52 protein-coding genes, 2 pseudogenes and 1 riboswitch (2 of these 55 running past the window's edge) are annotated in these 56,119 nt (G+C 61.9%); of the genes and pseudogenes, 24 read left to right on the top strand and 30 right to left on the bottom strand.

The window, feature by feature from the left end; translation table 11 throughout:
- Both SFY93_RS08260 and SFY93_RS08255 read left to right on the top strand, forming a co-directional pair.
- Positions 1 to 334 (top strand): annotated as a pseudogene (locus SFY93_RS08260) (LysR family transcriptional regulator); it begins 590 nt to the left of the window's first position.
- 156 nt (positions 335 to 490) lie between these two features.
- Positions 491 to 826, top strand: coding sequence for a hypothetical protein (locus SFY93_RS08255; protein ID WP_089262415.1), 336 nt, complete (start codon positions 491 to 493; stop codon positions 824 to 826).
- Positions 827 to 904: 78 nt separating this feature from the next.
- On the opposite strand, the gene SFY93_RS08250 is transcribed toward SFY93_RS08255, so the two are convergent.
- Positions 905 to 2,230 (bottom strand): methyl-accepting chemotaxis protein, encoded by a 1,326-nt coding sequence (locus SFY93_RS08250; RefSeq protein WP_320446710.1) that lies wholly within the window; start codon positions 2,228 to 2,230, stop codon positions 905 to 907.
- Positions 2,193 to 2,729: a PAS domain-containing protein gene (locus SFY93_RS08245; protein ID WP_089263626.1), complete on the bottom strand. Its 537-nt coding sequence runs from the start codon at positions 2,727 to 2,729 to the stop codon at positions 2,193 to 2,195. The genes SFY93_RS08250 and SFY93_RS08245 overlap by 38 nt, the downstream gene beginning before the upstream one ends.
- A gap of 207 nt (positions 2,730 to 2,936) precedes the next feature.
- Here SFY93_RS08245 and SFY93_RS08240 point away from each other — a divergent pair, with 207 nt between their 5' ends.
- Complete coding sequence (locus SFY93_RS08240; protein ID WP_320446709.1) at positions 2,937 to 4,226, top strand: flavin-dependent oxidoreductase; 1,290 nt, start codon at positions 2,937 to 2,939, stop codon at positions 4,224 to 4,226.
- 46 nt (positions 4,227 to 4,272) lie between these two features.
- Here the strand turns inward: SFY93_RS08240 and mutY are convergent, their stop codons facing one another.
- Entirely contained in the window at positions 4,273 to 5,385 is a 1,113-nt protein-coding gene (mutY, locus tag SFY93_RS08235; RefSeq protein WP_320446708.1) for an A/G-specific adenine glycosylase, read from the bottom strand.
- 28 nt (positions 5,386 to 5,413) lie between these two features.
- Here mutY and SFY93_RS08230 point away from each other — a divergent pair, with 28 nt between their 5' ends.
- The 4 genes from SFY93_RS08230 to SFY93_RS08215 all read left to right on the top strand — a co-directional run bounded on the left by SFY93_RS08230 (position 5,414) and on the right by SFY93_RS08215 (position 7,948).
- Positions 5,414 to 5,893, top strand: coding sequence for a DUF721 domain-containing protein (locus SFY93_RS08230; RefSeq protein ID WP_320447720.1), 480 nt, complete (start codon positions 5,414 to 5,416; stop codon positions 5,891 to 5,893).
- A 105-nt stretch (positions 5,894 to 5,998) separates the two neighbouring features.
- Complete coding sequence (locus SFY93_RS08225) at positions 5,999 to 6,655, top strand: DsbA family protein (RefSeq protein WP_089262423.1); 657 nt, start codon at positions 5,999 to 6,001, stop codon at positions 6,653 to 6,655.
- A 61-nt stretch (positions 6,656 to 6,716) separates the two neighbouring features.
- Complete coding sequence (locus SFY93_RS08220; protein WP_068733204.1) at positions 6,717 to 7,061, top strand: DMT family transporter; 345 nt, start codon at positions 6,717 to 6,719, stop codon at positions 7,059 to 7,061.
- 623 nt (positions 7,062 to 7,684) lie between these two features.
- Entirely contained in the window at positions 7,685 to 7,948 is a 264-nt protein-coding gene (locus tag SFY93_RS08215) for a hypothetical protein (protein WP_231078103.1), read from the top strand.
- 374 nt (positions 7,949 to 8,322) lie between these two features.
- Here SFY93_RS08215 and SFY93_RS08210 read toward each other — a convergent pair whose 3' ends face one another.
- The gene (locus SFY93_RS08210) at positions 8,323 to 9,117 is read right to left on the bottom strand and encodes a hypothetical protein (RefSeq protein WP_320446707.1); all 795 of its coding nucleotides are present in this window, start codon (positions 9,115 to 9,117) and stop codon (positions 8,323 to 8,325) included.
- Positions 9,118 to 9,323: 206 nt separating this feature from the next.
- Between SFY93_RS08210 and SFY93_RS08205 the strand changes: the two genes are divergently transcribed.
- From SFY93_RS08205 to SFY93_RS08190, 4 genes are all read left to right on the top strand, one after another.
- Complete coding sequence (locus tag SFY93_RS08205; RefSeq protein ID WP_320446706.1) at positions 9,324 to 10,946, top strand: DUF6119 family protein; 1,623 nt, start codon at positions 9,324 to 9,326, stop codon at positions 10,944 to 10,946.
- 341 nt (positions 10,947 to 11,287) lie between these two features.
- Entirely contained in the window at positions 11,288 to 14,752 is a 3,465-nt protein-coding gene (gene smc, locus SFY93_RS08200; RefSeq protein WP_320446705.1) for a chromosome segregation protein SMC, read from the top strand.
- A 173-nt stretch (positions 14,753 to 14,925) separates the two neighbouring features.
- Positions 14,926 to 15,894: a small ribosomal subunit Rsm22 family protein gene (locus SFY93_RS08195; RefSeq protein ID WP_320446704.1), complete on the top strand. Its 969-nt coding sequence runs from the start codon at positions 14,926 to 14,928 to the stop codon at positions 15,892 to 15,894.
- Positions 15,895 to 16,102: 208 nt separating this feature from the next.
- Positions 16,103 to 16,483 carry a COG4315 family predicted lipoprotein gene (locus SFY93_RS08190; protein ID WP_320446703.1) on the top strand — a complete coding sequence of 127 codons (381 nt, stop codon included), beginning with the start codon at positions 16,103 to 16,105 and terminating at the stop codon, positions 16,481 to 16,483.
- 215 nt (positions 16,484 to 16,698) lie between these two features.
- Here the strand turns inward: SFY93_RS08190 and SFY93_RS08185 are convergent, their stop codons facing one another.
- Positions 16,699 to 19,572 carry an autotransporter family protein gene (locus SFY93_RS08185; RefSeq protein ID WP_320446702.1) on the bottom strand — a complete coding sequence of 958 codons (2,874 nt, stop codon included), beginning with the start codon at positions 19,570 to 19,572 and terminating at the stop codon, positions 16,699 to 16,701.
- A 327-nt stretch (positions 19,573 to 19,899) separates the two neighbouring features.
- On the opposite strand from SFY93_RS08185, the gene SFY93_RS08180 reads away from it, so the two are divergent.
- Both SFY93_RS08180 and SFY93_RS08175 read left to right on the top strand, forming a co-directional pair.
- A complete protein-coding gene (locus SFY93_RS08180; RefSeq protein WP_089262441.1) occupies positions 19,900 to 20,460 on the top strand; it encodes a LemA family protein in 561 nt (186 codons plus the stop codon).
- 26 nt (positions 20,461 to 20,486) lie between these two features.
- Positions 20,487 to 21,647, top strand: coding sequence for a M48 family metallopeptidase (locus SFY93_RS08175; protein ID WP_320446701.1), 1,161 nt, complete (start codon positions 20,487 to 20,489; stop codon positions 21,645 to 21,647).
- 8 nt (positions 21,648 to 21,655) lie between these two features.
- Here the strand turns inward: SFY93_RS08175 and SFY93_RS08170 are convergent, their stop codons facing one another.
- From SFY93_RS08170 to SFY93_RS08135, 8 genes are all read right to left on the bottom strand, one after another.
- On the bottom strand, positions 21,656 to 22,288 hold the full coding sequence (locus tag SFY93_RS08170) for a hypothetical protein (protein ID WP_089262445.1): 633 nt from the start codon (positions 22,286 to 22,288) through the stop codon (positions 21,656 to 21,658).
- 111 nt (positions 22,289 to 22,399) lie between these two features.
- A complete protein-coding gene (locus SFY93_RS08165) occupies positions 22,400 to 23,386 on the bottom strand; it encodes an acrylyl-CoA reductase (NADPH) (RefSeq protein ID WP_320446700.1) in 987 nt (328 codons plus the stop codon).
- Positions 23,387 to 23,525: 139 nt separating this feature from the next.
- On the bottom strand, positions 23,526 to 24,020 hold the full coding sequence (locus SFY93_RS08160; RefSeq protein WP_349255063.1) for a 6,7-dimethyl-8-ribityllumazine synthase: 495 nt from the start codon (positions 24,018 to 24,020) through the stop codon (positions 23,526 to 23,528).
- Positions 24,021 to 24,115: 95 nt separating this feature from the next.
- Positions 24,116 to 24,268, bottom strand: a riboswitch (FMN riboswitch).
- 73 nt (positions 24,269 to 24,341) lie between these two features.
- Entirely contained in the window at positions 24,342 to 25,595 is a 1,254-nt protein-coding gene (locus tag SFY93_RS08155) for an MFS transporter (RefSeq protein WP_320446698.1), read from the bottom strand.
- A gap of 266 nt (positions 25,596 to 25,861) precedes the next feature.
- The gene (locus tag SFY93_RS08150; protein ID WP_320446697.1) at positions 25,862 to 27,298 is read right to left on the bottom strand and encodes a cell wall hydrolase; all 1,437 of its coding nucleotides are present in this window, start codon (positions 27,296 to 27,298) and stop codon (positions 25,862 to 25,864) included.
- A 161-nt stretch (positions 27,299 to 27,459) separates the two neighbouring features.
- Positions 27,460 to 27,633 (bottom strand): hypothetical protein, encoded by a 174-nt coding sequence (locus tag SFY93_RS08145; RefSeq protein WP_165826769.1) that lies wholly within the window; start codon positions 27,631 to 27,633, stop codon positions 27,460 to 27,462.
- Between the two features lie 27 nt (positions 27,634 to 27,660).
- Positions 27,661 to 30,633: a pyruvate, phosphate dikinase gene (ppdK, locus tag SFY93_RS08140; RefSeq protein ID WP_320446696.1), complete on the bottom strand. Its 2,973-nt coding sequence runs from the start codon at positions 30,631 to 30,633 to the stop codon at positions 27,661 to 27,663.
- 118 nt (positions 30,634 to 30,751) lie between these two features.
- Positions 30,752 to 30,910, bottom strand: coding sequence for a DUF3096 domain-containing protein (locus SFY93_RS08135; RefSeq protein WP_089262456.1), 159 nt, complete (start codon positions 30,908 to 30,910; stop codon positions 30,752 to 30,754).
- A 249-nt stretch (positions 30,911 to 31,159) separates the two neighbouring features.
- Between SFY93_RS08135 and SFY93_RS08130 the strand changes: the two genes are divergently transcribed.
- The gene (locus tag SFY93_RS08130) at positions 31,160 to 31,525 is read left to right on the top strand and encodes a DUF1236 domain-containing protein (protein ID WP_231078116.1); all 366 of its coding nucleotides are present in this window, start codon (positions 31,160 to 31,162) and stop codon (positions 31,523 to 31,525) included.
- A gap of 265 nt (positions 31,526 to 31,790) precedes the next feature.
- On the opposite strand, the gene SFY93_RS08125 is transcribed toward SFY93_RS08130, so the two are convergent.
- The 7 genes from SFY93_RS08125 to SFY93_RS08095 all read right to left on the bottom strand — a co-directional run bounded on the left by SFY93_RS08125 (position 31,791) and on the right by SFY93_RS08095 (position 39,240).
- Positions 31,791 to 32,888, bottom strand: coding sequence for a hypothetical protein (locus SFY93_RS08125; protein ID WP_320446695.1), 1,098 nt, complete (start codon positions 32,886 to 32,888; stop codon positions 31,791 to 31,793).
- A 341-nt stretch (positions 32,889 to 33,229) separates the two neighbouring features.
- A complete protein-coding gene (glyS, locus tag SFY93_RS08120; protein ID WP_320446694.1) occupies positions 33,230 to 35,473 on the bottom strand; it encodes a glycine--tRNA ligase subunit beta in 2,244 nt (747 codons plus the stop codon).
- Positions 35,473 to 36,405 (bottom strand): glycine--tRNA ligase subunit alpha, encoded by a 933-nt coding sequence (locus SFY93_RS08115; protein ID WP_320446693.1) that lies wholly within the window; start codon positions 36,403 to 36,405, stop codon positions 35,473 to 35,475. Before SFY93_RS08115 ends, glyS begins: the two co-directional genes overlap by 1 nt.
- Positions 36,406 to 36,812: 407 nt before the next feature.
- On the bottom strand, positions 36,813 to 37,004 hold the full coding sequence (locus SFY93_RS08110; RefSeq protein ID WP_320447719.1) for a hypothetical protein: 192 nt from the start codon (positions 37,002 to 37,004) through the stop codon (positions 36,813 to 36,815).
- Positions 37,005 to 37,112: 108 nt separating this feature from the next.
- Positions 37,113 to 37,997: a S49 family peptidase gene (locus tag SFY93_RS08105; protein ID WP_320446692.1), complete on the bottom strand. Its 885-nt coding sequence runs from the start codon at positions 37,995 to 37,997 to the stop codon at positions 37,113 to 37,115.
- A gap of 234 nt (positions 37,998 to 38,231) precedes the next feature.
- Positions 38,232 to 39,008, bottom strand: coding sequence for a tRNA1(Val) (adenine(37)-N6)-methyltransferase (locus SFY93_RS08100; protein ID WP_320446691.1), 777 nt, complete (start codon positions 39,006 to 39,008; stop codon positions 38,232 to 38,234).
- Positions 39,009 to 39,012: 4 nt separating this feature from the next.
- Positions 39,013 to 39,240, bottom strand: coding sequence for a putative signal transducing protein (locus tag SFY93_RS08095; RefSeq protein WP_068733164.1), 228 nt, complete (start codon positions 39,238 to 39,240; stop codon positions 39,013 to 39,015).
- 236 nt (positions 39,241 to 39,476) lie between these two features.
- Between SFY93_RS08095 and SFY93_RS08090 the strand changes: the two genes are divergently transcribed.
- Positions 39,477 to 40,487, top strand: a complete 1,011-nt coding sequence (locus tag SFY93_RS08090; RefSeq protein ID WP_089262468.1) for a polyprenyl synthetase family protein — start codon at positions 39,477 to 39,479, stop codon at positions 40,485 to 40,487.
- 9 nt (positions 40,488 to 40,496) lie between these two features.
- Here SFY93_RS08090 and SFY93_RS08085 read toward each other — a convergent pair whose 3' ends face one another.
- Both SFY93_RS08085 and SFY93_RS08080 read right to left on the bottom strand, forming a co-directional pair.
- Positions 40,497 to 41,498, bottom strand: a complete 1,002-nt coding sequence (locus SFY93_RS08085; RefSeq protein ID WP_320446690.1) for an NADP-dependent oxidoreductase — start codon at positions 41,496 to 41,498, stop codon at positions 40,497 to 40,499.
- A gap of 20 nt (positions 41,499 to 41,518) precedes the next feature.
- Positions 41,519 to 42,394 (bottom strand): alpha/beta fold hydrolase, encoded by an 876-nt coding sequence (locus tag SFY93_RS08080; RefSeq protein ID WP_320446689.1) that lies wholly within the window; start codon positions 42,392 to 42,394, stop codon positions 41,519 to 41,521.
- A gap of 156 nt (positions 42,395 to 42,550) precedes the next feature.
- Between SFY93_RS08080 and SFY93_RS08075 the strand changes: the two genes are divergently transcribed.
- Positions 42,551 to 42,982, top strand: coding sequence for a winged helix-turn-helix transcriptional regulator (locus tag SFY93_RS08075; RefSeq protein WP_320446688.1), 432 nt, complete (start codon positions 42,551 to 42,553; stop codon positions 42,980 to 42,982).
- Positions 42,979 to 43,093 (top strand): annotated as a pseudogene (locus SFY93_RS08070) (polyprenyl synthetase family protein); the annotation flags it as partial. The gene SFY93_RS08075 and the pseudogene SFY93_RS08070, both read left to right, overlap by 4 nt.
- 19 nt (positions 43,094 to 43,112) lie before the next feature.
- Here the strand turns inward: SFY93_RS08070 and SFY93_RS08065 are convergent.
- Positions 43,113 to 44,003, bottom strand: a complete 891-nt coding sequence (locus SFY93_RS08065) for an AraC family transcriptional regulator (RefSeq protein WP_320446687.1) — start codon at positions 44,001 to 44,003, stop codon at positions 43,113 to 43,115.
- Positions 44,004 to 44,136: 133 nt separating this feature from the next.
- On the opposite strand from SFY93_RS08065, the gene SFY93_RS08060 reads away from it, so the two are divergent.
- Positions 44,137 to 44,892, top strand: a complete 756-nt coding sequence (locus SFY93_RS08060) for an SDR family oxidoreductase (RefSeq protein WP_320446686.1) — start codon at positions 44,137 to 44,139, stop codon at positions 44,890 to 44,892.
- 69 nt (positions 44,893 to 44,961) lie between these two features.
- Here the strand turns inward: SFY93_RS08060 and SFY93_RS08055 are convergent, their stop codons facing one another.
- The gene (locus SFY93_RS08055) at positions 44,962 to 45,807 is read right to left on the bottom strand and encodes an alpha/beta hydrolase (RefSeq protein ID WP_320446685.1); all 846 of its coding nucleotides are present in this window, start codon (positions 45,805 to 45,807) and stop codon (positions 44,962 to 44,964) included.
- 132 nt (positions 45,808 to 45,939) lie between these two features.
- Here SFY93_RS08055 and SFY93_RS08050 point away from each other — a divergent pair, with 132 nt between their 5' ends.
- From SFY93_RS08050 to SFY93_RS08040, 3 genes are all read left to right on the top strand, one after another.
- Positions 45,940 to 47,364 carry an amidase gene (locus SFY93_RS08050; RefSeq protein ID WP_320446684.1) on the top strand — a complete coding sequence of 475 codons (1,425 nt, stop codon included), beginning with the start codon at positions 45,940 to 45,942 and terminating at the stop codon, positions 47,362 to 47,364.
- A 357-nt stretch (positions 47,365 to 47,721) separates the two neighbouring features.
- A complete protein-coding gene (locus SFY93_RS08045) occupies positions 47,722 to 48,957 on the top strand; it encodes an MFS transporter (protein ID WP_320447718.1) in 1,236 nt (411 codons plus the stop codon).
- 30 nt (positions 48,958 to 48,987) lie between these two features.
- Entirely contained in the window at positions 48,988 to 49,650 is a 663-nt protein-coding gene (locus SFY93_RS08040; protein WP_320446683.1) for a sulfite oxidase-like oxidoreductase, read from the top strand.
- Positions 49,651 to 49,671: 21 nt separating this feature from the next.
- Here the strand turns inward: SFY93_RS08040 and SFY93_RS08035 are convergent, their stop codons facing one another.
- Together SFY93_RS08035 and SFY93_RS08030 are read right to left on the bottom strand one after the other, a co-directional pair.
- Positions 49,672 to 50,238 carry a DUF2478 domain-containing protein gene (locus SFY93_RS08035; RefSeq protein WP_320446682.1) on the bottom strand — a complete coding sequence of 189 codons (567 nt, stop codon included), beginning with the start codon at positions 50,236 to 50,238 and terminating at the stop codon, positions 49,672 to 49,674.
- A gap of 149 nt (positions 50,239 to 50,387) precedes the next feature.
- Positions 50,388 to 50,762, bottom strand: coding sequence for a winged helix-turn-helix domain-containing protein (locus SFY93_RS08030; RefSeq protein WP_320446681.1), 375 nt, complete (start codon positions 50,760 to 50,762; stop codon positions 50,388 to 50,390).
- Positions 50,763 to 50,821: 59 nt separating this feature from the next.
- Here SFY93_RS08030 and SFY93_RS08025 point away from each other — a divergent pair, with 59 nt between their 5' ends.
- Positions 50,822 to 51,040: a hypothetical protein gene (locus SFY93_RS08025; protein ID WP_320446680.1), complete on the top strand. Its 219-nt coding sequence runs from the start codon at positions 50,822 to 50,824 to the stop codon at positions 51,038 to 51,040.
- 13 nt (positions 51,041 to 51,053) lie between these two features.
- On the opposite strand, the gene wrbA is transcribed toward SFY93_RS08025, so the two are convergent.
- Positions 51,054 to 51,653, bottom strand: coding sequence for an NAD(P)H:quinone oxidoreductase (gene wrbA, locus SFY93_RS08020; protein ID WP_068733146.1), 600 nt, complete (start codon positions 51,651 to 51,653; stop codon positions 51,054 to 51,056).
- A gap of 55 nt (positions 51,654 to 51,708) precedes the next feature.
- Positions 51,709 to 52,407 carry a pirin family protein gene (locus tag SFY93_RS08015; protein ID WP_231078128.1) on the bottom strand — a complete coding sequence of 233 codons (699 nt, stop codon included), beginning with the start codon at positions 52,405 to 52,407 and terminating at the stop codon, positions 51,709 to 51,711.
- Positions 52,408 to 52,514: 107 nt separating this feature from the next.
- Between SFY93_RS08015 and SFY93_RS08010 the strand changes: the two genes are divergently transcribed.
- Positions 52,515 to 53,435 (top strand): LysR family transcriptional regulator, encoded by a 921-nt coding sequence (locus tag SFY93_RS08010; RefSeq protein WP_320446679.1) that lies wholly within the window; start codon positions 52,515 to 52,517, stop codon positions 53,433 to 53,435.
- Between the two features lie 2 nt (positions 53,436 to 53,437).
- Here SFY93_RS08010 and SFY93_RS08005 read toward each other — a convergent pair whose 3' ends face one another.
- Positions 53,438 to 54,529, bottom strand: coding sequence for a glycosyltransferase family 4 protein (locus SFY93_RS08005; RefSeq protein ID WP_320446678.1), 1,092 nt, complete (start codon positions 54,527 to 54,529; stop codon positions 53,438 to 53,440).
- Positions 54,530 to 54,925: 396 nt separating this feature from the next.
- Between SFY93_RS08005 and SFY93_RS08000 the strand changes: the two genes are divergently transcribed.
- On the top strand, positions 54,926 to 55,894 hold the full coding sequence (locus tag SFY93_RS08000; RefSeq protein ID WP_320446677.1) for an ABC transporter substrate-binding protein: 969 nt from the start codon (positions 54,926 to 54,928) through the stop codon (positions 55,892 to 55,894).
- Here SFY93_RS08000 and SFY93_RS07995 read toward each other — a convergent pair.
- Positions 55,866 to 56,119 carry the 3' portion of an MFS transporter gene (locus SFY93_RS07995; protein ID WP_320446676.1) on the bottom strand. Its footprint extends 1,003 nt past the window's final position, so 254 of the gene's 1,257 nt are visible here — the last part of the coding sequence; its start codon lies off the right edge, out of view; it ends in the stop codon at positions 55,866 to 55,868. The two genes, SFY93_RS08000 and SFY93_RS07995, sit on opposite strands and share 29 nt — an antisense overlap.

Raw genomic sequence — 56,119 nt, 5'->3', positions numbered from 1 at the left:
GGTGCTCCGCGGCCAGAGCTAAGATCTGATCGACGACTGGCTGCGCAGCAAGAAACTGGAGCGGCAGATTGCCCTCGTCGTCCCGAGCTATATCGAGGCGCTGCATGTTGCGGCGCGCACCGATCTCGTGGCCTTTGTGCCGCGACGCCTGATCGCCGCATTGGCTCAGCCGCTATCGCTCACAATCATTGCCCCACCGCTCGATCCCGGCATCGACGAACAATTCATGTTCACGCCGACACGCGCGCAATTCGATTCCGGATCGATCTGGCTCCGCAAGATCATGCTGGAGACCGGCCGCGAACTCGACCCGCCAAAGCGCCGCACGGCCTGACGCAGCGCGCCTCGGTCAATTTTGCCGGCAAAGCTTGCCGGCAGGCAACGCCTGATAGCAACTACAAATACCTAACCGCTTATGATTTCTGAATATTTCTGATGGCCTGATTTTTGCGTAGTGGGTCGCGAACATCTCACAGCAAGAGAAATTCAGATGTCGAACTCCATTATCTCCAGCATGCAGTCCTTCAAGCTTCCGACCAGACTGCAGCCATCCGACAAGGCCGAGAGCGGCCTCGGCAATGCAACAGCGATAGCAAAATCGCCGGAAGAGAAATTCCTCGACTACGCGAAAAAGACGCCAGCAGAAAAAATGCGCGATGCGCTGCTGTCGAGCATCGGCGTAACGGAAGAAGAATTGAACAACATGTCGCCGGAGCAACGCCGGGAGGTCGAGCAGAAGATTGCCGACAAGATCAAGGAGGCCGTGAACAAGAAGACGGAGAATGGCGGCAGCGCCAGCGGCTTCTTCACGGATATCAGCGCCTAACAGGCGCGCCTTTCACCACAAACGAAATTGGCGCCGCAACGGCGCCAATTCCAGATTATTCGAAATGAGCCGACGCGATCAGCGCGCGGCAGCCTGGCGTACCAGATTTTGCCGGGCCTCGCCGAGATAGCCGCGGATTTCCTTGGTCAGCAATCCCGACTGCGACGACAGATCGCCCGATGCCACCATGGTCGATGTGGCGAGTTGTTCGGTGTCCTTGGCGGTGGTTGCCAGCGACTGGATGTTGGTTGAAATCTCGCGCACCACGGCGAAGGCCTCGTCGATGTTGCGCGCGATATCGGCCGTTGCCGCCGACTGCGCTTCCGAGGCACTCGCGACCTTGCCGGTGATCTCGTTCACTTCCGCAATCACGGTGCCGATCTCGGTGATCGACGAGGAGACCTTGTCGGTGGCCGACTGAACCTGACCGATTTCCTTCTCGATCTCGGCGGTAAAGTTGGCGGTCTGTGTCGCCAGTGCCTTCACTTCATGCGCCACCACTGCGAAACCACGACCGGCATCGCCTGCGCGGGCCGCTTCGATCGTTGCGTTCAGCGCCAGCAGATTGGTCTGGCTGGCGATCACATTGATTGAGGTCACGACTTCACTGATGCGTACGGCGACAGCGCGAAGCACATCGACATTGCTGGCTGCATCGGCGACACGTTCGACCGCTCGGCCGGCAATCGCCGCCGAGCGATTGACGTCGGCGCCCACTTCGCTGGCGCTGGACGACAGTCGCGCCGTGGCCGAAGCCACCGATTGCATGTTGGCGGACGCCTGTTCGGATGCCGCCGCTACCGAGGTGACACGGGTCAATGTCGAGGATGCGCCAGTCCGCAGATTGCCTGCGGTGCTGCTCATCTCGACCGCGCCGCTGTCGAGTGCGGATACGATGCCGCCCACGGTGGACTCGAGCTGGCTGGTCTGGCGCTCGAAATTCCGGATGCGGTCGGCGATGTTGTCGGTCGCCGCGTTCATCGCTTTCGCGCCGTGCAGCAGGCCACCATGCAATCCGCCTGGCAGGATGCGCCGGTAATATTTATTGTCGTTAAGCGCCGCCATCGCCGCGGTGGATTCACGCACGAAGGCGTCGCAGCCGTCGATCATGTCATTGACGCTGTGCAGCAACTCGCCGGTCACGCCGCGTACCGGGATTCCAAGGATACGGGCCTCGAAATCACCCTGCGCGATGCGCTGGCAGGCGACGCGTGCCTTCTCGATCAGGCGCGCCGTCTTGCCCATCAGGACAAGCGCGACAACGGCCGCTGCGATCGCGATGACCTGACAGACCATGGCCGCGAGCGGAAGACCGAAGAACTGAAGCACCAGAGCAAGCGCAGAGCCGGCAATGACGACGAGCGTGCTAAGCTGCGCTCTTGAGAGAAAACATAAGTTCGTCATAGCTGACTTTCTGGGATGCAACGAAATCGGTAAGGGCCTTGTAGCCGGCGGCGAGGGATTCCTTGCCGTTCACGTGCCGCTTCTCGATTGCCAGCACGTCGGCATATACAGGCGCGATCGTCTTCTTGATGAGATCCGGCGGCGGCACGCGGCGATTGGAATGATAGCCGGCGATCTTGCCATCGAGGCCATAGGACGGCGTGACATGGGCGAAGACCCAGTAGTGATCGCCATTGCTCGCCATGTTTTTCACAAAGGCGAAAATCTCGCGGCGTTCCTCGACTGTGTCCCAGAGCAGCTTGAAGACGCTGCGCGGCATATCGGGATGACGGATCAGGCTGTGCGGCTGGCCCAGCAACTCGGCTTCGGTATAGCCGGCCATCTTGCAGAACAGACGATTCACATAGGTCATGCGACCCTTGAGATCCGTCTTGGATACGATGAGCTCCGATGCCGGAAAGAAAGTCTCGCGGCCGCTCGGCTTAATCTGGTTGGACATCATTGACCTGTCGGTGACCGATTCACCCAAAAACTAGTGCCACCGGTATTAGGGAACGCGGCTGAATTTTGCGTTAAGGTTCTGTCCACCATGAATTCGCTGCCGGCGGACGATCCGGACGCGTTTTTCCGTCGCGATCGTCCCAGTTGCCGCCATCGCCTCTCCCGTGCCATGACCTCGATCAAATCGAGGGGGAGGCAACAAAAAATGACCGTTCTCATTGCAGGCGGCGGAATTGGCGGACTGACGCTTGCGCTCAGCCTGCATCAGATCGGCGTGCCATGCCGCGTGTTCGAAAGCGTGCCGGCGCTCAGGCCGCTCGGCGTCGGCATCAATGTGCTGCCGCATGCGGTGCGCGAGCTGATCGAGCTCGGCCTGCACGACCAGCTCGACGCGTCCGGCGTGCGCACCCGCGAACTCGCCTTCTTCTCCAAGTACGGCAAGCCGATCTGGAGCGAACCGCGCGGCATCGAGGCCGGCTACAAATGGCCGCAATTCTCGATCCATCGTGGCAGGCTGCAGCAGATCCTGCTCGACACCGCCATCGAACGCCTTGGCGCCGAGAACATCCTCACCAGCCATCACCTGAGCGGCTGGACGGAAACGCCGGACGGCGTCCGCGCCGACTTCATCGACAAGGCCACCGGCAAATCCGCCGGCAGCTATGACGGCACGCTGTTGATCGCCGCCGACGGCATCCATTCGGCGATCCGGCAGAAGCTCTATCCGCAGGAAGGCGCGCCGCTATGGAATGGCCGCATCCTGTGGCGCGGCATCACCAAGAGCGATGCGTTTTTGACCGGCCGCACCATGATCATGGCCGGCCACGAGATCCTGAAATTCGTCTGCTACCCGATCTCGCAGGAGCCGGATGCCGACGGCAAATACGACATCAACTGGGTGGCCGAACGGCACATGCCGCCGACCTATGAGTGGCGCCGTGAGGATTACAACCGTGCGGCCAGACTCGACGAATTCCTGCCCTGGTTCAAGGACTGGCGCTTCGATTGGCTCGACGTGCCCGGCCTGATCAGCAACTGCCCGCACGCCTATGAATATCCGCTGGTCGACCGCGATCCGGTCGATCGCTGGACCTTCGGCCGCATCACGCTGATGGGCGACGCTGCGCATCCGATGTATCCGATCGGCTCCAACGGCGCATCGCAGGCCATTCTCGACGCGCGCGTGCTGACGCGTGAGATTCTTGCGCTTGGCGACGTGCCGGCTGCGCTCGAAGCCTATGAGGCCGAGCGACGCCCCGCGACCACCGACCTTGTGATGTTGAATCGCCGCAACGGACCGGAACAGGTCATGCAGATCGTCGAGGAGCGCGCGCCTGAGGGCTTCAACGTCGTCACCGACGTGCTGTCGCAACAGGAACTCGAAGACATCGCCGCCAACTACAAGCGCGTCGCCGGTTTTCAGGTTGAAGGGCTCAACGCGAAGCCGCCGATCGTGACGCTGCCGCAATCGTCGCAACTTTCCAGCGCGGGCTGATACAGCTCGCGCTGCTGTCGCGCATTCAAGCGTCTGGATTCAAACTTCAATCCAGTCCATGCGCGATGACCTTGCGCATGACATTCGGCAGAGCTTCGTCATCCAATGTTGCGATCGGGACCCAGCGCATGCCCTCGGGGGGGCGGGTGCGGGGCGGCACATGCGCCGTATAGACGGCGAGCTCCAGCGGGAAGTGTGTGAAGATATGGGTGACCGCGCCGGTTTTGCGATGCCACGCCGTGAGATTTTTTAAGGTCGGCGCCTGCTTGAACGCGTCCTTGTCGTCGTGACCGGCGAGCCATTCCGATGACGGCACTTCGGTCATATTTCCCAGCAAGCCCTTTTCCGGGCGCGTGCGCACCAGCAGTTCGTTGCCGCGCGTGACCACGAAGGCTGCGCCACGCCGCAAGATGCCGGCCTTCTTCGGCAGTTTGCGCGGAAACGTCTCTTGGTCGCCGCGAGTCCTGGCGGCGCAATCGTCATTGATCGGACACAGCGCGCAGGCCGGCTTCTTGGGCGTGCAGATGGTGGAGCCGAGATCCATCAGCGCCTGGGCGCTGTCGCCGGCCCGCGAGGGACCAAGCAGCGTCGCCGCCAGCCCCACGATGACAGGCTTGGATTTCGGCAGCGGTTCTTCCACCGCATAGAGCCGCGACGTCACGCGCTCGATATTGCCATCCACCGGCATGCATTGCCGGCCGAAGGCGATCGCGGCGATGGCCGATGCCGTATAGGGCCCGATGCCCGGCAGCGCGCGCAGGCCGTCCTCGGTATCCGGAAAGACGCCGCCATGGTCGCACAGCACGGCGACGGCGCAGGCGTGGAGATTGCGCGCGCGGGAGTAATAGCCGAGCCCGGCCCACATCCGCAGCACGTCGTCCTGCGAGGCACTGCCGAGATCGCTCACCGTGGGCCAGCGCGCCAGGAACTTGGCGAAATACGGCCCGACCGCCTGCACCGTGGTCTGCTGCAGCATGATTTCCGACAGCCAGACCCGATAGGGATCGATACCCTCGCCCGGCAATGGCCGCCACGGCAACCTGCGGCGATGCTTGTCATACCAGGCGAGCAGTTGGGCCGGGCGCTTGGCAGCGGCGCTTTCCCCGCTATCCCGTGCGGAAGGTTTCTTTCGTCGGGTGGCGGCGGCTGATAGACTCATGCCGACCATGTATCCAAAACGCCCGACCATGAACAAGCCCGGCTATATCTCGGCGAAACCGCTCTCCGTCCTGCTCGGCGGGGTGTTTGCCGATGCCTATGCCAAACAGGGCTTTGCCTCGCGCGAGCTGGTGACACGCTGGGCCGAGATCGCCGGCCAGCAGGTGGCGAATTTCTCCGAGCCGTTGAAGATCCAGTGGCCGCGCCCCGTCGAAGGCCAGCCGCAGGAGCCGGCGACTTTGATCCTGCGCGTCGAGGGGCCAATGGCGCTGGAGATCCAGCATTCGTCGGACGCGATCCTGCAGCGGGTGAATCGCTTTTTCGGCTGGAACGCGGTCGGCAAGATCGCGCTGCGCCAGGCGCCGCTGTCGCGGCCGCAGCCTCGCCGCACCGTGAAGCCGCCGGATGCGAAGGCCATCGCCCAGGTCGCGGAAACGCTGCCCGAGGTCGAGGACGACGCCTTGCGCGAGGCGCTGGCGCGGCTCGGCGCGGCGATCAAGCGAAGTTGAGGCTTTCCAGCCCACCCGGAACCGGCGCGTGCTTGCCACATTTGTGGTTTCAAGTTAGCGAAGCGAACCTTTTCCCGGCGTCCGCCGCCGCTTTGGAGCATTCCTTTGATCATCACGCGCCGTGACTTCACCGCCGCCCTTGCCCTGACCGGCGCCGCAGCAGCCATCGGCCTGTCGCCGCTGCAGCTGATCTCCGAGGCTTTCGCGCAGAACGCCGTCGACGTCGCCAAGCCGGTGTCGCTGCCCGACATGGCGCTCGGCCCGAAGGATGCCGCCGTCACCGTCACCGAATATGCCTCGATGACCTGCCCGCATTGCGCGGCCTTCACCGAGCAGGTGTTCCCGAAGATCAAGGAAGCCTTCATCGACACCAACAAGATCCGCTTCGTGTTTCGCGAATTCCCGCTCGACATCAAGGCCGCCGCCGGCTCGATGCTGGCGCGCTGCATCGCCAAGGAAGACTCGGGCAAGTATTTCGCCGTCATCGATATGCTGTTCAAGCAGCAGAACGACTGGGTGATGAAGGACACCGCCGCGACCCTGACCCGCATCGGCAAGCAGGCCGGCCTCAGCCAGCAGGCCGTGGAAGAATGCCTGAAGGACCAGGCGCTGCTCGACAAGATCGCCGCTGACCAGAAATATGCCAATGAAGTGCTGAAGGTGAACTCGACCCCGACCTTCTTCATCAATGGCGAAATGCTGAAGGGCGAGCAGTCGTTCGAGGAATTCTCCAAGAAGATCACCCCGCTGCTGAAGAGCTGAGGTTTTCTTGTCCCTCCTCGCCTTTGCGCGGGGAGGGATTCCTGAACGCCCGAGCCCTTTCATGACCCCGACCTTCCTCAACTACGCCGCCCTCGGCTGCGCCATCGTGCTGGAGACCATCGGCACGGCGCTGCTGGCGCAGTCGCAGCAGTTCACGAAGCTCTGGCCGACGTTCGGCATGGCCGTCTGCTACATCCTGTCGCTCTATTTCCTGTCGCACGCGCTGAAGGTGATGCCGGTCGGCATCGCCTATGCGATCTGGAGCGGGCTCGGCATCGTGCTGATTTCTGCGGTGAGCTATTTCGCGTTCCGGCAGGCGCTCGATCTCGCCGCCATCATCGGCATCGGCTTCATCCTGACCGGCGTGGTTATCGTCAACGCGTTCTCGGCCAGCGCATCGCATTAGCGCGCTGCGCGCCATCCTGTTCTCTGATTCTTCTTCTTCGCTTCAAACAGCCAAGCTCTCGCAGTCTCGCGGCGCCCATGGCGTCCGAGGTGTGAGCAGTCCCCCTCCTGAAACATGAGGGGCGGCGGCGCGCCATCAGGCGCAAAGGGTGGTGTGTGTCGCGATCCGCTCCACCGGAACGCCGGCAAGCTGCAACCGCGCAACGCCTCGAGGGCGCGCCACCGCGACGTCTTTTTAGCTGAGGGACCGTTCTTCCGGGTAAAGGGCAGAGCTCCGCACTCCGCTTATCCCGACGATTTCTCGCCGTTCACCAATACCACGTCCAGCCAGCATGAGTGGCAGAGCCCCGTAGTGGGCCCGGACGGTGACCCCAAGCCTCCCGAGTGTGCGGGGTACGTCACCCCACACCCGCAGGCGCCGCATCCTGTCCCACCTCAAGACGCCTCATGAAGCGCCCCTCGCGAACCGGATAAGATTTGATTATAATCTTATAGGAAAACTGTCAAGTGCCCGCCGGGCATTTTTTCGATGCCGGATGCAACTGAAGCCGCGCTCATGCGTTCACGTAGTTCACCCAAAAGAATAGTTCAGTCCCCCTCGTCCAACCCGATGAGACTTGCCCCATGCCGACACGCGCCAGCCACCTGCCGCATTATGTCGAGCGCACCGCGCTTCAGAAATTGCGCGATACGCCGGGCCTGCTTGCGCCGCATTTGATGCCTGCCGGGCCGAAGACCCTGTCCAAGATGGTCGCCAAGACCTGGATCGCGCTCCAGGCCGGCTCGCTGGTGCGCTATTGCATCACGCCCGAAGGCGAAGCCGCGCTGAAGGCCAAAATCCCGATGCCGCGCAACGCACAGACTCCGCCCGCTGACACCCTGCGATAGCAGCCCTGCGCTAGCAGACCGGCGACAGCCGCGCCACGCACCTGCCGGATCTTAACGGATGACGCGCCTGCGGATTAACCCTGATTCCAGGCGTAAACGCGCGTTAAGGAACGCTTAAGCGCCATCTCCGCATTCTCGTCCCATTAGCGTGAGGGGCGTATCATGTTTGAAAATTTCATCTGCGAGATCATCGGCCTGGCATTTCTCGGCCTCTGCATCGCCGTACTCGGCGCACCGCAGCAGCGTCGTCCGAATGGATATGCGCGGGACGTGTAAGAATCTGGATATATACGCCAAAGGCGTCTCTGATTTCGCCCGCTCGCGCCTCGCCCATGAGATAAATATGAGCAGCGCCCCCCATCAGCGTGCCATGACTATTCATCAGGCCGCTCGATGAAAGGAAAACTGCTCTCCGACCGATCTCGTTTGTGTAGCTTCGGCAGCTGCTGCTCAATACTGATCCGATTTCGGTAAACGAAGCGAGGCGCCCTGAGCACTGGCTCAAGTACTGGAATGGGAGCTCCAAGCCGTCCGTCGAATTCCAGCTGCTCCTCCTTCTTCGCGATTTTGGGGATCCCAGGCGATGGCTGCGGCCACCTCGAAGGTGGCGGTAGACCCTGAGTGGTAAGACGTCTTTCGACGGCACTCAATTCGTCCACGGAGAGATCTTCAGCTATCAGGGCTAGCTGCCTCTGCAATTCAGACAACTCTTTCTTGAGGTCCTTGTGGCTCAGTTCCTCTAACGAGCTCTCAACATGCGCCAGCCTTCGAACGAGCCGATTGAGTTTCCCCGGCGTCTTTAATCGCCGCTCAAATCTATAGACTTGATCCTTCGTGGCTCCAGCTTTCTTCTGGAACGGCTCGCAAACGTCCACCGCGAATTCTCTAGCATCGTTACACAATTCAACGACGCTCTCTTTGAAGCCCTTATAATCCGCGATTTTGCTGTACGATTCCAAAGCTAAGTGGCCTGCAAGAAGTCCAATCACGGTGACGCGAACTACAAGCGAGCCTTCCTCTAGCTCAACATCAATAGTCACTCCGCCATCGTAGATTCGTTTAGCTGCATCCGCAGACAACGCTTCAGCGACCTTCACTAGAGCGCTTAGTTTTTTACGCGACGCCTTGTACGGCTTTAAATGCAGATAGGCTTGAGCAAGTTGGGCCACACCATCACCATTTCGCAATGAAATCGGCTATTTGAATCCAATCTCGGCCAGACAATAAGATTGTAATCTCACACTCGCGCTGTGGAGGGCTATCCTGCGCGTGTTGCTATACAAGTGCATTCAATAGATAAGGGTAGTATTTGCAACCCATAATTGCCGACCAATTCCAGCATTTAGTCAAATCAATTGCACTGTGGAGCTCTGCGATGACGAAGAGCCGCTCGTTTTCAATTTTCCTATTGAAAGAGAACTTCAACGCAGGAAACGCACTGAAGGACGACAACGTTCTGCGCTCGGATTTTGACGCCGCTGCTCTGCCTGCTGGGGCAGAGCTATTTGTGCTGGACGCCCCCTCGAAACCGCCTTGGTGGAAGGGATACTTCGGCATTGACGGCAATTTAAACCAATCAAGCAAGGGAGCTCTGGTTATCTTCCCCGTTCAGGATCGCCATTTCGCCCTATCTTTTGGGCATGTTTTTCATAACTTGAAGGATACAAGCTATGAATACGACTTTGGCCTACGCGTCACGCTGAACAGCCTTGATCCTGATCGGCTGAAGAGCACCGACGTTCTCGAGCCAGGTGCTTCGCGCCGCAGAAGAACACAGCTTCCGATCGAATCGGACCTAACATTTTTTGATTTTGACCGTGATAGCACTGTTCTGAAGAGTCTCACGGGAAAGGTTAAGGACGAATACAAGGAGTTATTTCGACACGCTACTGGTGCAAGCAACCTCAGAGTTAGCTCGGACTTCCAGTCCAACAAGCTAATCGAACTCTGCGAAAGGTTGCTACAGATTTACAGTAGCGAGGAGTACAAAGAGACATTCCCAGACATTCAGAACATCGTCCCAATTCGAGACCCGATCCTTATTGAGCAGCTCGACGCCAAGTTGATTGCCGCAATTCAAGCTAAAGACGAAGGCTTGAACCTAACCGTTCCCGATCTGATTAATTACAGCGACAATGCTTATGCCAGTTTTTCTGGCTGCGGAGAGAGCGACAATTTTGAAGACGTCTTCATGGAGCGATATTTTGAATATCTGGAGAAGCATGACTTCGATCTAGCAACGATCCAAATTTCAAATCTACGCAAGCATCAACTACTTCTCACGGATGAGCACGGCTCAATCAAGGACCATTACACCATCTACAAAAGCTTGGTGTTTGACTTAAACCACGGCGGCGAGAATGAGACCTTTCACTTGTCCGAGGGGCATTGGTACAAAATCGAGACTGATTACGTCCTCAAATTGAGGACATCGCTTGATCCATTATGCATCGACCTCCCCCTGCCTCCATACAATCATGATGGGGAAGACACATACAACGCTCACATTCCCGGAGTTATGCCATCCTTAATCTGCTTGGATAAAAAGAACATCAGTCCAATGGGACAAACTCAAATCGAGCCATGCGATCTCTATGGCCCAGATGGTGACAAAGGTGTTTTTTACCACGTAAAGGTGTCCACGTTTTCGTCCCAGCTGAGTCATCAGTTCAATCAGGGCGCGAACGCAGTCGAGATTCTCAAACTCGAAGATGCAGCGATTGAAAAATTGAGAGAGCTTGTCACCGAACTCGCCCCGCACCACATCCGCGATCAGATGCTTAGTCCGCTAGTGAGCAAAAAATTTCAGGTTATTTTTGCAGTCATCACACACAAGGATAAGGCCGCAAAATCCGACAACCTCCCACTATTTTCGCGAATAAGCCTGATGAGGGTAATGAAAGCCCTTCGAGTAATGAGCGTAGACGCAGCGTTTGGCTTCGTCCCAGATGCATCTCCCAAAAAGGTGGGTAGGAGAAAGACGAAAAAAGCAGCCTAAGACACAAGGCGACACGTCCTCTCAGTTGGCCCAATGCCAGTAGATAGCCGTCCCCCGAAACCGCATTGGCGGTGCGGTAGACTGTCTACTTTAACTTGCCCACCACCCCATCCCCTTAAAACAAGCCCTTTTTCACGCCCTCCCCCACCTATCCCCCGCAAAACCCTTGGGAAAAGCGGGGTTCCGCGGTTGCGCGGCTGCCTTCGTCTCGCCATTGTCCGGGCCAATGAGAGCCGCGACCAGCGAGTCTCCACCCGCGCGGCAGCTGCATTTATGCTATTGTTCGTGCTGGGGGATTCGCGATTCTCGGGGCTGTTCGGCTAACCTAGAGTACCGTATCCATGAAACTCACGCGCCTGCGCCTGCACGGATTCAAGTCGTTCGTCGAACCGACCGACTTCATGATCGAGCCCGGTCTGACCGGCGTTGTCGGCCCCAATGGCTGCGGCAAGTCCAATCTGGTGGAAGCGCTGCGCTGGGCGATGGGCGAAACCTCGCACAAGTCGCTGCGCGCCGCCGATATGGACGCGGTGATCTTCGCCGGCTCCGGCAACCGCGCCTCGCGCAACCATGCCGAAGTGGTGATGACGATCGACAATACCGATCGCACCGCGCCGGCCATGGTCAATGACGCCGAAATTCTTGAAATCTCCCGCCGCATCGAGCGCGAGGCCGGCTCGCAATACCGCATCAACGGCCGCGACGTGCGCGCCCGCGACGTGCAGATCCTGTTTGCCGACGCCGCCACCGGCGCGCGTTCGCCCGCCCTCGTCCACCAGGGCAAGATCGGCGAAATCATCCAGGCGAAGCCCGAGCAGCGCCGTCGCGTGCTGGAAGACGCCGCCGGCGTTGCCGGCCTGCATGCGCGCCGCCACGAAGCCGAGCTGCGCCTGAAGGCCGCCGAAACCAACCTGACCCGCGTCGAGGACGTGATCGGTCAGCTCTCCGGCCAGATGGAAGGCCTGAAGAAGCAGGCCCGCCAGGCGATCCGCTACCGCGAAGTCGCCGGCAAGGTGCGCAAGGCCGAGGCCATGCTGTTCCATCTGCGCTGGCTGCAGGCGCACCAGGACAATGCCGAAGCCGCAACCCTGCACGACCAGTATGTGCGCGATCTCGCCGAACGTACCCGTGAACAGGGCGAAGCCGCGCGCATCCAGGCGATCCGCGCGTCTGAACTCCCTGCCCTGCGCGAGGCGGAAGCCGCTGCTGCCGCCGGTCTGCAGCGCCTGACCAATGCCCGCGACATGCTCGACCGCGAGGAAGAGCGCGCCAAGGAGCGCGCCGCCGAGCTCGACCGTCGCCTGACCCAGTTCGAGAGCGATGTCGCGCGCGAGATGAAGCAGTCGGAAGACGCCGAATTCGCGCTGCTCCGTCTCGACGAAGAAGACGCGATGCTCAAGGAAGAGATCATGCAGCGCGTCGAGCTGCGTGGCGGCGTCGATGACCGCGTCTCCGAGGCCGAAGCCGTGCTGGCCGCCGCCGAGCGCACCTTCACCGAACTCACCACCGCCCATGCGGACATGACCGCCAAGCGTAACCAGCTGCAGTCCAACGTGCGCAGCCAGGCCGATCGCCTCGCGCGTCTCGGCCAGGAAATCGCCAGCGTCGAGGCCGAGATCGAGGCACTGACGGCGCAGACGTCAGGCTTCGGCGATCTCGACGAGCTTGCAGCCCTGATGGAGACCTCGCAGGAAATCCTGCTGCAGGCGGAAGGCGCCGTGGCCGACAACGAGGCCGCGCATATCGCGGCCCGGCAGACGCTGGAAGCCTCGCGCGCGCCGCTGAACGACGCCGACCGCAAGGTGCAGCGGCTCGAAACCGAAGCCCGCACGATCTCAAAGATCCTCAACGGCGAAACCAAGAACCTGTGGCCGCCGATCATCGATGGCGTCAGCGTCACCAAGGGCTATGAAAAGGCGCTCGGCGCCGTGCTCGGCGACGATCTCGACGCGCCGGTCGATCCCTCGGCGCCGATGCGCTGGACCAATGCCGGCGATCACGCCAACGATCCGGCGCTGCCTGCGGGCGTGGAATCGCTGGCCTCGCATGTGAATGCGCCGGCCGAACTCGCACGCCGCCTGAAGCAGATCGGCGTCGTCTCCAAGGATCAGGGCGCCGCGCTGGTCTCGCAGTTGCAGACCGGCCAGCGGCTGGTGTCGCTGGAAGGCGACGTCTGGCGCTGGGACGGTTTCGTTGCCGGTGCGCATGCGCCGACCGGCGCGGCCCGTCGTCTCGCCGAGCGCGCACGCCTGACCGATATCGAAGCCGATCTGGAAAACGCCAAGATCGACGCCATTGCCAAGCGTGAAGCGCTGGAAAGCGCCGAACAGGCACTGAAGTCCGCCGCTTCGGCCGAAGGCGCATCGCGCGACGCGCTGCGCAATGCCCGCCGCGACGTCGACCAGGCCCGCGAGCGCCATGCCAATGCCGAGCGCGAGATCAACCGCCATGCGGCCCGCCGCGCGACGCTGACCGAAGCGCAGTCGCGCCTCTCCAACGATCGCATGGAAGCGGAAGCGGCGCATGAGAGCGCGCATGCCGCGCTGGAATATCTGCCGGAGAGCTCCGACGCCGAGGCGCAGCTTGCGACCGTCCGCGGCGAGATCGAAGGCCACCGCCGCGGCGCCGCTCAGGTGCGCGCCGAAGCGCAGGCGCTGGCCCGCGAGGCCGAACTGGCCGACCGCCGCCTGCAGGCGATCATCGCCGAGCGCACCGACTGGGCGAACCGCAAGACCTCCGCGGCCTCGCAGATCGAGACGGTTGCCGCGCGCGTCGCCGAAGTGACCCGCGAACGCGCCGAACTCGAAGACGCCCCGGCGCTCTATCTGCAGAAGCGCCGCGCGCTGATCTCGGAAGTCGAGAGCGCCGAACAGGCGCGTCAGCTCGCCGCCAACGCCCTCGCCTCGGCCGAAAACGCCATGCGCGAGACCGACCGCGATGCCCGCGGCTCGCTGGAAGCGCTCTCGGCCGCGCGCGAAGCTTGCGCCCGCACCGAGGAGCGCATGGAAAGCGGCAAGCGCCGCCTGGAGGACATCGAGCGCGAAATCCGCGACATGCTGGAAGTCGAGCCGGAAGGCGTCGCTGCGCTCGCTGAAGTCCGCCAGGACGATACGCTGCCGCCGCTGGCCGATATCGAAGCCGATCTGGAAAAGCTGCGCCGCGATCGCGAGCGTCTCGGCGCCGTGAATCTGCGCGCCGAGGAAGAGCTCAACGAAGTCGAAGGCACGCATAACGGCCTCGCCACCGAGCGCGACGACCTCGTCGAAGCCATCAAGAAGCTCCGCACCGGCATCCAGAGCCTGAACAAGGAAGCCCGCGAACGACTGATGACCTCGTTCGACATCGTCAACGGCCACTTCAAGCGGATGTTCGTCGAACTGTTCGGCGGCGGCGAAGCCGAGCTGAAGCTGATCGAGAGCGACGATCCGCTCGAAGCCGGTCTCGAAATCGTCGCCAAGCCGCCCGGCAAGAAGCCGCAGACCCTGTCGCTGCTGTCAGGTGGTGAGCAGGCCCTGACCGCGCTGGCGCTGATCTTCGCGGTGTTCTTGACCAACCCGTCGCCGATCTGCGTGCTGGACGAAGTCGACGCGCCGCTCGACGACCACAACGTGGAGCGCTTCTGCAGCCTGCTGCATGAAATGTGCGCCTCGACCGAAACGCGCTTCATCACCATCACGCACAACCCGATCACCATGGCGCGCATGCACCGCCTGTACGGCGTCACCATGGCAGAGCGCGGCGTGTCGCAGCTGGTCTCGGTGGATCTCGAAAATGCGGTGAAGATCCTCGATCAGGAAGTGGCGTAAGTTTCTTCTCTTCCCCTCTCCCCTTGCGGGAGAGGGTGGATCAATCGAGCGAAGCGAGATTGAGACGGGAGAGGGGTTGCAGCGACCTGAGAGCCTGTCCCCTCTCCCGCCTTCGCTTCGCGAAGGCACCCTCTCCCGCAAGGGGAGAGGGGAAGAAAGCAAGCGCGTCCAGCATGACCGCACCCGATCTCCCCGCCGAACTTACCGCGGCCCTCAACGCCCGCCTGCACGGCTTCTCGCGCAATGACGCGGCTGCGCGCTCCGATGCAATCTCGCAGACCTATCGCTCTGGCGGCGGCTCGACGACCATCCGTAGCGAGAGCGACGCACTGGCCTATGCGCTCGCCCGCATGCCGGCGACCTATGCGGCGGTCGTCGCCAGCCTCAATGCGCTGCAGGAGACACGACCGGACTTCGCACCGACCACGCTACTCGATTGCGGCGCCGGGCCGGGAACGGCGACATGGGCCTGCGCCGAAGCCTTCGCGTCGCTCAATGCGTTCACGCTGCTCGATGCCAATCCCGCTCTGCGCACGCTTGCGCTTGGTCTGGCGCAGGACAGCCACCGCATCCCCGCGATGAACTACACGCTCGGCGACGCTGCCGCGACAATCGCCAATGCCCCATCCGCCGATCTCGTCATCGCGAGCTATGTCATCAACGAGCTCAACGATCTCGCGCGGACAAAACTCGTCGCGGCGATGTGGGCGAAGACCAATGATACATTGCTGATCGTCGAGCCCGGCACACCGTCGGGCTATCAACGCATTCTCGATGCGCGTGCGCAGCTCATCAAGAACGGCGCGCATGTGATCGCGCCCTGCCCGCATGACGATGCATGTCCGCTGGTGAAGCCGGACTGGTGCCACTTCAGCCAGCGGCTGCAGCGCTCCCGTGTGCATAAACAACTCAAATCCGCAGAACTTCCCTATGAGGACGAGAAATTTATTTATGTCGCGCTGTCGCGTGCGCCTGTCGCGCAGCGGCCGTCGCGCGTGCTGACGCAACCGGTAACGACAAAGATCGCAATCACGGCAAAACTCTGCACAAATGCAGGCGTTATCGCCGCAAACGCACCGCGCCGCGACAAGGCGAAGTATGCAAAGTTCCGCAAGCTCGACTGGGGCGATGCGGTTACCTGACCCATCAGTCGTCATTGCGAGCGCAGCGAAGCAATCCAGTCCTGCCTCGCTTGTGCTTACTCGATTGCTTCGTCGCTGCGCTAAGGGGAAAGCTGAAAGCTTTCCCTGACCTCGCCATGACGTGGAGGGATTCGGGAATAATTCGAACCTGCGAGCGTTTGTTCTCCTGACGCGACTGCGTCGCCCAATCATCAGGAGTAACGCTGCAATGACCAAATCATTCGCCGCCCTCGCGGCTCTGACTCTCATGCTCGCCTCAAGCGCCGCCTCGGCGCAGATGCTGAAGACCGCCGACACCGCCAAGGGCAAGACCTTCGTCGATGCCAAGGGCATGACGCTCTATACTTTCGACAAGGATGCCGGTGGCAAGTCGATGTGCAACGGTCCCTGCGCCGAAAACTGGCCGCCGCTGTTCGCGGTGGACGATGCCAAGCCGAGCGCCGACATGACCATCGCCGTGCGCGACGACGGTAAGAAGATGTGGGCCTATAAAGGCAAGCCGCTCTACACTTTCAAGAAGGACACCGCCGCCGGCGACACCAATGGCGACGGCTTCCTGAACGGCGCCTGGCATATGGCAAAGCCGTAAGCTTCTTCCCCTCTCCCCCAGCGGAGCGAAGCTCCGCGCAGTGGGAGAGGGTGCCTGAGCGCAGCGAAGGCGGGAGAGGGCTTTTGCAAAGTAAGCAAGAGCCCCCTCTCCCGTCTCGAACCGCTTCGCGGTTCGATCCACCCTCTCCCGCCAACGCAGCTTCGCTGCGTCGTGGGAGAGGGGGAAGGAAGCATCGCTCTTGATTGAGCGCGTTCTCAGAACGAATGCCGGATGCGGCCCATCACCTGATGCGCGACGGCATCGTTGCTGCCGACGATCGCATCATAGTTCACTGACAGTACCGTGAGCGGTGCCAGTCTGCCGGACAGGCCGGCGCCGATCACACCGCGATCGCGCAGCGCGCTGCCGGTCGCGGTGATGAACGAACCCGGCAGCGTGGTATCGGCGAAGCTCGCATTGATGCCGCGCACGCCATCGCTGAATTCATGCAGCCAGGCCAGCCGCAATTCCGGCGTCAGCACGCCGCCATTCAGCGCGTAATCATAGGCGAAGCGTGCGCCGACGCTGGAGCGCAGCGATTCCGAACTGTCCGAGCCGACCACGAGAGCCGCCGCACCGCCGCGTTCGGCGAAGCCATCGGTCATCACCCGCGTATATTGCAGGCCGATCTCCGGTGTGACGACCCAGCCGCTGACGCGCAGGTCGGTGCCGACCGTGCCGCGGATCGCATAGTGATCGCCGCTGAAGGCCGCGGTGTTCGTCGTGCCGACCGCCACGCGCGTGGTGTCGTAATCGCTGAAGCCATAGAGGCCCATGGCGGTCGCGAACCAGCCGGGCGCCTGATACGTGCCATAGCCGCCGATGGTGCCGGTCGAGATCTTGGTGTGGCTGCCGACGTTATCGATATCGCCGCGGGTCAGCGCATAGCCGCCGAACACGCCAGCGACGAGGCTGTCGGTGATGCGCCGGTCGTAGCCGGCGAGCACGTTGACCGTGTTCGACTTGAAGCCTGGCGCGTCAGTTCGTGCGCCTTCGCGCGCGAAGCTGGCGCCCGACGTGATGAACAGGCCCTGTTCGGCAGCGACGGCGACCGGACGCAGACCCGGCAGAGCCTTGGTCACCGGCGCATAGGCCATCGCATCGGCCGCATTGCCGCCCCAGCCGGCATCGGCCAGCGCAGAACTCGCGCTGCCAGGGAATCCCGTCACGGCGGCCAGCGCACGATCCGCACTGAAATTCTTGTCGAACATGCCGCCGTCGAACATCGCCAGCGCATTGCCGACACCAGACATGTCGGTGCCGAGGCCGCCGAGGCGGTTCTGCGTCAGGTGTTGGCCGACCAGCGAGGTCGTCTGGAACGCGTCATTCATGGTCATGCGGCCGAGGCCCTGATAGGCCGCGGGCGTGAGCTGCGCCAGCGCCGCGCCGACATCTGCCGAGCTGGCAACGCTGTCGAGCAGATTGACCACCGCACTGCTGGTGGCGTTGGCCGGCAGATTGTCGAACAGCGAGGCGACGCCCAACGAGCCCGCGCTGGCAAAGGATGCGAACGAAGACGACGCTCCGGTGATCACCTCGAACGACGTATAGAGTGTACCGCCGATATTTACGGTCTGACCGGCCTGCAGCGCAGCGCGCTTGGCGTCGGTGAGGCCCGCCTTGTTGTAGTTCAGCGTATCCGTACCAACGCCGCCATCGACGAGACCGACGATGCGCGAGCCCTTCATGACGTTGACGGTGTCGTTGCCGCCTTCCATGTTCACGGCGCGGCCATTGTTGCCGATGATCGTGCCGTAATTGGTCAGCACGTCATTGCCTTCGCCCATCTGGATCGCCGAACCGTCGCCGCGTATGAAGCGGGCGGAGCCCGCTGCATATGTCACACCGTTCAGCGTGCCATTGGCAGGATCGAGTGTGCCGGTGTCGGTCAGGACCGTGGCATTCGGATTGGGAATAGCGCCATTGCCGATAATCGTGCCGTAGTTCGTGATGGTGTCGTTGTCCGCAGCAGTCCCGAGCTTGTTTTCCATTCGGATCGCATAGCCCCGTTGCCCCACAATCGTTCCGTAGTTGGTCAGGGTGGTGGCTGCGAGACCGCTCCGATCGAGGTTGCCGTCGTTGTTTACGACGATGCCGGCATCCGCGCCAGAGATCGTACCGTAGTTCAGGATCGTTCCACCGCCGATGGACAGGCCTTCGCTCGCGTTGGCAAGACCGTCTTTATATCCGGCGGCGCCGGTGCCTTCGATGATGCCGTAATTGGTTACGCTGGCAATGTTATCGACATCAACGCCATCGCCGTCACCAACGCCGCTGCCATCATAAGCACCGGTGATGCGGCCATAGTTCACAACGGTGCCCGCGCCGTCGGATCCCACACCGGATCCGTTGCGGCCGATGATTGTCGCTCCGACCTCATTGGTAACCTTCACATCGACATCGGTGGTGATGCCGTGGCGTAGGCCGGAGATGATGCCACCGGTCTTGTTGATAACGGTGCCGGAACGACCCTGCCAGTCGATGCCGTCATTGCTGGCACCGACTACTCCTTCCGAATAGATCAAACCGTAGTTCGTCACTATTGCGCCCTGCCCGGGGCGGATCGCGTCATTGGCGGTGCTCTTGATGACGCCGGTAGCGAAGTTGACGATGTTAACCGTCGCCGTCGTCGAGGAGATGGCATCGAAATCCAGCGCCTGCCCGCCGGTAGAGAGGATCGTGCCGTAATTGTAGACGTTGATGGTGCCGCTTCCGATATTGCTGTTGATACGGAAGGCATCATTGCCAATGCCGGTGATCGTGGCACCCGCGCGATTCCAGACCGTGATGTTTGCCGGAGCCGAGAGGCCGGTGGCGTCGATGCCCCGTGTGGAGCCGAGAATCGTGCCCGAATTGTCGATAGTGACGCCAGGCGCAGGTGACGAGCCGGTCCATGTGATTCCGGTCGCAGCCGAGATCGTTCCGCCAGCAGCGATCGTGCCTGTCTCGTTGCCGGTCACGGCCTTCGTGCCTGCCGTCTCACCATTGTTGATGGTGAAAGAGGCCGCCTCCGCTGCCATCGGCGCGAACAGCGCCGCCACAACAACGCCCATCGCAAGCCGGCTCGCGCCGTTACGCCATTCCAACATCAGAAATCCCCAGCCCCAAAAGTTAGGGTTTCATTAGGTTTCGCGGATGACGGCTGGATGACGAATAGCGCACAGGCGCTAACCCGCAGGCGATCTGCTCACGTCTCCTGTCGACTGATGCAACATCGCAACGGTGCAAACCGACAACATCTCCTTTCAAAGTTGTAGCAGAGGGGCACAAATGACAGGGCGCGATGAAGGAGCGTCTTTGAACGTATTCCACGCTCAACGCGACCAATCCCTGCCGCGACATGCCTGCGGCCCCTGCTCTGTGGCCGCATGATCGGCTAGGCTTTGGGTTTGATGGTTTCTTTTGGGGGTTCTTACATGTCGACCGGCTGGATCGTTCTTGGCGTCATCGTTGTCCTCGTCTTCCTGGCATTTGCTGCCTACAACCGGCTGGTCGCGCTGAGCCAGCGGGTCAACCAGTCCTTTGCCGATATCGACGTGCAGCTCAAGCAGCGCCACGACCTGATCCCGAACCTGATCGAGACCGTGAAGGGCTATGCGGCGCATGAGCGCGGCACCCTCGACGACGTCATCAAGGCGCGCAATTCGGCGATGAATGCACAGGGCCCGGCGCAGGTCGGCGCCGCCGAGAACCAGCTCTCCGGCGCGCTCGGCCGGCTGATTGCACTCAGCGAGGCCTATCCGGACCTCAAGGCCAATACGAATTTCCAGCAATTGCAGAGCGAGCTCTCGGACATCGAGAACAAGATCGCCGCCTCGCGCCGGTTCTTCAACAATGCCGTCTCCGAATACAACACCGGCATCCAGCAGATGCCTGCGGCCCTGTTCGCCGGCACCTTCGGCTTTCACCCGAAGGAATTCTTCGATCTCGGCGAGACCCGCAAGGAGGTCGAAGCCGTGCCGCAGGTCAAGTTCTGATCGCGGCCTGAACCGAGCAGCGCATCATGGCCGCCTATGGTCTCTATACGCATATCGCCTCGAACAAGACGCGTTCGATGCTGCTGCTCGCAGGGCTGTTCCTGCTGATCTACGTGATGGTGTTCGCCGGCGCCCTGATCGGCGAGGTGGCGGTCAACAGCAACGGCTCGGTCGCCTATTACATCAATGCTGCAACACGCGACCTGATCAAGGCGTTGCCCTTCGCCACCATCGGAGCGGTGCTGTGGATCGTCATCGCCTATTTCGGTCATCAAAAGATGATCGACAGCATCACCGGCAGCGAAAGCGTGACGCGGCAGGAGCAGCCGCGACTCTATAATCTCCTTGAAAACCTCTGCATCTCGCGCGGCATTCCGATGCCGAAGCTGAAGGTGATGGACTCTGATGCGCTGAACGCCTTCGCCACCGGCCTCAACCCGCGGCAATATTCCGTCACGGTCACGACGGGCCTCCTGCGCGCGCTCAACGATGACGAGATGGAAGCAGTGCTCGGCCACGAGCTGACGCATATCCGCAACGGCGACGTGCAGCTGATGGTGGTCGCCGTCATCATCGCCGGCGTGGTCGGCTTTGCGGCTGAACTGTTCTTCCGGATATTCATCAATTCCGGCTTCAATTTCGGCAGCAGCCGTTCGTCGCGAACGTCTTCCTCGTCTGACAGTAACAGCAAGGGCTCCGGCGGCGGTGCGGTGTTCGTGATCATCATCGCCGTGGCACTGATCGCGCTGGCCTGGGCACTGTCGCTGGTGGTGCGCTTCGCGCTGTCGCGCTCGCGCGAATTACTGGCCGATGCGGGGTCGGTGGAGTTGACCAAGAATCCCGACGCCATGATCTCGGCGCTGCGCAAGATCGAGAATCGCGGCGAACTGCCCGGCGCGACTTCGGCCGTCATGGAGATGTGCATCGACAATCCCCGCGAGGGTTTTGCCGATCTGTTCGCGACACATCCATCGGTGGATTCGCGGGTCGCCGCCCTGGTGAAATTCGCGGGTGGGCACGATCCCGGACGGATGGCACTGCCATCCGATACGGATGCGCCCGGAGAAGCCGACGACACGCCGCCGCTGCCGAGGTCCGGACCGTGGAGCGGCGACACACTGCCCGCCAGCGGCGCACAGGACCCGCTACGGGGCCCGCTTAAAGGTCCCTGGGGCCGTCATGCCTAAGACTTGTCTCAGTTGGTGGATTTGCGCAGTTCGAGCGCTTCGGTCTTTTCCGGCTCCGGCGTCTTTGCAATTTCCTTCGCCGGCTCGGACTTGATCGATCCGACGGCGTCGATCTTGCTGCTCTCGACGCGCGGGGTCGAGACGCGGGTCACCGTGTTGTCGGCGCCAGCGGAGGCGTCGGCCGAACGGGTGGTAGACGGCGCGCGCAGCGAGCGCGGCGCCGACAGCGAGCGCGCCATCAGCATCTGGCCGCGGCCGCCCTGGTGACGGAAATCGCAATAGGCGAAGCCCATGCCGGAGACCGAGCCGCGGAAGCTGCGCTCGTCATTCTTGTTGAGATTGAAGCACGGCTCGAACGGGATGCCCTTAATCGAGGCGCAAATGGCCTCGCCGCGGACCTGCAGCGTATTGCCCGGCAGGCGCATATTGCGCGCCGGGCCGGAGCCCGAGAACTGCACAGCGCCCGCCGCACCGCCATCGTCGAACACGCGGCCTGCGCCGCGGGTACCGTCGAAACAGGTAAAGGCAAAGACCTTGCCGGCAACAAACTTGCGGGCCTCTTCGGCCGTCATCGACCCAGCCAGCGCGGGGGTCGCCACCGTGGCGGCAAGCACCGCTCCCAACACATAACGCGCAACCATAGGATACTCCGAACAACCGAGCGCGGATGACCGCCTGATGTCTTTACCCGCTGCTTACCATACCAACCGTGGCAACAATGGAGCAGGTTGGTTGGTAAAGTCTGAACGTCGTTAGCCGATCTTTACCACGATTCGCCCGCGCACCTGCCCGGCCAGCACCTTGGCGCCGGCCTCGATCACCTGATCCAGCGGAATTTCCTGAGTAATTTCAGCAAGTTTTGTGTGATCCAGATCTGTCGCCAGCCGCGCCCAGGCCTGCTGTCGCAGCTCGATCGGGCACATGACAGAATCGATGCCGAGAAGACACACGCCGCGTAAAATGAAGGGTGCAACCGAAGATGGCAGGTCCATGCCGGCTGCGAGACCGCAGGCGGCGATCGCGCCGCGATATTTCGTCATCGACAGGAGATTCGCCAGGGTGGTCGAACCGACGCTGTCGATGCCGCCCGCCCAGCGCTCCTTGGCCAGCGGCTTGGCGGGGCCTGAGAGTTCGTTGCGGTCGATGATCTCGCTGGCGCCGAGGCCCTTGAGATAGCCCTCTTCCGAGGTCCGGCCGGTCGAGGCGATGACCTGATAGCCGAGCTTCGACAGCACCGCGATCGCCACCGAACCGACGCCGCCGGCGGCACCCGTCACGACGATCGGGCCATCGGCCGGCTTCAGCCCGTGATTCTCCAGCGCCAGCACGCTGAGCATTGCGGTGTAGCCGGCGGTGCCGACCGCCATGGCGTCGCGGGTGGTCATGCCGTCCGGCAGCCGCACCAGCCAGTCGCCTTTGACGCGGGTCTTTTCGGCATAGGCGCCGAGATGGGTTTCGCCCATGCCCCAGCCATTGCCGATCACCTTGTCGCCGGGCTTCCAGTTCGGATTCGATGAGGATTCCACCGTGCCGGCGAAGTCGATCCCGGCGATCATCGGAAAGCGGCGCACCACTGGCGCCTTGCCGGTGACGGCGAGGCCGTCCTTGTAGTTCACCGTGGACCATTCGACCCGCACGGTGACGTCGCCGTCCATCAATTCGGCTTCGTCGAACTGCGTCAGCGCAACCGTGGTGCCTTTGTCAGCCTTGTCGATGCGGACAGCCTTGAACGTTCCCAACACGCGTCTCCCGAATTTTGCTTGTGATTTCTGCTGCCGAATTATGCCGTGCCGTTGCGGGAAACGCCACCCGCACCCGCCGGGCAGGAGCTCTGCAGCCCTGCCCGGCCATGGCGGCATAACGCGGCAATTGCGGCGATCAGGCGGCCAGTTGCCGCGTCGCCGCGATATTGGCGATGGTGGCCGCACAGGCCGTTGCCGCCTCGGCGCCCTTCACGACGAAATGCTCGCGGAAAAAACGGAGATGCTCGGCATGTTCATGGAAATGCTGCGGCGTCAGCACGGCCGAGATCACCGGCACATCGCTGTCGAGCTGCACCCGCATCAGACCGCTGATGACGGCCTCGGATACGAACTCATGGCGATAGATGCCACCGTCCACGATGAGCCCGGTGGCGACGATCGCGACATAGCGCCCGGTGCGCGCCAGCAATTTGGCCTGCAACGGAATTTCGAAGGCGCCGGGGACTTCGAAGATATCGATCTGGCTGTCGGGCACGCCATGCCGTGCAAGTTCGGCGACAAAACCGACACGGCATTGATCGACGATATCCTTGTGCCAGCACGACTGGATGAAGGCGATCCGCCCGGTCGATGGTGCAAGATTTACGGAAGTGGAAGTTTTGAAGTTCATCACAGGCTGATTCATGGATGCTCTCGCGGTTTGAGACCAGAATCAGGACGTACGGTCACACGCCGAGCATCCACCGAAGCGGAGTCCCTGCGCATACCCGTTCTCTTTCATCCGGACTATGACCGTCGGCTCCGGCATCGCACCGGATCTGCTGACCCTGACGGTGTAACCCGTCAGGCGCTCGCGGGCTTCCGGGCTTGCGCCCGATTACCGCCGGTGGGGATTTTCACCCCGCCCTGAGAACGAAGGCCGCCCCGGTTGGAACGGCCGATGTCAATTTTCATCGCAGGAGGCCAGCGAGTCAACGCCGGGAAATGCAGATCACGCCGGCTGTGCGATCGGACGCTTCACCGGCTCTTCCACGATCGGCAGGTTGATCAGTGCCGACAGCACACCGAACAGCACCGACAGCCACCACACCGGCGTGTAGGAGCCGAACTTGTCGAACACGACACCGCCCAGCCAGGCGCCAAGGAAGCCACCGACCTGATGGCTGAAGAAGGCAAAGCCATACAGCGTGGCCAACCAGCGCGTGCCGAACATCAGCGACACCAGGCTTGATGTCGGCGGTACGGTGGAGAGCCAGGCAAGCCCGCTGATGGCGCCGAAGACGAGCGCCGAGGTGGTCGTCAGCGGCAGCATGATAAAGGCCACCGTCGCCAGCGCGCGGGTGAAGTAGATGAAGGAGAGGATGTAGCGCTTCGGCAGCTTGCCCTGCACATAACCGACCGTCAGCGAGCCGATGATGTTGAACAGGCCGATGATGGCAATCACCCAGCCGCCCACAGCCGCGGGCAAGCCGCGATCAACCAGATAGGCCGGCAGATGCATGGTTATGAAAGCGAGCTGGAAGCCGCACGTGAAGAAGCCGAGCACCAGCAGCACATAGGAGCGATGGCCAAAGGCTTCCGTGAGCGCACTCTTGAACGACTGCTTCTGCGCCACCAGCGCGTCGGCGGACGCAGCACTCGCGGTTGGAGTCGCCAACGCGAGCGACAACGGGATCACCAGCAACATCAGCACCGCAAACACGGTGAGCGTCGCCTGCCAGCCGGTGTTGTCGATCATCGCCACTGTGAAAGGCGCGAAAATGAACTGGCCGAACGAGCCTGCGGCGGTGCCGGCGCCGAGCGCGATGCCGCGCCATTCCGGCGGCACCAGTTTGCCGAAGGCAGACAGCACCAGATTGAACGAGCAACCCGACAGGCCAAAACCGATCAGCAGTCCAGCGCTGATATTCAGCTCGAGCGGTGTCGAGGAATAGCGCATCATCAGCAAGCCAGCCGCATAGAGGAAGGCGCCGACGCAGATCACGCGTACGCTGCCGAACTTGTCGGCGACGGCGCCGGCGAAAGGCTGGCCGATGCCCCAGAGCAGGTTTTGCACGGCGAAGGCGAGCGCGAAAACGTCACGGCCCCAGCCGAACTCCTGGCTGAAGGGCTGCATGAAGAAGCCGACGCTCGAGCGCGGCCCGAAGGTGAGCATGCCGATCAGCGATCCGCAGATGATGATCACCAGCGGCGTACGCCAGCCAAAACCAGATGCCGGGCGCGTCGCGCCGTCAATTGCCGCCATGTCGTTTCCCCGGATCAAATTCGGATTGAAAATTCAGCCGGCCCAAGAGCACAAGCCCGGTCCGGATTGGACGGGAGATTAATGCATTCGCATGGAAATCCCAATGGCGATGACGGGGATTTCGGGGGATGCATTGCTGGGATGCAGGGCCACGCGGACGTCATCACAGCCCAGGGTCGGGCTAACATTCTGCGGAATCCGGAATGGAAAGAGCGATGCCGGGCATGGCATCGCTCTTGGCAGGCTCGGAGGTAAAGTCGTGGCTGTTACGGCTTGATTTCGGAGAGCTTGGCGGAGATTTCCGCCGTCTGCGCCGCCGTGCCCCAGCTCGGCGCCTCGCTGCCGTCGCCCCAGTTACGTGGACGGTAGAAGGAGTGCACGCCGGTCTTGTACATCTTCTTCATCTCGCGGACCCAGGACGGATGCACCCAATAGGCATGGTAATGCGTGGACTTCGCGACTTCCGGCAGCCAGATCCGGCCGTCCAGCGTCGCCTTCGCGATCTTGCGGGCGCGCTCCCACATATCCGGCTCTTTCACGACATCTGGAATGCCGTCGCAGGCGAAGGTGAACTGGCAGGCCAGGCGGCGATGCTTGTTCTGATAGACGACGCCGCAGACGGTTGTCGGATAGAAGCCGGAGAACACGCGGTTCATCACCACCTGCGCCACTGCCATTTGGCCACGTACCGCCTCGCCGCGGGCCTCGAAGTAGATGGCTTCCGTCAGACACTTTTCCTGCTTGCCGCGGGTCAGCTCGGTGAGACCCATACGTTCGGCCGGCGTCTTCGCACGCTGATTGGCGCTGTTGACCTCGCCTTTGCCGGCAACGCTTTCGCCGCCGTCGGTCGGGTTGATCGCCGCATTCGGCACCACCGCCGTAGCCTTCATGTCCGGGTCGAGGCTTGAGCCCGGCATGGCAATACCCGGCACGGCTGTGCCTGGCATTACGATGGTCGGCTCTTCGCCGGGCTGCCAGCGTTCCATTGTCTCGACCGATGCGCCAAGCGACGAGCTACCGAAAAGGCTCGTCTTCACCGAGAAGCCGTCCTTGGCCGGCGCCGGCTCGACGGGGATCACCGCTGCATCGGTCTTGGCGTCCTCGGTGGGCTGCACGGACTGCGATGCGTCGTATTGAGCGAGCGGCGGGGCACGCAGCGCTTCATCGAGTTCGGGATCGAGGGGCGCATGCTGCGCGGATGGCAGTGCGTCGACGGTCTTCGCGCCCATCACCGATCTGTTGTCGTCGAATGAATCCTGCTTCCCAGGCTCATCGGGCGCCACGGTCTCCGGGGCGCGGACGGCCAGGCGATCGCCCTTCAGCGAGCGATCCACCTTGGGGAAATCGGCGGCCTCATAGCGGCGCGGCTGTTGCGCCAGCGGATTGCGGGTCAGTGCACCGGTGATGTCAGTCAGCGCTCCGCTGGCGGCGATGCCGGAATTGTCGAGGCTGGCGAGTTGCAAGGTGGGATTGCGCGAGGCCGTGCCCATCGGGCGACCGAACGAGAATGTTGCAACCTGGATGGAGGAGACGGCGGGCGCGAACACGCGCTTCTGCCAGCGTTCGGTCACGCCCGGCTGGCGAGCCAGCAGCGAGGCGATGTCCTGATAGCCAGATTCTGTCGGGGCCAATGCGAAAACGCAGAGACCGAAGCCGAAGAACGCGCCACGCGCGCCCTTCGGCCGGTTACGCAGTACTAACATCGATACGCTCACGCAACGCTTACACCAGCATCGCCCTGCACGGCACTAATCTGCACATCCGTACATTTCGATCTATTTCGTTAGTACGGAATCAAAGTTGCCGCGGAGTTAATCGGCGATGCAACGACGCCACACGCAAGCTGCACGAGCGCAGTGCGAAATCATTCGAAAGCCTTGGTAAACCGCGGCTCCACAAAAGTAGTAAACATCGCGTTGACAAAGATGATGAAGAGAAATTCGCGGATGCGTGAAAATGTTTGCGAGTTCCATTCCGACGCACGAACAAACACGGCATGAGGCACGCAATAAAAATGGCCGGGGAACTCCCCGGCCATTTTTCAGATCATGAAATCGAAAAGCACTTACGCCTGGCTGGAAATTTCCTTGCCGAGCGCAGCCTGTGCGGCAGCGAGACGCGCGATCGGCACGCGATAGGGCGAGCACGACACGTAGTCGAGGCCGATCTCATGGCAGAAGGCTACCGATGCCGGATCACCGCCGTGCTCACCGCAGATACCAACCTTGATATCAGGGCGAGTCTTGCGGCCACGCGCGACGCCAATCTTCACGAGTTCGCCGACGCCGCTGCGGTCGACCGTGATGAACGGATCGACGGGCAGAATGCCCTTGGCGATATAAGTACCGAGGAAGCTCGCGGCGTCGTCACGGCTGATGCCGAAGGTCGTCTGCGTGAGATCGTTGGTACCGAACGAGAAGAACTCGGCGGTCTCGGCAATCTCGCCAGCCAGCAGACAGGCACGCGGCAGTTCGATCATGGTACCGACCGAATAGTTCAGCTTGCCGCCGGTCTCCTTCATCACCGACACCGCAGTGGCATCGATGCGCGCCTTGATGAGATCGAACTCCATCTTGGTGACGATCAGCGGCACCATGACTTCGAGGCCGACCTGTTCGCCAGTGCGCTTGCCTGCTTCGATCGCGGCTTCGAACAGCGCGCGCGCCTGCATCTCGGCGATTTCCGGATAGGCGATCGCAATGCGTACGCCGCGGAAGCCGAGCATCGGATTAAACTCGGCGAGATCACGCGCACGGTCCGCAAGCTTGCGCGGATCGGTGCCCATGACACGCGCCACTTCCTCGACTTCGCCCTGGGTGTGCGGCAGGAATTCATGCAGCGGCGGATCGAGCAGACGGATCGTGACGGGCAGGCCCTTCATGATCTCGAACAGTTCGACGAAGTCGGCGCGCTGCATCGGCAGCAGCTTGGCGAGCGCGGCACGGCGGGCCTGCTCGTCTTCGGCGAGGATCATCTCGCGCACGGTGCGGATGCGGGTCTCTTCGAAGAACATGTGCTCGGTGCGGCACAGGCCGATGCCTTCCGCGCCATACTTGATGGCGGTGCGGGCATCTTCCGGCGTGTCGCCATTAACGCGGACCTTGAGCTTGCGGACCTTGTCGGCCCAGCCCATCAGCGTTGCGAATTCGCCCGACAATTCCGGCTCGATCATCGGCATGCGGCCGGACAGCACATGGCCAACCGAACCGTCGATGGTGATGACGTCGCCGGCCTTGAACACGCGGCCACCGATGCTCATGGTGCCGCGGCCGTAATCGACGCGGACGGTGCCGCAGCCGGAGACGCAGGGCTTGCCCATGCCGCGCGCGACCACCGCAGCATGCGAGGTCATGCCGCCGCGGGTGGTGAGAATGCCTTCGGCGGCGTGCATGCCGTGAATGTCTTCCGGCGAGGTTTCGACGCGAACAAGAATAACCTTCTTGCCGTCGGCCTGCAGCTTGGCGGCTTCGTCCGACGAGAACACGATCTCGCCCGATGCGGCGCCCGGCGATGCCGGAAGGCCGGTGGCGATGACGTCGCGATTGGCTGATGGATCGATGGTCGGATGCAGGAGCTGATCCAGCGACGCCGGATCGATGCGCGATACCGCATCCTTCTGCGAGATCACGCCTTCATTGGCGAGTTCGACCGCGATGCGGATCGACGCCTTGGCAGTACGCTTGCCGTTGCGGGTCTGCAGCATCCAGAGCCGGCCCTGCTCGACCGTGAACTCCATGTCCTGCATGTCGCGGTAGTGCTTCTCGAGCTGGGTGTAGATGCGCGTCAATTCCTTGAACGCCTCCGGCATCGCCGCTTCCATCGACGCCTTGTCCGAACCGCTCTCGATCCGTGCGTCTTCGGTGATGTCCTGCGGCGTGCGGATGCCCGCCACCACGTCCTCGCCCTGCGCGTTGATCAGGAATTCGCCATACAGCTTGCTCTCGCCGGTCGACGGGTTGCGCGTGAACGCAACGCCGGTGGCCGAGGTCTCGCCCATATTGCCGAACACCATGGCCTGCACGCTGACGGCGGTGCCCCACGACTCCGGGATATCGTGCAGGCGGCGATAGGTCACCGCGCGGGTATTCATCCAGGATGAGAACACGGCGCCGACGGCGCCCCAGAGCTGCTCGTGCGGATCCTGCGGGAAGTCCTTCCCCGTTTCGCGTGCGACGGCTTCCTTGTACTGGCCGACAAGCTTGACCCAGTCGTCACCATCGAGATCGGTGTCGAGCGTGTAGCCCTTGTTGTCCTTGTATGTATCGAGAATGTCTTCGAAGTGATGATGCTCGAAGCCGAGCACCACGTCGGAATACATGGTGATGAAGCGGCGATAGCTGTCATAGGCGAAACGCTTGTCGCCCGACAGTTCGGCCAGCGCTTCCACCGTGGTGTCGTTGAGGCCGAGATTGAGGACCGTGTCCATCATGCCCGGCATCGAGGCGCGGGCGCCGGAGCGCACCGAAACCAGCAGCGGGTTTTTCTCGTCGCCGAAGCCCTTGCCGGTGATCTTGCCGACAGCCTCAAGCGCCTTCTCCACCTGCGACTGCAATTCCTTCGGATAGGATTTGCCGTTCGCGTAGAAATAGGTGCAGACCGAGGTCGGAATCGTGAAGCCGGGAGGCACCGGCAGGCCCAGATTGGCCATTTCGGCGAGGTTCGCGCCCTTGCCGCCGAGCAGGTCGCGCAGGCCGGCCTTGCCCTCGGCCTTGCCGCCGCCGAACGAATAAACCCACTTGCCGGCCTTGATGACGTCGGTCACCGGCTTGCTGGTGGCCTTCTTGACGGGCTTGGTCGCCGAAGTCTTGGCTGTAGAAGATTTGGCCACAACCGCCTTCTTGGATGCGGGAGCCTTTGCAACAGGCTTCGGAGCAACCTTTGCTTTCACAGCCGTTTTGGCCTTCGCCGCGGATTTTGCTGCAGGTTTTGCAGCTGACTTCTTAAGCGCCTTGCGGGCCACCGAAGCTACTTTGGGCGCAGCCTTGGACAGCTTTGACTTCGCAGGGGCTTTCTTGGACTTCGAGGCGGTTTTGGCCATGGTTCTCAATCAATCCGCGAGAGGAAACGACAGGGAAATGTGCCGCGTTACACCACGTTTCAGGGACGTGGCGCAAGCAGCCCGGAGGTACCGCTGTAGGTAACGGCCGTGTCGAAATTTAGCCGATTTTCAACATCCTGAAGACGCCGAGTCCGGCCAGTCCGACGAAGATCAGATAGATCGCCACCACCAGATTGAGAAACCGCGGCATGATCAAAATCAGAACGCCAGCGATAAGCGCGACAATCGGCTGGATGTGAGCTGCCGTGATGACCATGAGAAGTGTCTCCGTGAGGGAATCGATTCGGGTGCGATGCGCCGCGGGGATTTAGCAGCATAAAGACGTCCTGCCCATCAATGGGTTCCCGCATACCTGCATGCAGTGCATCAAAAACCAGCAATTGCGCGTGGAAAATTCCGGAACGATCGCTGGCGGCATGCATTGGCCGACGGTGAATAAATCAAACCAGGCTGGATGGCACAGACCGGCGCGGCAAGCCGGACATCGTTCACGAAGGAGACGATCATGCGAAACAAACTTATTGCAGCAGCGGCCCTTGTCGGCGCGCTCGGCGCACCGCTGGCCGTGCAGGCTCAGGGCGTCACCGTCGGTGTATCCGGGGGCGATCGCGTCATCGTCGACAACAACGATCCCGATGGCATCACCGTGCAGGAGCGTCCGGCATTCCGTGAATATGTGGTGCGCGAACGCGTGCCGACCTTCACCGTGCCCGATCGCATCGTCGTCGGCACCACGCTGCCTGAAGCCGGCGTGACCTATTACGACGTGCCGCAGACGGTCGCGACGACGCCGTATCGCTACACGGTGGTGAATGGTCAGACAGTGCTGGTGGAGCCGCGCTCGCGCCGCATCGTGCAGGTCGTCGACTAGCACGTCACGTTGAAAGAAGATTCGTTCGGGCGCCGCGAATGGCGACCGGGCGAAGAAGCCCCGCCCCGGTCATCCCCCACCGGGCGGGGCTTTTTTGTTTGCGCATGACGCCACAAGCTCCGCCTCATGGTGAGGAGCGCGACTTCGCGCGTCTCGAACCATGAATGGGTGAGCGCCGGCGTTTGCAGCCATCCTTCGAGACGCGGCGAAGATGCCCCTCCTCAGGACGAGGACGGAGTATTGCAGCACCTTCCTGTATCGACGCTCATCCGCTCTTCAGCAGCGACAGAATGTGGTTGGTCGACTTGTAGCTCGCCACTGCATTGTCGCGGAAACTCGGCGTCCAGTTGGAGGCGGTCCGCTCCTCATCGCTCATCGCCGAATAGGTGTTGAGAATGCCGAGGCTGAACTGGCTGGGATCGCCGCTCTTCTGGCTTGCCTGCAACGCCTCGAGAATGCTGGTGCGATTACGTGAATCGAGCACCTGCTTGGCCGCAAAGCTCTCTTCCTTCGAGAACAGACCATCCTGATTGAGCGAGATCGCCGAGAGCGAACGATTGTCGACGGCGGAGAAATCCGCGAGCTGGCCGGTCTTGCGGCGGCTGTCATAAACGAGTTCGCCCTTGCCCGCCTCTTTCGCCGCCTTGGCCTGCGCATCCAGCGCCGCACGCACGCTCTTCGCAACGGTGGCGATGTCCTGCACGGGCGTCGTTGTATCGGGCTGCGCGAGATAGGCTGCGACCGGATCGTTGGCGATGCCTGATGGCGCCTTGGTCGGTGTCTGTTCGGTCGCCTGAATGCCCTTCAGCACGGCCTCGCGCTGCGCGGACCAGGCCGCCGAGGCTTTCTCTTCGCTGCCAGCGGCATCGAGATAATCCAGCGCCGCCTTGTAGATGCCGCTGAAATCGCCGGTCAGCTTGGCCGTACCCGCGGCAGGCGCCAGCGCCGCATTGAAGCGATTGCCCAGTTCGGCCTGGGCGACCTTCTGCTCGTCGGCGGTGAAGGTGCCGCCATTGTTGGTGGCCATGGCGTAGAGCGAACGGCGATCCAGCGTCGAGAGATCGATGGTCAGCTTGCCGTTGGCATCCAGCGGCCCCGTCGCTTTTGCGGCCACATATTGGGCCGCCAGCTTCGCCCTGAGATCCGTGACGACGGTCGCGATATCCTTGTCGGAGCCGGAGCTCGCAAGCTTCGCCCGCGCCGCCTCCGACAGCGTCAGATTGGTCGCCGCATCGGAGGACGACGATGCGCTCTCATTGCTGTTGAGCGCATTGGCCAGCGACGGCTGGGCCGTGGCCGCGGCCCGCGCATAGGCGGAGCCGTAATTGGCATAGGGATTGAGGCCGGTATTGACCGAGGTCATGGGCGATCCTTGGGCAGTCCTGCCCGCGCTGGGAAGCGACGGTTAAGAAACCGTTACGGAACCGGACCATTTCAAGGGATGGTTAATGGAAGGTAAATGTTTCGGGAGATTGCTGGAAAATTCGGAGGCAGGGCGGCCTGCCCCCCAAGTTTTGTCATTCCGGGGCGCGGGCGCATCTTCGCGCACGCGAACCCGGAATCTTGAAGTGTTGAGCACCTCTATCGTTGCGGGTGCAGAGCAGTGATGAACACATCGGGATCCCGGGTTCGGACCTCCGCGGCTTCGCCGCTGCGGCCCGCCCCGGGATGACGCGTGGGGCGCCCGCCGGCGCCCCCTAGTCGTCAATCCTGGATCTTCGAGAAATCCGCCACCGCACGCGTCGCCGCGCGGATCTCGTTCAACAGCTTCAGACGATTTTCGCGGACCGCCGCGTCGTCGTCATTGACCTTCACCTTGTCGAAGAACGCATCCACCGCCGGCCGCAGCTTGGCCATGGCGGTCATCGCGCCGGCGAAGTCTTCCTTGGCAACAGCCGCGCTCGCTTCCGGACCGACCTCGGCAATCGCCCTGGCCAGTGCCTTTTCTTCGTCGAGCTTGAACAGTGCGGCATCAGGTGCGCCGTCGAACTTGCGCTTGTCCTTTTTTTCCTCGATGGCGAGAATGTTGTTGGCGCGCTTTGTGCCGGCCAAGAGGTTCTTGCCGTCATCGCTGTCGAGAAACTTGCCGAGCGCCTCGACGCGGCGGACAACCATCAACAGATCGTCCTGACCGCCGAGCGCGAACACCGCATCGACGAGATCGTGACGGGCGCCCTGATCGCGGAGCTGACCTTTCAGGCGGTCGGCGAAGAAGGCGAGAAGGTCGGCAGCCATACCCTCGATAAAACGTTTCTGATACGCTTGGCCTTCGCTAGTTATTTCCTCGCTTGAAATTGGCGTTTTTTGCTTTCGCGAATAAGTATCAATAATGCCGTGATTATTTGCCACCTCAAGCGTCAGGACAAACTCATCGCCGACCAACGTGGCGCCTGAAGTGAATACCAGCCCGCGATAAACAAGCCGCTGTAAGAATTCTGAAAGTGGAAAGCGAGCACCGTTATCCAAAAGAATGCGGATAACCCCCAACGCTGCACGCCTCAGTGCAAAGGGATCTTTGGAGCCAGTTGGCTTCTCCTTGATAACCCAAAAACCAACCAGCGTATCGAGCTTGTCCGCCAGCGCCACGGCGATCGAAATGGGAGCTGTCGGAACCCGATCCGCTGGCCCCTGCGGTTTGTAGTGATCCTCACTCGCGGCAGCGACAGCGGCATCCTCACCCTGCGCCAGCGCGTAATACTTGCCCATCAGGCCCTGCAACTCTGGAAACTCGCCGACCACTTCGGTGAGCAGATCCGTCTTCGCGAGCTGCGCCGCACGCTTGGTCTTCGTGGCATCGGCGCCGACCAGCGGCGCGATCTCGCCAGCCAGCTTTTCGATACGGGCGATACGCGCGGCCTGGGTGCCGAGCTTCTCGTGAAACACGATCTGCTCGAATTTCGGCAGCCGATCTTCGAGCTTCGTCTTCAGATCCGTCTCGTAAAAGAACTTCGCGTCCGACAGGCGCGCACGGATGACGCGCTCGTTGCCGGCGATGATCGCCGTGCCGCCGTCGCTCGCTTCGATATTGGCTGTTATGACGAACTTGTTGGTCAGCTTCTGCGTCTTGGGATCGCGGACCACGAAGCACTTCTGATTGGCGCGAATGGTAGCGCGGATCACCTCGTCCGGGATTGACAGGAAGTCCTTGTCGAACGAGCCCATCAGCACCACCGGCCATTCGACCAGGCCCGACACTTCGTCGAGCAGCGCGGGGTCTTCGACCAGCTCAAAGCCCTGCGCGAATGTGAGCTGCCGCGCATCGGCCAGAATGATCTCCTTGCGACGCTCGGGATCGAGCACGACCTTCGCGGCCTGCAGCTTCGCCACATAGTCGTCGAAGCGACGCACCTGGATCGCATCAGGCGCAAGGAAGCGATGGCCGTAAGTGGTCTGGCCAACACTGACGCCGCTGAGGTCGAACTGCACCACTTCCGGCTCTTCGGTCTCGATGCCGAAGGTCGCGACGATGGAATGCAACGGGCGCACCCAGGTCAGTGCGCTGGATTTCGCGGAAGCCGCGCCCCAGCGCATCTGCTTCGGCCACGGGAAGGTGCGGATGATAATGGGCAGAATCTCGGCCAGTACATCGACCGTCGGCTTGCCGGGCTTCTCCGTGAGCGCGATGTAGAAATCGCCCTTGGGATCGCGCTGAATTTTTGCTTCGTCGAGCGACGCAAGACCGGTGGCTTTTAGAAAGCCCTGGATCGCGGCTTCGGCGCCGCCGACGCGCGGTCCCTTGCGCTCCTGCTTGAGGTCCGACTGGCGTGCGGGAATGCCGTGCACCGTCAGCGTCAGGCGACGCGGCGTCGCAAAAGCCTTCGCGCCTTCATAGACGAGACCTTCGGCGACCAGCCTATCGGTCACAATGCGGCGCAGATCTTCCGCCGCCTTGGCCTGCATGCGGGCGGGGATTTCTTCGGAGAACAGTTCGAGGAGAAGATCAGGCATCAGGCAGCACTTCCGGCTTCGGTATGCACCCACGCTTCGCCGCAGGCCTTGGCGAGTTCGCGGACGCGCATGATGTAGCTCTGGCGCTCGGTGACCGAGATCACGCCGCGCGCATCGAGCAGATTGAAGACATGGCTGGCCTTGATGCACTGGTCATAGGCCGGCAGCGCCATCAGATGTTCTTCGCGCTTGCCGCCCTTCCAGCCGGCGTCGAGATATTTCCTGCAGGCGGCCTCGGCCATCTTGAACTGTTCGAACAGCATCGCGGTATCGGCATGTTCGAAGTTGTGCCGCGAATATTCCTGCTCGGCCTGCAGGAAGACGTCGCCATAGGTCACCTTGTCGGCGCCCTCACGACCGTTGAAGTTGAGATCGTAGACGCGGTCGACGCCCTGCACATACATGGCGAGACGTTCGAGACCGTAAGTGAGTTCGCCGGCGACCGGTGCGCATTCGACGCCTGCGACCTGCTGGAAGTAAGTGAACTGGCTGACTTCCATGCCGTCGCACCAGCATTCCCAGCCGAGGCCCCAGGCGCCCAAAGTCGGGCTTTCCCAGTCGTCCTCGACGAAGCGCACGTCATGCAGTGCCGTGTCGATGCCAATCGCTTTCAGCGACTGCAGATAGAGGTCCTGCAGGTTCGCCGGCGACGGCTTCATGATCACCTGGAACTGGTAATAATGCTGCAGCCGGTTCGGGTTCTCGCCGTAACGGCCATCCTTCGGCCGGCGCGACGGCTGCACATAGGCGGCCTTCCACGGCTTCGGCCCCAGCGCGCGCAAGGTGGTCGCGGGATGGAAGGTGCCGGCGCCCATTTCCATGTCGTAAGGCTGCAGGATCACGCAGCCCTGCTCGGCCCAAAACCGCTGCAGAGCGAGAATGAAGCCCTGGAACGAACGTTCCGGGCGCATGTGCGGAGGCAGGGAGTCCATGGTGGTTTCTGGGCCGTTTTTCCGGGGATTCGCCAAGGGGATCAAGGCGGATCAAAGCGCGCGGACCGTATCGGCGCGGCCTTGCGGAATCAAGGCAATGCGGCCCGATTTGGCGGTAACCGGCGGGTAACCGCACCGGCACATCACCTGATCACGAGGGCTAGTCGTTAAGTCCCGCGCACTATCCTGATGGCATCGGTGGGAACGAACCCGGTCATCGGGACTTGACCCAGCGAAAGGCTCGAACGATCCAAGTCGCGCGGGCCGAAGACCTCCAAGTCTTAAGTTGTCCAAACGTCCAGGGCCAAGGGACCTCCAAGCCTGAAAGCCCAACTTTGTCGCCGGTCTCGAGGACGTGCCCCGTCCTCAGGCCGGCGCAAATATTTTGGGGGCCCGGTTTGTGGCGGCTAACCCGGCCGATACGCGCCAGTGACGGGATCACGGCGCAGGGTCGGGACGTCCGTGGTCCCGCTGCGTTCAGCCACCCGCGCCTGGCGGGCTTCTTCCAACTCATGATTGATCCGCCTGGCGGTTCTGTAGGCCCAGCGGACAACGGCTGCGCTCCCAAGCGCGCCTGCAAGTGCGACCAGCGGCGGCATCTGTCGATTCCTGTCGTTCATCTCAAGCCCCCTGCGGATAGTCTCGCGCAAGTGCCGGATTCCTGCAATTAGCTTTTAAGCCACCAAATGCCGCGCAATACCGTCCTGCTAAAAGCCGTATTTGGACCACAGCGCGCGCGTCTCCAGCGCCGAGATCAGTTGATCCGGCAGTCCCGACAGGCCGTCGAGCGATAGCTGCGAGCCCGCGCCGGATTTGCGACCGAGCAGACCTGACAACATGCCGGATGGCTGCGCGATCACTGGCATCTGCACCTTGTCGCCATAGCGCGCGCGCAGCACCGAGCGCAGATCGCCGATGGCATCGCTGAGGCCGAGCGCGATGGATTTTTCACCGGCCCAGTATTCTCCGGAGAACAGCACATCCTCGGCGCCCTTCAGCCGGGCACCGCGGCTCTCCTTCACGAGGTTGATGAAGATCGCGTGGATCTCGCGCTGAAGCGATTTCAGCCGCGCAACATCATCGGGATCTTCCGGCAGGAACGGATCGAGCATCGCCTTGTGCTCACCCGCCGTATAGAGACGCCGCTCGACGCCTATCTTCTTGATCAGGTCCTGAAACCCGAAGGTGCCGCCAACCACGCCGATCGAGCCGACGATCGAGGATGGATCGACGAAAATTTCATCGCCCGCGCAGGCGAGCATGTAACCACCGGACGCCGCGACATCCTCGACAAACACAAACACCGGCAGCTTCTTCTCCGCAGCGAGCTGGCGAATGCGCAGATAGATCTGCCGCGACTGCACCGGCGAGCCGCCCGGCGAATTGATCACCAGCGCAACGGCCTTGGCATTCCTGGTCGCAAATGCCTTGTCCAGCAGTCTTGCCACGCCCGCGAGCGACAATCCCGGCCGCAGCGGTGTCACCGCGCCGATCGTGCCCGACAGACGCACCACCGGAACCACTGCGGAGGCGCGACGGAAACGCGCAGGCAGCAGCCTCGTGATCACCGCCTTTAGATTGGATTCGCTCATTCAAACTTCCTCGACATTAACCAACTTTTATCACGCTGCTGTCATTGAACCGGGAGACGCTTTCAGCGTTTGAAAACCTTAACAGGCCTTTACACCGCAGCGGGAGAAGACATGAAAATCTATCTGCTGATGCTGATCATGGGCACGCTTCTGACGGCGATTCATTTCACGTCTGCGCCGCAGAAACGCTCCGAAACAGCTCCTCAATAAACAACACGCTGACTGCGGCATCGCCTAGAGCGATGCCCGAAGCGATGACCATGGCAGAACCGCCTGCCCGGCCAGCACGCGCTGGATATGGAGATCAGGCGCGCCATCCGCATCCCGCAGCGAGATGCCGGGCTCAATTGCCGCAGGCGCGCGGCCACCCTTCACAGCACGCACCAACACCCTGATCGCTGGCGCCTCCGCATCGCCATGCACCGGCATGATCGCGACACTCCCGAAGCCGCGGTCCAGCGCAGTCAACACATCGGCCAGTCCGTCCGCCCGCCAGATCAGCGTCAGCACGCCGCCGGATTTGAGCAGCCGGCGCGCCGCGTGAATCCATGTCTGCAACGTGTCCTCCGTCGCGACATGGGCGATCTCGCGCAATTTGTTCGGCGAGGCGCGATGGCGCGCGGGATCGTTGAAGGGCGGATTCATCAGCACCGCGTCGGCGCTGTCTTGCGGCAGGCCTGCGGCAGCGAACAGCTCCGCGCTTGCGGCGATGTCGAGCGTGACGACATCAGCCGCGATACAGTTCGCCGCAGCGTTTTCTCTCGCTAGTTCAACAAGTTGTGGATCGATCTCGACCAGTGTCAGGGACACGCTGGAGACGCGTCTGGCCAGCGCCAGACCTGCCGTCCCTACGCCCGATCCGAAATCGACGACCTTGTGACCGGCCTGCGCTGACGTTGCGGCCGCCAGCAGGATCGCGTCATGGCCGGCGCGATGACCGGATTTCGGCTGCCGCAGCCGCAATTGGCCACCCAGGAAGCCGTCCTCCGTGGTCACGATCGCGTCAGCCATCACATCAATCCTGCGGCCGCAACTCGTGGGCCAGTCCGGCATCCGTCAGCACGCGGCGCGCCTGCAGATCATCGTCTTCATGCACCAGGATCCGGCGCGGAATGATGCCCAGCGATCCCTCGATCACGCTCATATTCTGGTCCAGCACCAGATGGTGGATATTCGCGCCGTCGAGCAGCGCGCCCACCGCCGAGACCAGCACCACATCGTTCGTCCGCATGATTTCGCGCAATTGGAGGTCGCTCCCTGCCAGTAACCGGGTGTGTATCTATGGGGAAGTCAAGGTTCCGATGCCCTTGCCGCGCCGCTGCGCAGTTTCTATTGTGCGGCCCGATATCGGTCGACGGCAATTCAGCAGATGGGGACACCTGTTTTCAACGTGAATTCGCCCTATTTGAATATAAGCGCTGCCAGTGCCTGCCTTTTTCATGGCCCGACGAAGCGCCCTTGTAATTCGGAGAGCCCAGCGTGGCGGTGATTGTTCCCTTCGAGAGTCACGCGACAGCGTCGATCGACCAGTTGGTCAGCCTTGTCGCTCCTGACATGGAGCGCGTCAATGCGACGATCCTGTCTCGGACCGGCTCGGAAGTCACCATGATCCCCGAGGTCGCCAACCATCTGATCTCGTCGGGCGGCAAGCGGCTGCGCCCGATGCTGACGCTCGCGATGGCCAATCTCACCGGCTACACCGGCGACGGCCATATCAAGCTCGCGGCCTCCGTCGAATTCATGCACACCGCGACGCTGTTGCATGACGACGTGGTCGACCAGAGCGAACTGCGCCGTGGCAAGCTGTCCGCGCGCATGCTGTGGGGTAACGAAGCGTCGGTGCTGGTCGGCGACTTCCTGCTCGGCCAGGCCTTCCGCATGATGGTCGAAGTCGGCTCGCTGCGTGCACTCGATATTCTTTCCTCGGCTGCTGCGACGATCGCCGAAGGCGAAGTGATGCAGCTCGCCGCCGCCAAGAACACCGCGACCACCGAAGACGAATATCTCGCGGTCATCCGCGGCAAGACGGCTGAACTGTTTGCCGCCGCCTGCGAAGTTGGCCCGGTAATCGCGAACCGCCCGAAGGCCGAACAGACCGCGTGCCGTTCGGTCGGCATGAATCTCGGCATCGCCTTCCAGCTCATCGACGACGTGCTCGATTACGGCGGCAAGGCTGCCAAGCTCGGCAAGAATGTCGGCGACGATTTCCGTGAGGGCAAGATCACCCTGCCCGTGGTGCTCGCCTTCCGCCGCGGCAACGACGCCGAGCGCGAATTCTGGATCAAGGCGCTGGAGCGCGGCGAGATCGGCGAAGGCGACCTCGATCACGCCATCGGCCTGATGACCAAGCACCGCGCACTGGAAGACACGATCAACCGCGCCCAGCATTACGGCGCCATGGCCGTTGATGCGCTGGCGCTATTTCCGTCATCGCCGATGAAGACTGCACTGGAGCAGGTCGTGGCGTTCTGTCTGGCACGGACGCACTAAGGCCAGACATCACTGCACCGCGATGGCCACCTTGCCCTTCGCGCGGCCGGTCTCGACATAGGCCAGCGCATCCCCGGTGTTCTCGAACGGGAACACCTTATCGACGACCGGCCGGATCACGCCGGCTTCGATCAGGGACGTGATCTCGCTCAACTGCTGCCCCTGCGCGCGCATAAACAGGAATGAATAGCGTACACCGAGGCCCTTAGCCTTTTTTCGGACCCCTCGGCTTAGCAGGCGCATGACCAGTTTCAGGAACAGGTTCAGACCGGCTTCCTTGGCGAAAGCCGGATCGGGCGGACCGGAAATGGAAATGAGCTGGCCGCCCGGCTTGAGCACACCCAGAGATTTATCGAGCGTCTTTGGATCCTGACTATTCAGCACAAGATCGTAGCCCGACAGGACCTTCTCGAAGTCCTGCGTCTTGTAGTCGATGACCACATCCGCCCCGAGACTTTTGACCAGTTCGACATTCCTTGCACTGGTTGTCGTCGCAACTGTAGCGCCGAGATGCTTGGCGAGCTGGATTGCAAAAGTCCCGACACCACCGGAGCCGGCCTGAATGAAGACCTTCTGACCGGGCTTTACCTTGCCCACTTCGACCAGCGCTTGCCACGCCGTCAGCCCCACCAGCGGGATGGATGCCGCTTCCGTCATGCTGAGATTTTTCGGCTTCAGCGCCACGTCAGCTTCATTGATGGCGGTGAATTCGGCGAATGTACCGACCCGATGATCGCGCGGCCGCGCATAGACTTCGTCGCCCACCTTGAACCGGCTGGCCCTGGATCCTGTCCTGACAACCGTTCCGGCGACGTCGTGACCCAGGATGAAAGGCGGACGATAGGGAAGAATAAGCTTGAACTCTCCATCCCGGAGCTTGGAATCCAGCAGGTTCACAGCTGTGGCGTGAACCCGGACCAGAACATCAGTGTCCTGCACTTCCGGTTCGGGCACGTTGGCCAGGCGCAGAGCGCCCTTCTTTTTGTACTTATCAACGACGAATGCCTTCATGGGCTTTCTCCAATCTCAAGTTAGCAGCGGCGCCAATCGCTCAGGAAGGAAAGAGCCTTCGGCACGAAATCAGCGTGGTACTGGAATATCCCGCCATGCCCGGCGTCTTCGTAGATCACCAGTTGCGCTCCGGGGATGCGTTCGGCCAAGTCGGTGCTGTTCACAGTCGGGACCATGATATCGTTGTCGCCATTCGCGATCAGGACGGGGATCTTGATACGGCCGAGATCCTGAGGCGCCTGTCGGCCCCAGGCTTTGATTGCCTTGAGTTGCCGCAGGAAGGCGCCAGGAGTCGGGCCCTTGTCCCTGTCCGCCTTGCGTTCCTTCAACCGCTTCAGAAAGGCCTTCGCGGCCTGGCGACCATTGGCCGTAGATGTGAAAAACAGATACAATTTCGGGTCGCGTAGCGTCAGCAGACCCTTGATCATGAGCGGCCAGGACACCGCTCCGACCTTATCGATACCTTTGCCGCCTGCAGGACCGGTGCCAGTCAGGATGAGCTTTCGCACAAGACCGGGAGCCTTGAGCGCAACATCCTGCGCTACAAATCCGCCGAGGGAAAAGCCGAGCAGATCGACCTTCTCGAAACCCAGCGCCCGGATCAGGGCAATCGCGCCGCGCGCCATTTCGTCGATAGTCACAGGAGCTGTTCCGCCCGACGCACCGATGCCGCGATAGTTGGTCGCGATCACGCGGTGTTTGCTGGCGAGGCCGTCAACGATCCGCGGGTCGAAATTGTCCAGCACCGCTCCCCAATGATTGAGGAGAACGAGCGGCACGCCGCCCCGGGGGCCTAGATCTCGATAGGCAAAGGCAGTTCCTCCGACGTTGATGGAGAGATTGGGCGCCTCAACGTAGCGCACACCAGATCCGACGTTGCCAGGAGCACTCGTCATTGTTTGCTCCATTGCCGCAGCACCTGTGCTGTCACCAACCCGACACGGCTGCGCTCTCCTGTACTCATCGCTTCTGCCTTCATTTTATCGTGGAACATCCTTGGAGACGGTGTTACTATCGAATTAATAGTAAGTCACTACTAAAAAGATATCGACATGAAGAATCTTTCGGACAAGCCATGCCTGATTGCCCGAAGCCTTGCGGTAGTGGGGGACGCATGGAGCATGCTGATCATGCGCGACGCCCATGCGGGGCTGACCCGCTTCGATGATTTCCGCAAAGGCCTCGGTATCGCACCAACGATGCTGACGGGGCGTCTTTCAGCCCTGACCGACGAAGGGCTGCTGGAGAAACGTCGCTATTCCGAGCGTCCGCCACGGGACGAATATGTGCTGACGGAAGCCGGCCGCGACTTTCTCCCGGTGCTATTTGCGATCGGCGCGTGGGGACGCAAGCATCGCGGCGGGGGCGACGTCACCCGGTTCTTCGACGCAGAGGCCGGAACGGAGATCGATCCCGTTACCATCGACCGCGAGACCGGCGCTCCGGTCGGAACACGTCCCATTCGCGTCGCCGCAATCGAATGAGCGGCGCGGCATTCCGGCGCCATGGCCGTCAATGCGCTCGCGCTGTTTCCGTCGCCGATGAAGACCCCGCTGGAGCAGGTCGTCGCTTTCTGTTTGGCGCGTACGCACTAGAAAATCGTGACGCTCCCGATCATGCGACGGCGCGTGCTTTCTCCCGCGCCGATTCGATATCGCGTACCGGCGGCGCGCCGAACATGCGGCCATATTCCCGGGTGAATTGCGGCACGCTCTCATAACCGACGGCGAAGGCCGCGCTGCTCGCGGTCGCGCCTTCCCACAACATCAGCCGCCGCGCCTCGATCAGGCGCAACTGCTTCTGGAACTGCAGCGGCGTGAGCGACGTCACGCTGCGAAAATGCTGGTGGAATGACGACGGGCTCATGCCCGCAACATCTGCGAGACGCTCGATCAGCACCGGCCGCGCGAACTCGGTGCGCAACACCGCAACCGCGCGCGCGACACGCTGTGCGTGGCTGTCCGGCCAGCCAAGCCGTCGGATCGCCGGCCCGTGGCGACCAGCCAGAAGCCAATAATGCATCTCGCGCACCAGCTGTGCACGCAGCACCGGCAATGACGCCGGACGATCGAGCAAGCGCATCAGCCGCAACGCCGCGTCCGCAACTTCGGCATCGGTGGGCTCGACCCGGACACGCGCGAGATCGGCGCTTGGCTCCGCTTTCATCTCGACAACCAGTTCGGCGATCACGGCCAGATCAAGTTCGAACACCAGCGAGAGATAGGGCGCGGAAATGCTCGCCCGTGTGATCTGACTGACGATCGGAACATCGGCCGTGATGATCAGCGAATCCCCGGCAGCGAAGACAAAACTCTCCGTGCCCATGGTGACATGCTTGGTGCCCTGCACGACGAGGCAGATCAGCGGCTGGAAGATCGCATGGACGATATCGCTGGGCGTGGTTGCGCGCACGGCAGCAAGGCCGAGGATCGGCGTGGTCGCGATGCCGGCACTATCAGCATGGGCCTCTGTGTAACGGCGAACGGCATTGAGAAGCGTGGTCATGACGCCCAGCCTACATCATCACAAATGCGCCAGCACATGATTTTGGAGGATTAGGCAAGGAACGTCGAGCTTCGGGCAACCAAGCCCGACCTCCCGGAGCGATATCGGAATGGTCACACCACAGGAGCTGACCATGACCAAGATTACCCTCGTTACCGGTGCCAGCCGCGGTCTCGGCCGCAATACCGCTCTCAACATCGCCCGTCACGGCGGCGATGTCCTCCTCACCTATCAAAGCCGCAGCGAAGACGCACAGGCTGTCGTCTCCGAAATCCAACGCATGGGCCGCAAGGCGGTGGCGCTGCAACTCGACACCGGCAAGATTGCCGGCTTCGCCGTTTTTGCCGAGCGTCTGCGGACAGCTCTGCGCGATACATGGTCGCGCGAGACGTTCGACCATCTCGTGAACAATGCCGGACACGGCGATTATGCACTGATCTCCGACACTACCGAGGCGCAGTTCGATGGGCTGGTGAACGTCCATTTCAAAGGCGTGTTCTTTCTGACGCAGACACTGCTGCCACTGATCGCAGACGGCGGCCGCATCGTGAACCTGTCGTCCGGGCTGACCCGCATGTGCCTCCCCGGCTATGCTGCTTATGCCGCGATGAAGGGCGCCATTGAGGTCATGACGATGTATATAGCGAAGGAACTGGGCAGCCGCCGGATCACTGTGAACACGGTCGCGCCCGGCGCGATCGAGACCGATTTCGGCGGCGGTGCCGTGCGTGACAATCCGGACATCAACAAGACGATCGCCGGCATGACCGCCCTTGGCCGCGTCGGCCTGCCCGACGATATCGGGCCGATGATCGCGAGCCTGCTGTCGGAGGATAATCGCTGGGTGAACGCACAGCGGATCGAGGTGTCGGGCGGACAGGGGCTGTAGACAACACAATCCCGGCGCAGACGAGCGGCGCCGGGAGACGTCTCGCATATTCAAGTTGTTGGTCTGATTTTAGATCCGCGCGACCAATTCCTTGATCAGCGTCGTGATCCGCCCCGTCGGCGATTCCAGTTCTTTCATGATCGAGAAGTGATCCGCGCCCGGGATCTCCTCATAGCTCACCGGCAGACCATACTTTGCCCGATGCACGGCAAGGTCTGCCGTCTGCTGGCGCAGGATCGGCAACTCGCCGCCGCCGACCACCAGCGCCAGCGGCTTGTTCGGGCCACCATCCTGCAGCAACGGCGACTGGCGCTTCGACATCGCCTCGTCGAGCTTGAGCTTCTCGTTGAGATAGGACGCGCGGATCGGTTCGAGATCGTAGATGCCTGAAATGGCGACCCCGCCTTTGACCTTCGGATGCGACAGTGTCGTCGAGGTGAGGTGACCGCCCGCTGACCAGCCCGACACAACGATACGGTTCGGATCGCCGCCGAGCGACGGAAGCTTCTCGGCCAGCGCATCGACGCCAGCATGCATCTCGGCGACGATCTCGTCGAGCGTCGCCTCCGGCGCCAGTGTGTAGCCGATTGCCGCGACGTTGATGCCGTGAGCGATCGGGCCCGCGGCGAAGCAGGTGAAGAAGTCCTTCGAGCGCATCTGCCAGTAGCCACCATGGATCAGCAGCAGTGTCGGCCCGCCGTCGGCGGCCTTGATGAAATCGAACCTGTTGCGCTCGCGTGGACCGTAGGCGACATCGAGATGCGCAGGGTACTTCGCCTTCATCGCGTCAGAGCGCTGGCCCCATCCGGCGGCGATGTCGGCGCTGCCCGCAACGGCGGTCGAGTTGTTGAGACCGGCATCGAGCTGCTCGCGTGTCATCGCGCGCCAGTTGGAATCGCCGAAAGGCTTACTCATGGTTGCATCCCTGCATTGTGTGAGGCGATACTGCCTGCGAGTCCCATTTATCCAGAAAATGGTCTACACGGCTACGTCGGGATCGACATCCCAAGCATACGAATTGCTCTGCATCCGAAATTGGAGACGTGCGTGGCCTCTCAGCAAGATCTCATCAAAGCAACGGCCTGCGCCGTGGTCGATCAACTCAATGCCGGGACGGTAACGCCGCTCGACCTGCTGGACGCGCTGGAAGCCCGCATCAAGGAGGTCGATGGCCAGGTCAACGCGCTGCCGATTCTGTGTTTCGACCGCGCGCGCGACGCTGCGAAAGAACTGATGAAGAAGCCGCTCGGCGAACGCGGCATCCTTGCCGGCCTGCCGGTGCCGATCAAGGATCTCACCGCCGTCGCCGGCGTGCGCACCACACAGGGCTCGCCGATCTACAAGGACGTGGTGCCGACCAAGTCCAACGTGCTGGTCGAACGCCTCGAAGAAAACGGCGGCGTGATCTATGCGAAATCCAACACGCCTGAATTCGGCGCCGGTGCCAACACCTTCAACGAAGTGTTCGGGGCGACGCTGAATCCGTGGGACCTGTCGAAGTCGGCCGCCGGCTCATCCGGCGGCGCCGCGGCAGCCCTTGCCAGCGGCACGGCGTGGATTGCCCATGGCTCCGACATGGGTGGCTCGTTGCGTAATCCCGCCAGCTTCTGCGGCATCGTCGGCCTGCGTCCGAGCGTCGGCCGCGTGGCGTCGACGCCCGCCGTGGCGCTCGCCCGGATGGTGAGCGTGCAGGGCCCGATGGCCCGCACCGTGGAAGATCTCGCGCTGATGCTCGATGCCATGAGCGGCGAGCATCCTGCCGATCTGATCTCGCTGCCGAAACTGCCGACCTCGTTCCGCTCCGCCGTGCGCGCAGGCACCAAGCCGAAGCGGATCGCCTACTCGCCGGATCTCGGCATCACCCCGGTCGATCCCGAAGTGGTCGCCATCACCCGCAAGGCAGCGATGGCATTCGCCGACGCCGGCGTGATCGTCGAGGAAGCGCATCCCGACCTGCGCGAAGCCCACGAATGCTTCCATGTGCTGCGCGCCTATGACTTCGCGATCTCGAAGCTCCAGCTGCTCCGCGACAAGCGCGATCAGCTGAAGCCGGAAGTGATCTGGAACATCGAGCAGGGCCTGAAGCTCACGGTCGATGACCTGGCGAAGGCGGAAGCGCAGCGTGTCACGCTGGCTGCGCGGGCCTACGAGTTCTTCCAGACCTACGACCTGCTGCTGTGCCCGGCGACCATCACGCCGCCGTTCCCCATCGAGCAGCGCTATCTCGCCGAATGCAACGGCAGCAAATTCGATAACTACGTGCAGTGGCTGGGCATCGTCTATGCGATCACGCTGACCTGCTGCCCGGCGTTGTCGATGCCTTGCGGCTTCACCTCAAAGGGTCTGCCGGTCGGATTGCAGGTCGTGGGCCCGCCGCGCGGCGAAGCCTCGCTGCTCGCCGGCGCGCGCGTGCTGGAAGATATTTTGGGCCTGCGCGATTCCACGCCGATCGATCCGCGCCCGGCGAAGTAACGGAACTCCGCCCTCATACTCGCTCGTCCTGGCTGGCCCTGTGCCGGCCAGGACGATGCCTTTGGGCATGACCGCCCGGAGTACCACTGCCCTATAGACTTTTGTCTAAGCCACATTGTCGCACATCGCGGCTAGTCATGCGTGGCCGCAGGGGATGCACGCGTCACCTGACAGAACGATCCTGCCAGCAGCAATGCATTCCGCGGCATTGGCTTTTCATGCCGAGCGTGGCAACGGGACATTTCATTTCACGGAATACGAGGGTTCTACGTGGCAGATTCATTCGCACCGCCGGCGGACGGCAAACTCCACTTCGACGATGCGAAAAAACGCATCAAGGCGATCTTCATCGGCTCGATGGGCAATCTCGTCGAATGGTATGACTTCTACGCCTACACCGCCTTCGCCCTGTATTTCGCGCCGGCCTTCTTCCCTAACTCCGACCCCGTCGTTCAGCAGCTCAATGCGGCCGTGCTGTTTGCCGCCACCTTCCTGATGCGGCCGCTTGGCGGCTGGCTGTTCGGCTATCTCGCCGACACCTATGGCCGTCGTATATCGCTGACGATCTCGGTCCTGTGCATGTGCTTCGGCTCGCTGATCATCGCCTGCACGCCGACCTATGCCACCATCGGCATCGCGGCACCGATCCTGCTTGCGCTCGCCCGCATCATTGAAGGCCTCAGCCTCGGCGGCGAATACGGCGCCAGCGCCACCTATCTCTCGGAAGTTGCCGATCCCAAGCATCGTGGCTTCTATTCGAGCTTCCAGTACGTCACCCTGATCGGCGGCCAGCTGACCGCGATCATCGTTCTCCTGCTGCTGCAGAAGGTATTCCTCAGCGAGCAGGAGCTGAAGGACTGGGGCTGGCGCATTCCGTTCGTGATCGGCGCTGGTCTTGCGGTCTTCACCGCCGTGATGCGTCGCGACATGCACGAGACTGACCAGTTCGTTGAAGCGAAGAAGCAGGCCAAGCCAATGGGTTCGCTGCGCGCGCTGATGGCCTATCCGCGCGAATTGCTGCTGGTTGTCGGCCTCACCGCCGGCGGCACCGCAGCGTTCTATACCTTCACCACCTACATGCAGACCTTCGTCAAGCTCTCGGTCGGCCTCACCGCGGACCAGACCACCACGGTGATCTTCGGCACGCTGATATTCGCCTGCCTGCTGCAGCCGATCTATGGCGCGATCTCCGACCGCATCGGCCGCAAGCCGCTGCTGATCTTCTTCGGCGTTGCCGGCACGCTGGCGACTGTTCCGATCCTGACAGCGTTGCAGGCCACCAAGTCGCCATTCATCGCGTTCCTGCTGATCTGCGGCGCCTGGGTGTTCGTCGCCGGCTATACCTCGATCAACGCGGTCGTGAAGGCCGAGCTGTTCCCAACCAATATCCGCGCCCTCGGCGTTGGCGTGCCCTATGCGCTGACGGTGTCAATCTTCGGCGGTACGGCGCCGGCGATCGCGCTGTACTTCAAGCAGATCGGTCATGAACAGTGGTTCTACTATTATCTGTCGGGCATGATCTTCCTGTCGCTGCTGATTTACGCCACCATGCGCGACACCAAGCACAAGTCGGCGATGCACCGTCACGAGTGACGGTCAACGTCTAGCCAAGGAGCGCCAGCCATGACCGAGGATCACACCCCGCCGGAATCCAAGCTGACGCAGACCAAACAGCGCTGGGCGCGCGAAGGCCGGTTTCTCACCGGCAAGATTGCACGCCCGGACGACCAGCGGCTCCCGCCCGGCCAGCACCTGACCCAGGACTGGCCGGTGCTGGATCTGGGCATCACACCCGACATCCCCCGCGAGCGCTGGCGCCTCGATGTCTACGGCGCCGTCGAGACGCCGCTGTTCTGGGATTTCGGCCAGTTCAGCGCGCAGCCGCAATCGACCTTCATCTCGGACATCCACTGCGTCACCACCTGGTCGCGTTACGACAACCAGTGGGAGGGTCTTTCGACCCGCGCGCTGCTCGACGCCTGCCAGCCGAAGCCGGACGCGCGCTTTGTGGTGCTGGAATCCCATGACGGCTACACCACCAATCTGTCGTTGGAAGACTTCGCTGCCGAAGACGCGCTGCTGGCACATTCGTGGCAGGGCTCTCCGATCGAACGCGACCATGGCGGCCCCGTGCGCGTGATCGTGCCTCATCTGTATTTCTGGAAGAGCGCGAAATGGCTGCAACGCATCCAGTTCGTCAGCGACGACAAGCCCGGCTACTGGGAAGTCCGCGGCTATCACAATCGCGGCGACCCGTGGCAGGAGCAACGGTATTCGGACGATTGACGGCTGCGCGTTGATGAAACTCTATTTCAGCACTTCGCAAACGCTGCGATGGTCCTGACGCATGAGCCCCTCGCTGCGGCAGGAGACTTTTGCCCACCAGCCATCGAGCGACTCGCGATCGCAATGCAGCTTCACGCTCATGCCATCGGCAAATGCGATCCATTCGGCCAAGCGATGCGACGGCACTGCGATCACCACGGGGATATCGCTGCTGAGCGCACGCTCGATCAGATAAGCGAGCCCTTTGCCCTCGCGCTCCTGCTTGCCGAACCGGTTGATGATCACGAGATCGGCGCCCTCGTCGATGGCGTCGGCGACCTGCGTGCCGGCATCGAGCAATTGCCCGACATCGAGCTTGCAGCCCTTGGCGCCGGGACCGAGATCCTGAAACAAGCGCACTTGCGCACCGGTGTGCAGCATGACCGCAGTCAGCTTCGGCACGTCGAATTCGCGATGCCCGAGCTGCACCAATCCGACGGCGCGAATGCCCTGCTTGCTCAAATCCGCCGCGAAGGTGTGCAACACTGCGTCGGGATCCTGATCCTTGTCATAGACAAGCGCAGCCAGATCGCATTGGGCGTCGAACATTGCGAAGTTCCAGTTTAGACCACGGCGCGCCACGAGCGACCAAGGATGGATCAATCCTATTCCAGAATAGAGCCATTCGAAAGCGCGATCGGGGTGACCGTCACGATATATTTATCCGGATACAACGATGATACCGCCGGCTTGACCGGTTAGAACCTGCGCTTCTTGCCGATATCGCCCTTCAGCGCCAGCAGCTCCTTGCGCGCGGCGGTGGTCGCTGCGTTTTCGATGCCGCGATAGCGCTTGATGAGCGTCAGGCCGAATGGCGTGAGGAGAGCTCCACCCCCATTCTTGCCGCCAGTCTGGCGCTCGACGGCAGGCTGCCCGCAGATCCGGTTGAGTTCATCCACCAGATCCCAGGCCCGCTTGTAGGACATCGCCATGGCGCGGCCGGCGGCCGAAATCGAACCGGTAGCGTGAATATGTTCGAGAAGCTGAATCTTGCCCGGCCCGATCCGTCCCTCGGAATCGAGGTCGATACGGATACTGAGGGCTGGCACCGGCGGGCTGGTTGATTTGGACATAGCCCAAGTTTACTTCCGTAGACGCAACCTTGCCAGTCCAACAATCAAGGAACGTTTCAGTGTTGGCGGCATTCGGGGCAAACGACTTCGCCCTTGGTCACATGCGCGATGCCACGACAAAGCCATTTCCGGGCTATCGCGTGCAGCGGCCGCCGGGCCAGCTGATAGATGAAATACACGTCGAGCATGATGAAATCGAATCCGTTTGTTCCAGCATAGATAAGGCGGCGCTCTGCAATCAGAACGCCGCCTTTCTCTTGTCAGCCATCTCTTTTTAGTTAGCCACGCAGCTTAGCCGTGAAGTTTCTTCGCGGTCTCGGCGATCGCCTTGCCCTGATAGCGGGCACCGGCCAGCTCGTTGGCCGAAGGCTGGCGGCTGCCGTCGCCACCGGTCAGGGTGGTGGCGCCATAGGGTGAGCCGCCGGTGACTTCATCGAGCTTCATCTGGCCCTGGAAGCCGTAATTGAGGCCGACGATGGTCATGCCGAAATGCAGCAGGTTGGTGATGATGGAGAACAGCGTGGTCTCCTGGCCGCCATGCTGGGTCGCGGTCGCGGTGAAGGCACCGCCGACCTTGCCATGCAGCGCGCCCTTCATCCACAGGCCACCGGCCTGATCGAGGAAGTTGGCCATCTGCGAGGACATGCGGCCGAAGCGGGTGCCGGTGCCGACGATGATCGCGTCGTAATTGGCAAGATCGTCGATGGTCGCGATCGGGGCAGCCTGGTCCATCTTGTAGTAGGACGCCTTGGCGACCTCGGCAGGCACCAGTTCAGGCACGCGCTTGATATCGACAGTGGCGCCGGCTTCGCGGGCACCTTCGGCGACGGCATTGGCCATCGCTTCGATATGGCCGTAAGCGGAATAATACAGAACGAGTACTTTGGTCATGGTCAGTCTCCATTGGATTGGGATGAGTAGGTCGGTTGATAATTGGTGGGCGCCGTCAGGCCGCGTCCACCAGAACGAGTTCGGAATCTTCCAGCGCGGTGATCGTGACGCTGGCTTCATCACGGATGGCGACGCCGTCGCGGGCGTTGACGCGAATGCCGTTGATCTCAATCGCGCCAGCCGCCGGCACGAGGTAGCCGTTGCGCGAGCTACCCAGCGGATATTGCGCGGTCTCACCGGCCTTCAGCGTCGTTGCCAGCACGCGGGCGTCAGCCCGGATAGGCAGTGCCCCGGCGTCGTCCTTGAAGCCGCTGGCAATGGTGACGAACTGGCCGGAGCGATCGGCCTTCGGGAACGGCTTGGCGCCCCAGCAAGGCTGGCCGCCCGTTTGGGTGGGCTCGATCCAGATCTGGAAGATCCGCGTGGTCGATGCCTCCAGATTGTATTCGGAGTGCCGGATGCCCGAGCCCGCACTCATCACCTGGACGTCGCCGGCCTCGGTGCGGCCCGTGTTGCCCAGACTGTCCTGATGCGTGATAGCGCCTTCGCGGACATAGGTGATGATTTCCATGTTGGAATGCGGATGAGCCGGGAAACCGGTGTTCGGCGCGATCTCGTCGTCGTTCCAGACGCGCAAGCTGCCATGGCCCATATTCTCGGGGTCATAATGGCTGCCGAACGAGAAGTGGTGCTTGGCCTTGAGCCAGCCGTGGTCGGCGCCGCCGAGTTTGTCGAAAGGTCTGAGGTCGATCATGACGAAATCTCCGTCGTTTGATGCATTTGCATCCTTGGCATCTGGATATGCCCGCGCAGATGGCGCATAAATAGAAATGATGGAAACTCATCGTTTCGGATTTTGAGATGCCCAAACTTCCCGACTTCGAGGCGCTGGCGATTTTCGCCAAGGTGGTCGAACTGCGGTCCTTTGCGGCGGCGGCGACCGAGCTGACCCTGTCCAAGGCCACCGTCTCCAAGGCGGTCGGTCGGCTCGAGGATCGCTTGGGCGCACGGCTGTTCAACCGGACCTCACGGCGGCTGGCGCTGACCGACTCCGGCAAGACGCTGGCGGTGAAGGCCGCGCAATTGCTGGCGGACGGCGAAGCGCTTGAGAACGAGGCGCTGGCGCAGTCGGCGACACCGCGCGGGCTGGTACGGCTGGCCGTGCCGATGACCTACGGCACCAATACGGTGGCGCATCTGCTGCCGGAATTTCTGGCGCAGTATCCGGAGGTCTCCATCGACCTCAGCCTCAGCGACGCGACCGTCGATCTGATCGGCGAAGGTTTTGACGCCGCGATCCGCATCGCGTCATTGCCGGATTCATCGCTGATCGCACGGCGGCTGCGTCCGGTGAAGCGTTACATTGTGGCCGCGCCGTCCTATTTCGCGAAATACGGCCGGCCAACGCATCCCATGCACCTCGCCGACCACAAATGCTTTGGCTACACCTATCTCTCGACTCCCGGCGTCTGGCACTTCACCAATGCGGCCGGCGAACAGGCCAGCGTTCGGCCGGCCGGGCCGCTCCGCGTCAACAATGGCGAGGCGCTGCTGCCTGCGCTGATCGCCGGATTGGGGATCAGCGACCTGCCGGATTTCATCGTCGGAGATGCATTGGCGAGCGGCGCGCTGGAGGCCGTGTTGCAGGACTGGTCGCAATCGTCGAGCGGCGTCTATCTGGTCACGCCGCCGGGAGGTCCCCGCCCTGCCCGCGTCGAAGTGCTGCTGGAGTTTCTCGCTGACAAGCTCGCCGCGACCGGCAAGCGCGCACGCCAGACCTGAGGCTAGCTCGCCTTCATCATCTGCCCGTAGATGCCGAAATACTGGTCGCGCATATTGGCGATATCGAATTCGGTGACGAAATCCTTCGCCGTCCTTGCGATCTTCGCGGCAAGCTCGGGCTGCGCCGCAAGCGCCGCGATCTTGTCGGCGAGATCCTCAGCGGATCCGACCTTGAATTTGATACCGTTCGAGCCATCCACCAGCAGTTCGGCCGGGCCATCAACATCCGCGGCGATGACGGGCAGGCCGACGGCCATGGCTTCGAGCAGCACCAGCCCGAAACCTTCGAAACGCGATGGCAGGACGAAGATATCGGCCTCGTCCAGCGGACGGCACACATCGGTGCGCCCACACAGGAAGCGAATACGATCGGCGACATTTTCGGCGATCGCCTGTGCCTTCAAACTCAGAAGGGTCGACTCGTCGCCCTCCGGCGGGCTGCCGACGAAATCGCAGCGAATGTCGAGCCCGCGCGCCGCGCAGAGACTGACCGCCTTGATCAGGATGTCCTGCCCCTTCTGCTTGGGATAGATGCGGGCCACGTTGATCAGCCGCAGCGGCGAGCCGAAGCGACGTTGCCGCGCCACTCTATCGAATGTCGCGAGCGGGATACCGTTATGCACCTTGAACAGGCGCTTCAGTTTGACAGCTTCACATTCACGCTCGACCGCAGCAGAGATCGCGATGTTCCAATCGACGAACCGCTGATGCAGCCGAAGCTTTACGCGGTCCCACGCGTTGACGAGGCCGGTATTGTGAATCGTGTAGCCGACGCTCATCGGACGATACAGTTTACTCAACATGGCGAAGTGCTTGGCGCCGCTGTCATGCGCATGGATGATGCGAATATCGTGACGGCGGATGATGTTGAGTAAACTTAGAATGACACGTGGATTGCGGTTCCCGGGTGGACGCTTGAGGAAGTAGACCGGATGACCTGTCGCTGAGAGCTCGGCAGCAAGGTCGGGATGGAAAAAGTCGTTGATGACAACGAAAACCTGCGGAATGTCCTCTCCCGGCGTGCAACTGGCAGCGAAATTGATCAGCAGCCGCTCAGACCCGCCCACGGTCAGCGACGAAATCAATTGAAGCACACAACCCACTTTGAAATGCTCCCGGCCCGAATGCCGGGCGACTTCCAAATCCGTCGCGCTCCAAACGGCCCGATTGCGAAATAGCGCCAGGGTTTTTGTCTGTTCGGAGTAATCCATTCCCTATTTCGGCTGACGCTCGTGGCTATTCTGCGGCGCACCAAATGCGCCGCGGAAGGGAATTCTGGCGGAAAGGCGGCAGAGTTGGGCGGGAATGCGCACGCAGGTTGACGGTGGGCCAAAACACATCAGATTTTCCGAAAGCGCAAAACTTCCACGCCATTTCCAACAACGCCACATTCGTTGCTTTCGCTCGACGATATTCAGTCAGCCATTTCATTGACTGAATCCGTGTCGGACGTAGCTTTGATGCACGCCATTGCATCAGAGAAAATGACCATGACCACCGCTTCCCCTACGCGCCGTTTGCTATCAACGCTCATTGCCACAGCCTTCAGCGCAGCACTCGCCACCTCCGCTTTCGCAGCAGACCAGATCACGTTGCGCGTCGGCGACCAGAAGGGCGGCAACCGCTCGCTGCTGGAGATCTCCGGCTTGGCGAAGGACTTGCCTTACAAGATCCAGTGGTCGGAATTCCCCGCGGCGGCGCCGATCCTCGAAGCCATCAATGCCGGCGCACTCGATGTCGGTTACACCGGCGACCTCTCGTTCCTCACGGTCTATGCCAACGGCGCACCGATCAAGGCGATCGGCGGCACACGCTCCAATGCGGACACACAGGCGATCCTGGTGCGCAACGATTCACCGATCAAGACCGCTGCCGACCTCAAGGGCAAGCGCCTCGCAGGCACCCGCGGCGGCTGGGGCCAGTTCCTGATTGAGGCGACGCTGGAGAAAGCCGGTTACAAGACCAGCGACGCAACTTTCGCGCCGCTCGGTCCCGTCGATGCCAAGATTGCACTTCTCGCCGGTTCGATCGACGGCTGGGCCGTATGGGAACCCTACATCTCCTACGCCGTGCTGAAAGACAATGCGCGGGTGGTTGCCGATGGCACGGGCCTGACCCCGACCCTGACCTTTATCGTCGCTTCCGAACAGGCAATTGCCACCAAGCGCGAGGCCGTCGCCGACCTGTTGCAGCGGCTTAACAAGGCCCGCAACTGGTCGCGCGAGCATGTCAATGAATATGCCAAAAACACCGCCGAGCTGACCAAGCTGCCGGAAGACGTGCTGGCGCGCGCCTACAAGGCGCAGGACACACGGCCGATCGCCATCGACGATGGCGTGGTGAAGGAGTTCCAGGAAGCCTCGGATCGCGCCACGCGCTACGGAATCCTGTCGAAGCAGGTCGATGTCAGCAAGGCCGTCGATCGCAGCTTCACGCAGGCTGCGCCGGCATCGAACTAGCGGGCGGTTGCGCGGCGAGAATGCGCATCGTTGCAATCGCCGCGATCAGCGACAACACTGTGGCGACGCTGAACAGCGTCCCATAGCCGAGCAGGTCGGCAATGCGGCCCGATAGCATCGAGCCGATGAAGTAGATGATCAGCTGGGCGCAGGCGAGAATCGTGAAGTCGGTGCCCGGCTGATCCTTCGATGCCGCCGCCATGAACAGGCTGTAGAGCGCGACGA

It is taken from the genome of Tardiphaga sp. 42S5 (assembly GCF_034044155.1).
GTDB lineage: Bacteria > Pseudomonadota > Alphaproteobacteria > Rhizobiales > Xanthobacteraceae > Tardiphaga > Tardiphaga robiniae.
Note: the sequence above shows the minus strand (reverse complement) of the source record. Positions and strands in the feature narration are given on the sequence as shown.

What these genes read in the sequence shown, in the direction of transcription:
- SFY93_RS08255 (WP_089262415.1), top strand. Translation starts at nt 491, where the DNA reads ATGTCGAACTCCATTATCTCCAGCATGCAGTCCTTCAAGCTTCCGACC.
- SFY93_RS08250 (WP_320446710.1), bottom strand. Translation starts at nt 2,230, where the DNA reads ATGACGAACTTATGTTTTCTCTCAAGAGCGCAGCTTAGCACGCTCGTC.
- SFY93_RS08245 (WP_089263626.1), bottom strand. Translation starts at nt 2,729, where the DNA reads ATGTCCAACCAGATTAAGCCGAGCGGCCGCGAGACTTTCTTTCCGGCA.
- SFY93_RS08240 (WP_320446709.1), top strand. Translation starts at nt 2,937, where the DNA reads ATGACCGTTCTCATTGCAGGCGGCGGAATTGGCGGACTGACGCTTGCG.
- mutY (WP_320446708.1), bottom strand. Translation starts at nt 5,385, where the DNA reads ATGAGTCTATCAGCCGCCGCCACCCGACGAAAGAAACCTTCCGCACGG.
- SFY93_RS08230 (WP_320447720.1), top strand. Translation starts at nt 5,414, where the DNA reads ATGAACAAGCCCGGCTATATCTCGGCGAAACCGCTCTCCGTCCTGCTC.
- SFY93_RS08220 (WP_068733204.1), top strand. Translation starts at nt 6,717, where the DNA reads ATGACCCCGACCTTCCTCAACTACGCCGCCCTCGGCTGCGCCATCGTG.
- SFY93_RS08215 (WP_231078103.1), top strand. Translation starts at nt 7,685, where the DNA reads ATGCCGACACGCGCCAGCCACCTGCCGCATTATGTCGAGCGCACCGCG.
- SFY93_RS08205 (WP_320446706.1), top strand. Translation starts at nt 9,324, where the DNA reads ATGACGAAGAGCCGCTCGTTTTCAATTTTCCTATTGAAAGAGAACTTC.
- smc (WP_320446705.1), top strand. Translation starts at nt 11,288, where the DNA reads ATGAAACTCACGCGCCTGCGCCTGCACGGATTCAAGTCGTTCGTCGAA.
- SFY93_RS08195 (WP_320446704.1), top strand. Translation starts at nt 14,926, where the DNA reads ATGACCGCACCCGATCTCCCCGCCGAACTTACCGCGGCCCTCAACGCC.
- SFY93_RS08190 (WP_320446703.1), top strand. Translation starts at nt 16,103, where the DNA reads ATGACCAAATCATTCGCCGCCCTCGCGGCTCTGACTCTCATGCTCGCC.
- SFY93_RS08185 (WP_320446702.1), bottom strand. Translation starts at nt 19,572, where the DNA reads ATGTTGGAATGGCGTAACGGCGCGAGCCGGCTTGCGATGGGCGTTGTT.
- SFY93_RS08180 (WP_089262441.1), top strand. Translation starts at nt 19,900, where the DNA reads ATGTCGACCGGCTGGATCGTTCTTGGCGTCATCGTTGTCCTCGTCTTC.
- SFY93_RS08175 (WP_320446701.1), top strand. Translation starts at nt 20,487, where the DNA reads ATGGCCGCCTATGGTCTCTATACGCATATCGCCTCGAACAAGACGCGT.
- SFY93_RS08170 (WP_089262445.1), bottom strand. Translation starts at nt 22,288, where the DNA reads ATGGTTGCGCGTTATGTGTTGGGAGCGGTGCTTGCCGCCACGGTGGCG.
- SFY93_RS08160 (WP_349255063.1), bottom strand. Translation starts at nt 24,020, where the DNA reads ATGAACTTCAAAACTTCCACTTCCGTAAATCTTGCACCATCGACCGGG.
- SFY93_RS08155 (WP_320446698.1), bottom strand. Translation starts at nt 25,595, where the DNA reads ATGGCGGCAATTGACGGCGCGACGCGCCCGGCATCTGGTTTTGGCTGG.
- SFY93_RS08150 (WP_320446697.1), bottom strand. Translation starts at nt 27,298, where the DNA reads ATGTTAGTACTGCGTAACCGGCCGAAGGGCGCGCGTGGCGCGTTCTTC.
- SFY93_RS08145 (WP_165826769.1), bottom strand. Translation starts at nt 27,633, where the DNA reads ATGGCCGGGGAGTTCCCCGGCCATTTTTATTGCGTGCCTCATGCCGTG.
- ppdK (WP_320446696.1), bottom strand. Translation starts at nt 30,633, where the DNA reads ATGGCCAAAACCGCCTCGAAGTCCAAGAAAGCCCCTGCGAAGTCAAAG.
- SFY93_RS08135 (WP_089262456.1), bottom strand. Translation starts at nt 30,910, where the DNA reads ATGGTCATCACGGCAGCTCACATCCAGCCGATTGTCGCGCTTATCGCT.
- SFY93_RS08130 (WP_231078116.1), top strand. Translation starts at nt 31,160, where the DNA reads ATGCGAAACAAACTTATTGCAGCAGCGGCCCTTGTCGGCGCGCTCGGC.
- SFY93_RS08125 (WP_320446695.1), bottom strand. Translation starts at nt 32,888, where the DNA reads ATGACCTCGGTCAATACCGGCCTCAATCCCTATGCCAATTACGGCTCC.
- glyS (WP_320446694.1), bottom strand. Translation starts at nt 35,473, where the DNA reads ATGCCTGATCTTCTCCTCGAACTGTTCTCCGAAGAAATCCCCGCCCGC.
- SFY93_RS08115 (WP_320446693.1), bottom strand. Translation starts at nt 36,405, where the DNA reads ATGGACTCCCTGCCTCCGCACATGCGCCCGGAACGTTCGTTCCAGGGC.
- SFY93_RS08110 (WP_320447719.1), bottom strand. Translation starts at nt 37,004, where the DNA reads ATGCCGCCGCTGGTCGCACTTGCAGGCGCGCTTGGGAGCGCAGCCGTT.
- SFY93_RS08105 (WP_320446692.1), bottom strand. Translation starts at nt 37,997, where the DNA reads ATGAGCGAATCCAATCTAAAGGCGGTGATCACGAGGCTGCTGCCTGCG.
- SFY93_RS08100 (WP_320446691.1), bottom strand. Translation starts at nt 39,008, where the DNA reads ATGGCTGACGCGATCGTGACCACGGAGGACGGCTTCCTGGGTGGCCAA.
- SFY93_RS08085 (WP_320446690.1), bottom strand. Translation starts at nt 41,498, where the DNA reads ATGAAGGCATTCGTCGTTGATAAGTACAAAAAGAAGGGCGCTCTGCGC.
- SFY93_RS08080 (WP_320446689.1), bottom strand. Translation starts at nt 42,394, where the DNA reads ATGACGAGTGCTCCTGGCAACGTCGGATCTGGTGTGCGCTACGTTGAG.
- SFY93_RS08075 (WP_320446688.1), top strand. Translation starts at nt 42,551, where the DNA reads ATGAAGAATCTTTCGGACAAGCCATGCCTGATTGCCCGAAGCCTTGCG.
- SFY93_RS08065 (WP_320446687.1), bottom strand. Translation starts at nt 44,003, where the DNA reads ATGACCACGCTTCTCAATGCCGTTCGCCGTTACACAGAGGCCCATGCT.
- SFY93_RS08060 (WP_320446686.1), top strand. Translation starts at nt 44,137, where the DNA reads ATGACCAAGATTACCCTCGTTACCGGTGCCAGCCGCGGTCTCGGCCGC.
- SFY93_RS08055 (WP_320446685.1), bottom strand. Translation starts at nt 45,807, where the DNA reads ATGAGTAAGCCTTTCGGCGATTCCAACTGGCGCGCGATGACACGCGAG.
- SFY93_RS08045 (WP_320447718.1), top strand. Translation starts at nt 47,722, where the DNA reads ATGGGCAATCTCGTCGAATGGTATGACTTCTACGCCTACACCGCCTTC.
- SFY93_RS08040 (WP_320446683.1), top strand. Translation starts at nt 48,988, where the DNA reads ATGACCGAGGATCACACCCCGCCGGAATCCAAGCTGACGCAGACCAAA.
- SFY93_RS08035 (WP_320446682.1), bottom strand. Translation starts at nt 50,238, where the DNA reads ATGTTCGACGCCCAATGCGATCTGGCTGCGCTTGTCTATGACAAGGAT.
- SFY93_RS08030 (WP_320446681.1), bottom strand. Translation starts at nt 50,762, where the DNA reads ATGTCCAAATCAACCAGCCCGCCGGTGCCAGCCCTCAGTATCCGTATC.
- wrbA (WP_068733146.1), bottom strand. Translation starts at nt 51,653, where the DNA reads ATGACCAAAGTACTCGTTCTGTATTATTCCGCTTACGGCCATATCGAA.
- SFY93_RS08015 (WP_231078128.1), bottom strand. Translation starts at nt 52,407, where the DNA reads ATGATCGACCTCAGACCTTTCGACAAACTCGGCGGCGCCGACCACGGC.
- SFY93_RS08010 (WP_320446679.1), top strand. Translation starts at nt 52,515, where the DNA reads ATGCCCAAACTTCCCGACTTCGAGGCGCTGGCGATTTTCGCCAAGGTG.
- SFY93_RS08000 (WP_320446677.1), top strand. Translation starts at nt 54,926, where the DNA reads ATGACCACCGCTTCCCCTACGCGCCGTTTGCTATCAACGCTCATTGCC.